The 41122-nt window shown below is 57.6% G+C and carries 34 protein-coding genes, 2 rRNA genes and 2 pseudogenes (1 of these 38 running past the window's edge); 10 read left to right on the forward strand and 28 right to left on the reverse strand.

Annotated features, from left to right (window positions below):
* The 3 genes from AC1DWG_RS16215 to pmrG form a co-directional block, all read right to left on the reverse strand.
* A protein-coding gene (locus AC1DWG_RS16215) for a metallophosphoesterase (RefSeq protein WP_477788002.1) crosses the window boundary here: on the reverse strand, positions 1-901 show its 5' portion. The gene continues 110 nt to the left of window position 1, outside the view; only the first 901 of its 1011 coding nucleotides appear in the window; it begins with the start codon at positions 899-901; the stop codon falls past the left edge of the window.
* A 329-nt stretch (positions 902-1230) separates the two neighbouring features.
* A complete protein-coding gene (locus AC1DWG_RS16220) occupies positions 1231-2064 on the reverse strand; it encodes a phosphatase PAP2 family protein (RefSeq protein WP_477763157.1) in 834 nt (277 codons plus the stop codon).
* A gap of 34 nt (positions 2065-2098) precedes the next feature.
* Complete coding sequence (gene pmrG, locus AC1DWG_RS16225) at positions 2099-2770, reverse strand: lipopolysaccharide core heptose(II)-phosphate phosphatase PmrG (protein WP_477788003.1); 672 nt, start codon at positions 2768-2770, stop codon at positions 2099-2101.
* 394 nt (positions 2771-3164) lie between these two features.
* Here pmrG and AC1DWG_RS16230 point away from each other — a divergent pair.
* A pseudogene (locus AC1DWG_RS16230) lies at positions 3165-4091 on the forward strand (methyl-accepting chemotaxis protein); the annotation flags it as partial.
* Positions 4086-4949 carry a methyl-accepting chemotaxis protein gene (locus AC1DWG_RS16235; protein WP_477788030.1) on the forward strand — a complete coding sequence of 288 codons (864 nt, stop codon included), beginning with the start codon at positions 4086-4088 and terminating at the stop codon, positions 4947-4949. The pseudogene AC1DWG_RS16230 and the gene AC1DWG_RS16235, both read left to right, overlap by 6 nt.
* Positions 4950-5022: 73 nt before the next feature.
* On the opposite strand, the gene AC1DWG_RS16240 is transcribed toward AC1DWG_RS16235, so the two are convergent.
* From AC1DWG_RS16240 to mdaB, 7 genes are all read right to left on the reverse strand, one after another.
* Complete coding sequence (locus AC1DWG_RS16240) at positions 5023-5328, reverse strand: helix-turn-helix domain-containing protein (RefSeq protein WP_218429176.1); 306 nt, start codon at positions 5326-5328, stop codon at positions 5023-5025.
* Positions 5321-5686 carry a type II toxin-antitoxin system RelE/ParE family toxin gene (locus AC1DWG_RS16245; RefSeq protein ID WP_477788004.1) on the reverse strand — a complete coding sequence of 122 codons (366 nt, stop codon included), beginning with the start codon at positions 5684-5686 and terminating at the stop codon, positions 5321-5323. Before AC1DWG_RS16245 ends, AC1DWG_RS16240 begins: the two co-directional genes overlap by 8 nt.
* 168 nt (positions 5687-5854) lie before the next feature.
* Positions 5855-7312 carry an N-acyl-D-amino-acid deacylase family protein gene (locus AC1DWG_RS16250; protein WP_477788005.1) on the reverse strand — a complete coding sequence of 486 codons (1458 nt, stop codon included), beginning with the start codon at positions 7310-7312 and terminating at the stop codon, positions 5855-5857.
* Positions 7313-7377: 65 nt separating this feature from the next.
* Positions 7378-8823, reverse strand: coding sequence for a SulP family inorganic anion transporter (locus tag AC1DWG_RS16255; RefSeq protein ID WP_477788006.1), 1446 nt, complete (start codon positions 8821-8823; stop codon positions 7378-7380).
* A 210-nt stretch (positions 8824-9033) separates the two neighbouring features.
* On the reverse strand, positions 9034-9927 hold the full coding sequence (locus AC1DWG_RS16260; protein WP_477788007.1) for an NAD-dependent epimerase/dehydratase family protein: 894 nt from the start codon (positions 9925-9927) through the stop codon (positions 9034-9036).
* A 79-nt stretch (positions 9928-10006) separates the two neighbouring features.
* Positions 10007-10942, reverse strand: coding sequence for a LysR family transcriptional regulator (locus AC1DWG_RS16265; RefSeq protein WP_477788008.1), 936 nt, complete (start codon positions 10940-10942; stop codon positions 10007-10009).
* A 66-nt stretch (positions 10943-11008) separates the two neighbouring features.
* A complete protein-coding gene (gene mdaB, locus AC1DWG_RS16270; protein WP_477788009.1) occupies positions 11009-11599 on the reverse strand; it encodes an NADPH:quinone oxidoreductase MdaB in 591 nt (196 codons plus the stop codon).
* Positions 11600-11762: 163 nt separating this feature from the next.
* Between mdaB and AC1DWG_RS16275 the strand changes: the two genes are divergently transcribed.
* Complete coding sequence (locus AC1DWG_RS16275) at positions 11763-12077, forward strand: putative quinol monooxygenase (RefSeq protein WP_477788010.1); 315 nt, start codon at positions 11763-11765, stop codon at positions 12075-12077.
* Here AC1DWG_RS16275 and AC1DWG_RS16280 read toward each other — a convergent pair.
* The gene (locus tag AC1DWG_RS16280) at positions 12067-12831 is read right to left on the reverse strand and encodes a sulfite exporter TauE/SafE family protein (protein WP_477788011.1); all 765 of its coding nucleotides are present in this window, start codon (positions 12829-12831) and stop codon (positions 12067-12069) included. The two genes, AC1DWG_RS16275 and AC1DWG_RS16280, sit on opposite strands and share 11 nt — an antisense overlap.
* Positions 12832-13034: 203 nt before the next feature.
* On the opposite strand from AC1DWG_RS16280, the gene AC1DWG_RS16285 reads away from it, so the two are divergent.
* From AC1DWG_RS16285 to AC1DWG_RS16300, 4 genes are all read left to right on the forward strand, one after another.
* On the forward strand, positions 13035-13919 hold the full coding sequence (locus AC1DWG_RS16285; RefSeq protein WP_477788031.1) for a LysR family transcriptional regulator: 885 nt from the start codon (positions 13035-13037) through the stop codon (positions 13917-13919).
* Positions 13920-13961: 42 nt separating this feature from the next.
* Positions 13962-14540: an NAD(P)H-dependent oxidoreductase gene (locus AC1DWG_RS16290; protein ID WP_477788012.1), complete on the forward strand. Its 579-nt coding sequence runs from the start codon at positions 13962-13964 to the stop codon at positions 14538-14540.
* Positions 14541-14589: 49 nt separating this feature from the next.
* Entirely contained in the window at positions 14590-14961 is a 372-nt protein-coding gene (locus AC1DWG_RS16295; protein ID WP_477756019.1) for a MerR family transcriptional regulator, read from the forward strand.
* A gap of 106 nt (positions 14962-15067) precedes the next feature.
* Complete coding sequence (locus tag AC1DWG_RS16300) at positions 15068-15412, forward strand: cupin domain-containing protein (protein WP_007988984.1); 345 nt, start codon at positions 15068-15070, stop codon at positions 15410-15412.
* A 140-nt stretch (positions 15413-15552) separates the two neighbouring features.
* Here the strand turns inward: AC1DWG_RS16300 and mmsB are convergent, their stop codons facing one another.
* Positions 15553-16440 (reverse strand): 3-hydroxyisobutyrate dehydrogenase, encoded by an 888-nt coding sequence (mmsB, locus tag AC1DWG_RS16305; RefSeq protein ID WP_150728379.1) that lies wholly within the window; start codon positions 16438-16440, stop codon positions 15553-15555.
* 10 nt (positions 16441-16450) lie between these two features.
* Positions 16451-17977 carry a CoA-acylating methylmalonate-semialdehyde dehydrogenase gene (locus AC1DWG_RS16310; RefSeq protein ID WP_477756017.1) on the reverse strand — a complete coding sequence of 509 codons (1527 nt, stop codon included), beginning with the start codon at positions 17975-17977 and terminating at the stop codon, positions 16451-16453.
* A 150-nt stretch (positions 17978-18127) separates the two neighbouring features.
* Here AC1DWG_RS16310 and AC1DWG_RS16315 point away from each other — a divergent pair, with 150 nt between their 5' ends.
* Both AC1DWG_RS16315 and AC1DWG_RS16320 read left to right on the forward strand, forming a co-directional pair.
* Positions 18128-19075 (forward strand): LysR family transcriptional regulator, encoded by a 948-nt coding sequence (locus AC1DWG_RS16315; protein WP_477756016.1) that lies wholly within the window; start codon positions 18128-18130, stop codon positions 19073-19075.
* A 330-nt stretch (positions 19076-19405) separates the two neighbouring features.
* Positions 19406-20188, forward strand: coding sequence for a hypothetical protein (locus AC1DWG_RS16320; RefSeq protein WP_477788013.1), 783 nt, complete (start codon positions 19406-19408; stop codon positions 20186-20188).
* A 95-nt stretch (positions 20189-20283) separates the two neighbouring features.
* Here AC1DWG_RS16320 and AC1DWG_RS16325 read toward each other — a convergent pair whose 3' ends face one another.
* From AC1DWG_RS16325 to AC1DWG_RS16370, 10 genes are all read right to left on the reverse strand, one after another.
* Entirely contained in the window at positions 20284-20502 is a 219-nt protein-coding gene (locus AC1DWG_RS16325) for a hypothetical protein (protein WP_477788014.1), read from the reverse strand.
* Between the two features lie 268 nt (positions 20503-20770).
* On the reverse strand, positions 20771-21700 hold the full coding sequence (locus AC1DWG_RS16330; protein WP_477788015.1) for a hypothetical protein: 930 nt from the start codon (positions 21698-21700) through the stop codon (positions 20771-20773).
* A 12-nt stretch (positions 21701-21712) separates the two neighbouring features.
* Entirely contained in the window at positions 21713-22801 is a 1089-nt protein-coding gene (locus tag AC1DWG_RS16335) for an AAA family ATPase (RefSeq protein ID WP_477788016.1), read from the reverse strand.
* Entirely contained in the window at positions 22798-23964 is a 1167-nt protein-coding gene (locus AC1DWG_RS16340) for a DUF262 domain-containing protein (RefSeq protein WP_477788017.1), read from the reverse strand. Before AC1DWG_RS16340 ends, AC1DWG_RS16335 begins: the two co-directional genes overlap by 4 nt.
* Positions 23965-24746: 782 nt before the next feature.
* The gene (locus tag AC1DWG_RS16345; RefSeq protein WP_477788018.1) at positions 24747-25811 is read right to left on the reverse strand and encodes a hypothetical protein; all 1065 of its coding nucleotides are present in this window, start codon (positions 25809-25811) and stop codon (positions 24747-24749) included.
* Positions 25812-26003: 192 nt separating this feature from the next.
* Complete coding sequence (locus AC1DWG_RS16350) at positions 26004-26345, reverse strand: hypothetical protein (RefSeq protein WP_477788019.1); 342 nt, start codon at positions 26343-26345, stop codon at positions 26004-26006.
* Positions 26346-26917: 572 nt separating this feature from the next.
* Positions 26918-27082, reverse strand: coding sequence for a hypothetical protein (locus tag AC1DWG_RS16355; RefSeq protein WP_477788020.1), 165 nt, complete (start codon positions 27080-27082; stop codon positions 26918-26920).
* Positions 27083-27092: 10 nt separating this feature from the next.
* Positions 27093-27362 carry a hypothetical protein gene (locus AC1DWG_RS16360; protein WP_477788021.1) on the reverse strand — a complete coding sequence of 90 codons (270 nt, stop codon included), beginning with the start codon at positions 27360-27362 and terminating at the stop codon, positions 27093-27095.
* A 1322-nt stretch (positions 27363-28684) separates the two neighbouring features.
* On the reverse strand, positions 28685-29269 hold the full coding sequence (locus AC1DWG_RS16365; protein WP_477788022.1) for a recombinase family protein: 585 nt from the start codon (positions 29267-29269) through the stop codon (positions 28685-28687).
* Positions 29270-29769: 500 nt separating this feature from the next.
* Entirely contained in the window at positions 29770-31155 is a 1386-nt protein-coding gene (locus AC1DWG_RS16370) for a tyrosine-type recombinase/integrase (RefSeq protein WP_477788023.1), read from the reverse strand.
* A gap of 44 nt (positions 31156-31199) precedes the next feature.
* Between AC1DWG_RS16370 and AC1DWG_RS16375 the strand changes: the two are divergent.
* Positions 31200-31337: pseudogene (locus tag AC1DWG_RS16375) on the forward strand (LysR family transcriptional regulator); the annotation flags it as partial.
* 7 nt (positions 31338-31344) lie between these two features.
* Here AC1DWG_RS16375 and recD read toward each other — a convergent pair.
* The 5 genes from recD to AC1DWG_RS16400 form a co-directional block, all read right to left on the reverse strand.
* The gene (recD, locus tag AC1DWG_RS16380) at positions 31345-33447 is read right to left on the reverse strand and encodes an exodeoxyribonuclease V subunit alpha (RefSeq protein WP_477788024.1); all 2103 of its coding nucleotides are present in this window, start codon (positions 33445-33447) and stop codon (positions 31345-31347) included.
* Positions 33444-37133 carry an exodeoxyribonuclease V subunit beta gene (recB, locus tag AC1DWG_RS16385; protein WP_477788025.1) on the reverse strand — a complete coding sequence of 1230 codons (3690 nt, stop codon included), beginning with the start codon at positions 37131-37133 and terminating at the stop codon, positions 33444-33446. Before recB ends, recD begins: the two co-directional genes overlap by 4 nt.
* Positions 37133-40582 carry an exodeoxyribonuclease V subunit gamma gene (recC, locus tag AC1DWG_RS16390; protein WP_477788026.1) on the reverse strand — a complete coding sequence of 1150 codons (3450 nt, stop codon included), beginning with the start codon at positions 40580-40582 and terminating at the stop codon, positions 37133-37135. Before recC ends, recB begins: the two co-directional genes overlap by 1 nt.
* A gap of 154 nt (positions 40583-40736) precedes the next feature.
* Positions 40737-40852, reverse strand: a 5S ribosomal RNA gene (gene rrf, locus AC1DWG_RS16395).
* A 158-nt stretch (positions 40853-41010) separates the two neighbouring features.
* A 23S ribosomal RNA gene (locus AC1DWG_RS16400) occupies positions 41011-41122 on the reverse strand; the annotation flags it as partial.

Here is a 41122-nt window from a genome sequence, read left to right on the forward strand (position 1 = left end):
GGTCGTTGTAATACCCCAGCCTGAGTTGAGTGGCGCTCAGATCGAGTTTGGCAAAACCAGCCCGCGAGTCAGTAAAGGTGCTATCCGGTGTTGGCGTTTGCAAGGCAGACAGCCTCTTGCCACCGGCCCCGGAAATCACCCAAGCGGGTTCGCCTGCACGCAACAGCAATTGCTGGTTGTGATCATGACCCGACAAAAGCAGATCGACGTGGTTGCGTTGCAACACTGGCAAGAGCCATGTGAGCAGATTCGACTCCTCGTCATGCTTGCCTTGATTGCGCACCGGGTGATGGGACGCGGCTATTCGCCATACCGGAGCCGGTCCGGGTGCCTGGTACGCCTGATCGATCAAGTCGATTTGCTGCTGCAAACTTTCACGGGGCGCCGAGGTGTCGAGGAACACCATCCGCACCAATGGCCGCCCGTCAACGTCACCGAAATCCTTGACGTAGAAATTCGCCGGCATATGCCAACGGCCCGATCCCTTGTGCTGTTGGCCGTACTCGATCTCGTATTTTTGCGACACCGGGTAATCGTGGTTGCCCAGCACCGCGTAGAACGGCACATGGCTGAGCCAATGACCCCAATAGACACGCTCGAATCGGGTTTCCCAGTGGAGATCGTGGGTGCTGGTCAATGGCTTGCCATAGAAGTTGTCGCCGAGGAAAACCACCATGTCCAGGCGCCCCTCCCTGGACGCAACCCGCTCCATGGCTTGCCCCACCCGCCACTGTTGCAGGTCACCGCTACCCTGATCGCCCACCGCAATCATCGACACCGATGCAGGGTCCAGACCATTCAACGGAACGTACGGCGATGGCGGCGTAAACAGCCAGTAACCACCGACCGCCAGTAGAAGAGCAAAGGCAATACCAAAGCCAAGCGCGATCCTCCGGAGCACCAACCGTTTTGCAGAAATCGAGGTGGAATTTGTGCGCTTCAATCAGGAACTCACTGGGCTTGGAAAGCCAGACAGGGTGGCGAAATGAAGGTCGACCTTCACCCTCAATAGATCACAGCAGTTGTTCACGATTTGTTAAGAAATCGTTCCGTACACTTTTTTCCAGCCTGTTTTTTTGGCCTTCCTTTTCCGGTAGCCAGAAGTTATGTCGCGCCCTGTCCCATCGTTGATCGCAGTCGCACACAAACCCTGAGCTCACTGGAGGTTTCCTCGGGCAAGAAAAAACCCGCCGCCCTTTCGGGTTGCGGGTTTCGCCGTTCAAAGCGGACTCAATTCACTGGTTCAGTCTGAGTCGCCGGTACCGGTTTTTGCGATTTGGACAGCACCGGCTGTTCCAGCCTCGCTCGCCCGTAAAACGCCAGCGCCGTCAGCAAACACGCCAGCCACACAAAGATCCCGGCCCAGAGGGTGTGGGACATGTAGTGCCAGCCTTGCAGCACCCGCGTTGTGCCGTAGATGAAACCGAGGGTCAGCGAGCCGTACATGATCGCTTTGGAATAGCGCCAGCGATAACGGCGAGCCACGAAGTACAACGCCAGCATGGTGAACCCGCCCGATGCGTGTCCGCCCGGCCAGCAGCGACCGTCACCGGCGACTTTCAGCAGGTCGAAATTCTCATACCACTCAACGTGCTCCTTTTTGCCGCCGTACTGGGTGGTCTCGATCGGGCAATACACACTGGTGTGGCCCTTGAGGTAGTGAATCACCCCGGTGCTGATGGAGAACGCGAACACCACGTAGAGAAAATCGCGACGGTGCCGGGTGGCAAAGCGCAGCACCGGTGCGACTTTGATTTTTTCCAGGAAGGCGATGATTTTCGAGTGTTTTTCAGCCTTCAGACGCGGCCAGAGAAACGACAGCAAGGCACCGATAATCGCAATTTCGCCGGTCCAGTTGGGAATGATCCGCGCCCATTTATGGGTGATTTTTTCGAACAGATGGACATGGTCCAACGGGTACGTCTGCGTTACCGGATCAAAAAAGTAATTGTTGAAGGCGATGTCGATGCTGGTCATGTCGAACATCAGAAACACCACGACCGCGCAGGCCAGCGGAATACCGAAATTCACCCAGTAAAAGCGGTAGCGAGAAGCGGTCAGCATTGTGAATCCTGATTAAAAAAGAGAAGGAAAAAACTCAATGAGTGCTCACCGAGCTCCAGTCGGAAGCGTCGATGTAGCCAAGCAAGCGCGGAGTCTGCGGGGTTTCGGCGGAAATAAACAGTGAAGCGCCATAACCCAGGGTCGAAGTCGGTAACTTGAGGTCTTTTTCCAGTTGCTCCATGCACTCGCTGTGGGTCACCAGAATCAGGTTACGCCCAGCCACTTTATGCGCAAGCGTGTCGCGCAGCATGGTGCCCTTGCAACTGATCAGCCAGTTTTCACCCGTGCCAACCTTGTTGAACATGAAGTTGGCGGTCTGCGCTGTACGCAATATCGGGCTGTTGTAGATATCGGCCTTGTCCAGGCCCAGGTGCTTGAACTGTGCCCCGAGGCTCTCGGCAACACTGCGAGAGCGCTCGGTAATACCATCGTTGCCGATCAGGCAAGGCGCCGAGGAGTGATCGCAGCGCTCGACGTGACGCACCAGCACGATCATGTCGCCCTTGGCCCATCCCGTCATCAAAGCCTGTGCACCGGCTAAATTGCCGTGAGCCAGGTCCGGTGCGGTGGCGGGACGTAACAAAAATACGGTCAGCGGGATGACCAGCAGCGCCGAGGCCAACACCACGGCGGCATTGCGATAGCGAGCATAGCGGTTCAAATCGATCGAGCGTTTTTTCCCGAAAAGACTCAGTCTCAATTCCACATCAAGCCGCCTCACCGGCACGCAACACCTCATTAGATCCCGAAAGGCTAAAGAAACGTGCGTTGCCGGCGAGTGAAAGACATGTGAAAAAAAGCTTAAAGCATTGCAAAAACCTTGTTACAGAATCCGCCGCACAAAAACCTTTCAGCTCCCGGGATTGCTGCCGATACATCCTGCTTACACAGCTTGGCGGCCCCCAAAAAAAACAATCTTCCAGCCAACCGACGATAGAGAAGCACTAAGTTCCTGGAGGAATGTGATGAATAGCTGGTTCGGCAACATCAGCGTGAACCTGAAACTGGGCCTGGGATTTGGCCTGGTCCTGGCACTGACCTGCATCCTCGCTCTGACCGGCTGGACCAGCCTGGGCGGGTTGATCGACCGCAGTAACTGGATGAGCGACATCACCCAGCTCAACGCCGGCCTGACCAAGCTGCGCGTGGTTCGCCTGCAATACATGCTGACCAACGGCGACGAAACCGCCGCACAGAGCGTGCAGACCACCCTCGACGCCTTCTCGGCCCAGCAGCAAGCCCTGCTGGCGAAGTTCAAGAGCCCGGAAAACCTCAAGCTGCTGCGAGAGCAAGGCGCCGTCATCGATGCCTACAAGACATCCCTGGGCAAGATGCGCAACGCCTATCGCGCCGGCAACAGCGCCCGCGACGCCATGAGTGCCAACGCCGAAACCGCCAACACGCTGATCAATGACATCAATACCCGCGTGCAGCAAATGCCGCTGAGCGACCAGCGCTTCGAACAGTTCCAGACCATTACGGCTGCAAAGGAGGCGTTCCTCCTGGCCCGATACGAAGTGCGTGGCTACACCGCCAGTACCGATGCCGAGACAGAGCAAAAAGCCGTCGGCCAACTGGACGCCGCCATTGCCAGCCTGAAACCGCTGAATGCGCATTTCGCCGATTCGCAGCAAGACGCCCTGCGTCAGCTGGAAACGGCGCTTGGCAACTATAGCGGTGCCTTGCAGGCCTACAAGGCCGCCAGCAATGACGCGGTGCAAGCGCGCAAGGAAATGACCGACCAGGGTGCCGCCATCGTGGCCCAGAGCGATCAGCTGTATCAGACTCAGCTCGATCGCCGTGACGCCGAAAGCGCCCAGGCGCGCACCCTGCAACTGATCAGCACATTACTGGCGTTGCTGGTGGGCATCATTGCCGCCGTGGTCATCACTCGCCAGATTACCCGTCCACTGCGCGAAACCCTGGCGGTGGTCGATCGCATCGCCAGCGGTGACCTGTCCCAGAACGTGGTGGTCAGCCGTCGCGATGAACTCGGCGTGTTGCAGCAAGGCATTGCGCGCATGGGCGTGACCCTGCGCGACTTGATCAGCGGCATCCGCGATGGCGTGACCCAAATCGCCAGCGCCGCCGAAGAGCTGTCGGCTGTGACCGAACAGACCAGTGCCGGGGTCAACAGCCAGAAAGTCGAGACCGATCAGGTGGCCACCGCCATGCACGAGATGACCGCCACGGTGCAGGAAGTCGCGCGCAACGCCGAAGAAGCCTCGCAAGCCGCTGCGGCGGCGGATGGCGAAGCCCGTGTAGGTGACAAAGTGGTCAACGAAGCCATCGCCCAGATCGAGCGTCTGGCCAGCGAAGTGGTGCGTTCCACCGAGGCCATGAGCGTGCTGCAACGGGAAAGTGACAAGATCGGCAGCGTCATGGACGTGATCAAGGCCGTGGCCGAACAGACCAACCTGCTGGCGCTCAACGCCGCCATCGAAGCGGCCCGTGCCGGTGAAGCCGGTCGTGGTTTTGCCGTGGTGGCCGACGAGGTCCGCGGCCTGGCCCAGCGCACGCAAAAATCCACCGAGGAAATCGAAGGCCTGGTGGCCGGCTTGCAGAACGGCACGCAACAAGTGTCGGCGGTGATGAACAACAGCCGCACCCTCACCGACAGCAGCGTGGCCCTGACCCGCAAGGCCGGCGAGTCGCTGGAGAACATCACCCGCACAGTGTCCAGCATCCAGTCGATGAACCAGCAGATCGCCGCCGCTGCCGAACAACAAAGCGCCGTGGCCGAAGAGATCAGCCGCAGCATCATCAACGTGCGCGACGTGTCTGAACAGACGGCTGCTGCGAGTGATGAAACGGCTGCGTCGAGTGTTGAACTGGCGCGGTTGGGGAATCAGTTGCAGATGATGGTGAGTCACTTCAGGGTCTAGGCCGAACACGTCAGCGCGTTGCCAGGAAGCCCTTTGAATAAAGGGCTTCTCTCATTCCAGGCAGTCGAGCTGCCTATTTGGCGAAGTTTTCGATTTTTACCTGGCCTTCAGGAAAGGTGGCGATGATTTCCAACTCGCCACCCATCGCGCGGATGTAGTTGCGCAAGGTGCTGATGTACATGTCTGTGCGCCGTTCCATTTTCGAGATTGCCGCCTGGTTGATGTGCAGGGCCTTGGCCAATGTTTCCTGGCTCAGTTCCTGGGCTTTTCGAAGCTCATGCAGAGGCATTTCTTTCAAGTGTTGTCGGAGCAACTGCTCTGCATCGGCACGTGACTCAGGCGACATGCGTGCTTGAAGCTCAGCGAATTTTTTAGCCATCGTTGCGGCCCTCTTTACCCAGTGTTTCCAAATGTTCGTCATACAGCTTTTCGGCCACGGGGACATGAACTTCATACCAGCGATCCTGACCAGTCTTATCGCCACCGATCAGCAATAACGCACATCGACGCGGATCAAATGCATACAACACGCGATAAGGGCGACCACCATGCTGTATCCGCAGCTCTCGGAGATTGCCATGTCGCGAACCCTTGATGTCGCTGCTGTGGGGAAATCCGAGACCCGGTCCGAAGAGCTCCAGCAAGTCGACACTCGCCGATACTGAAGCCTGCTCCTTTTCATTCAGATTGCCCCACCAATCGCCAAATTCATCCGTATATTCAACGTCCCATTTCATACAAATATGCCACCTGCGGAATATAACCTCAAGGGAATAACTGTATGAGTTTCAGCGACCCTTCGACTAGCCTTGAGCCTCCACACAATTGTTAATGATGATTGCTGGTGGAACCTGGATGTCGTCGAGTTCTAGAGGGCGCGCGAGTGCTGGCGCAGTCCTTGAAACTCACTGAAACCCCGTACGCAAATCCCCTTCCCGTGCCAGGAACCGCCCTTCCCTGCGCCCGTTGGCCTGACCATCGCGGTAGCTCAACACACCGTTGACCCATACGCCCTCGATACCTTGTGCCGCCTGCTGCGGATCGTTGAAATCGGCGATATCGCGGATGGTTGCCGGATCGAACAACACCAGGTCCGCCCAATGACCTTCGCGGATTTCGCCGCGTTCCTTCAAACCGAAGCGCGCCGCCGATAGCCCGGTCATTTTGTGCACGGCGGTGTGCAGCGGGAACAATCCTACGTCACGGCTGAAATGTCCGAGCACCCGGGGGAATGCGCCCCACAAGCGTGGGTGCGGAAACGGGTCTTCCGGCAAGCCGTCGGAGCCGACCATCGACAGCGGATGCGCGAGGATTCTGCGCACATCCGCCTCATCCATTCCGTAGTACACCGCACCGGCCGGTTGCAGTTGGCGAGCGGCATCCAGCAACGGCACATTCCATTCGGCGGCGATGTCCATCAGGTCGCGGCCGCCCATTTCCGGGTGCGGGGTCGACCAGGTGATGGTGATACGGTGGGCATCGGTAACTTGCTTGAGGTCCAGGGTCGATGAGCTCGCCGCATATGGATAGCAATCGCAACCGACCGGATGGGTTTTCGCCGCCTGTTCGAGGGACGCCAGCAGCTGCGGACTACGCCCCCAGTTACCGGCGCCGGCACATTTTAGGTGGGAAATGATCACCGGGCTTTGCGCATGACGACCGATCCGGAAGGCCTCGTCCATGGCCTCCAGCACCGGTTCGAATTCGCTGCGCAAATGGGTGGTGTAGACCGCCCCGAACGCGGTCAACTCTTCGGTCAGTTGCATCACTTCCTCGGTGGATGCCGAGAAGGCGCTGGCATAGGCAAGACCGGTGGACAGGCCCAGCGCACCGGCCTCAAGGCTTTCGCGCAGTTGCTCGCGCATCGCGCTGATTTCATCGGCGCTGGCGGTACGAAACAGGTCGTCCAGATGATTGCTGCGCAACGCCGTGTGGCCGACCAACGCAGCAACGTTCAGCGTGGTGTTCGCCGCTTCGACCGCCGCGCGGTAATCGCGGAAGGTCGGATAAACGAACGCCGCAGCCGTACCGAGCAGGTTCATCGGGTCCGGCGGATCGCCACGCAAACTCACTGGCGAAGCACTGATCCCGCAGTTGCCGACGATCACCGTGGTCACGCCCTGGCTGAGCTTGGGCAGCATCTGCGGCTGACGAATCACAACGGTGTCGTCATGGGTGTGCACGTCGATGAAACCCGGCGCCAGCACATGGCCCTGCGCGTCGATTTCCTCGCTGGCGTGGGCATCGCGCAAGTCGCCAATACGCTCGATGCGCCCGTCGAGAATGGCCACGTCGGCGGGGTAACCGGGGCTGTTGCTGCCATCGATGATCAGGGCGTTGCGAATCAGCGTGTCGTACAGCATGTCAGTCTCCCAGCGGTAACTGATCGTCGCCGCCGCGGTATTCGTCGAGGACGAGTTTATTACGCTCAGTCGTGTTGCATCCTGGCGCGCTTGAGCAATTTCTTGCAACGCTCGGACAAATGCAGCACCCGCAGATGCTTGCCGGCCTTGGCGTAGCGCTCGCGCAAGGTGCCCAGCGCGGCGATGGCCGAGTAGTCGACAAAACTCAGATGCTGGCAATCCAGCGTCACTTGCACCGGGTCATTGGCCGTATCGAACTGATTGAGAAACGGTGTGGTCGAGGCGAAGAATAGCGTGCCATGCACCCGGTACAGCTTAGTGCCGTCGTTCTCCAGGTGGCTGTCGGCATACAGCTGACGGGCCTGCTGCCAGGCAAAGTTCAGCGCCGCAATGATGATGCCGCAGAGCACCGCAATGGCCAGATCGGTGAAAACGGTAATCACCGTCACCGCGATGATCACCAGCACGTCATTCAGCGGCACTTTGTTCAGCACCCGCAACGAGGCCCAGGCGAAGGTCTGTTGCGACACCACGAACATCACCCCGACCAGCGCGGCCAATGGAATGCGCTCGATCAGCGGCGAGAGAAACAGAATGAACAGCAGGATCGACACCCCGGCCACCAACCCGGACAAACGGCCGCGCCCGCCAGAACTGAGGTTGATCACGGTCTGGCCGATCATCGCGCACCCGCCCATGCCGCCGAACGCACCGGACACCAGATTCGCCGCCCCCAGCGCCACGCACTCGCGATCCGGGTAACCACGGCTCTCGGTGATTTCGTCGGTGAGGTTCAGGGTCAGCAGGGTTTCCAGCAACCCGACCAGCGCCATCAGGATCGCATAGGGCGCGATGATCCGCAGGGTGTCCAGATTCCACGCGATGTCCGGCAGCGCCAGCGTCGGCAAGCCACCGGCAATGTGCGCCATGTCGCCCAGGGTGCGGGTCGGCAGGCCAAGCAGATACACCGCCAGGCCCACACCGAGAATCGCCACCAGCGCCGGCGGCACGGTACGGGTCAGGCGCGGCAGCACATAGACAACGGCCATGGTCACCGCGACCAGCCCGAGCATCATGTACAGCGGCGCACCGCTCAACCAGGCCTCACCACTCTTGAAGTGCTCCAGTTGCGCCAGCGCAATGATGATCGCCAGGCCGTTGACGAAGCCGAGCATCACCGGGTACGGCACCATGCGCACCAGCTTGCCGAGCTTGAGCAGCCCGAACGCCATCATGATCAGCCCGCCCAGCAACACCGTGGCCAGCAAGTACTGCACGCCGTGCTGAACCACCAGCGCGACGATCACCACGGCCATCGAGCCGGCGGCGCCGGACACCATGCCAGGTCGCCCGCCGAACAGCGCGGTCAGGGTGCAGATGATGAACGCGCCATAGAGCCCCATCAGCGGATTGAGGTGCGCCACCAGCGCGAAGGCGATGCACTCGGGCAACAGAGCGAAGGACGTGGTAAGTCCGGCCAGGACATCGGCGCGTAGACGTTTTGCTTTCATGGGGAACCGCACACAGGGAGAGACGAGAAAAGAGTGTGCGGATGTTACGGAATTGACGACAAACCGGCCAGTTAATGAACCTCTGAAAAAGCTTCGCGAGCAGGCTCGCTCCCACATTTGATCTGCGTCCGACTCAAACTCCGTGTACAACGCAAATCCCCTGTGGGAGCGAGCCTGCTCGCGATGGAAGCAACGCGGTTTAAAGCGAACTCACACCATCTCGCCGAGAATCCACTCAACCACCGACGTGCGCTTCGGCACCCAGCCCAGCAACTCTCGGGCATGCTTGCCGCGCACCCGGCTGTTGGAACCCAGGCCATAGTTGGCCATTTCATAGCCCCACTCGGCTTCAGCATCCTTGAGCGGCCAGTCTTGCGGTTCGCCCAGGTTCAGCGCCTGGGCCATGGCGGTGGTCATGTCGATGAACGACGCTTCACCGCTTTCAACGAAGTAGAAGGTGCCAGGTACGTTTTCAGTCAGCGCCAGCAGGTACAGCGCAACCACGTCTTCGATGTGCACATTGGACCAGATGTTCCGGCCCGTGCCGACATGGCGTACCACGCCGCTTTTGCGCGCCTGTTTGAGCAGGCGCGGCAGCTGCACGCTGTCGCGATGGACGCCCAGGCTGTGGCCGTAGATCAGCGTGTTGCAGATCACCGCCGAGTTCACCCCGTCCATGGCTGCCGCCAGGATCAGATTATCGATGGCCACGCGCGCGGCCTTGTCGACTGTCGGTTCCGGCAGGTTGTCTTCGAAGTAGATGACATCACTGGATTTACCGCCCGAGGCATCACCGACAATGCTCGAACCGCTGGTGTGCAGGAACACTTTGCCAGCACCGCGCAGGGCATCGAGCAAGGCTTCCACCGCACCACGATGATCACTGCTGGCCGCGTTGATCACCGCGTCGGCAGCCAGCGCCTGATCGGCCAACAGGGCACTGTCGTCCAGACTGCCCACCACCGGAGAAATGCCCAGTGCGCGCAGTTGATCGGCTTGTTCGGCGCTGCGTACCAGACCGGTGACGTTGTGGCCGGCCTGGACCAGGCCCGTGGCGATGGAGCCGCCGATAAAACCGGCAGCGCCGGTGACGAATACGTTCATGGAGAAACTCCCTGCGTTGATCAGTGATGCAAGGAGTATCAAGGAGCGATCACTGCCGAAAAATGCCCTCTGACCCAATTCACTTTTGCGCAGGAATCACGAATGAGCCCTTGAAATCTGCGCTCGCATAATCCGCCAACTTGCCCTGGATAAAGTCCAGGAAGCATTGAATCCGCAGGGCCAGCTGTGAATTGCGGTAGTACACCGCGTTGATCGGCTGACGATAGCCGCTGTTGAATTCGGCCAACAACACTTTCAAGCGTCCGGCACGAATGTCTTCGATGGTCATGAAATGCGACAGGCTCGCGATGCCTTGGCCATCCAGTGCGAGATGGCGGATGGTCTCGCCGCTGGATGCGCTGATCGACGCCTGGATCGGCCAGCGATCGCCATGCACATAACGCAGCGGCCATTGGTTGAGGCCTTCGTTCTGGGTAAATCCCAGCAGCGAATGCTCGGAGAGGTCGGCCACGGCTTGCGGTGTGCCGTGCTTTTCCAGATACGCCGGGCTGGCAACGATGTGCAGCGGGCTGCAACCCAGGGAGCGGGCATGCAGTGTCGAGTCGGTCAGGGTGCCGATGCGGATGGCGATGTCGGTGCTCTGTTCCAGCAGGTCGATGATCAAGTCATTGCTGTTGAGTTCGAGCTGGATGTCCGGGTAAAGCCTGCGGAACTCATCGATGTAGGGCACGATGGCGTGCAGCATGAAAGGCGATGCCGCGTTGATCCGCAGCCGCCCGGACGGCGTTTGCTGGCGTGAGGACAGGCGCTCTTCGAGCTCGTCCATCTGATCGAGAATCCGCTTGGCGTGCTCGAAGAAGTACTTGCCCTCTTCGGTCAGGTCCATGCGCCGCGTGGTGCGATTGATCAGCGTGGTGTCGAGCTTGGCCTCCAGCCGCGACAGCGTGCGACTGACCGCCGAAGGCGTTTGCCCGACCTGCTCGGCTGCCGCAGAAATCGACCCGCATTCAATCACGCAGACGAAAATCTGCAATTCATCGGATCTGGCTTTCACGTGTGTCCTCGTTTGCGAATCGGCGCTGCGATCTTCCTGGCCGTTGCATCGGATAGTAGCCGAGCGTTAAGCCTTGAGGCCAAACACCTCAGCCAAATGCTGCTCATAACGCGCCACGTCGCCTTCGATGTTCGGGCGCTTCATCACGTCCACGCAGAGGAACGTCGGCAACCCGGTCATGCCAAGGAACTCGTTGGCCTTGTGGAACGGGAAGTACACCGCGTCCACGCCTTTGGCCTCGAAGAAATCGGTCGGATCGTCGAAGGCTTGCTGCGGGGCGTTCCAGGTCAGCGACAACATGTATTGCTTGCCGTGAATCAGGCCGCCGCTGCCGTATTTCTGCGAGGCGTCGGAGCGAGTGCGACCGTCGCTGGCATAGAGGCTGCCATGGCCTTCGGTGAAGACTTCATCGATGTACTTCTTCACGGTCCACGGCGCGCCCATCCACCAGCCGGGCATCTGGTAGATGATCACGTCGGCCCAGAGGAACTTGGCCACTTCTTCGGCGATGTCGTAGCCCTCGTCGATGAAGGTGGTTTTCACATCCATACCGCCGCGATCCAGCACGCTCAATGCGGCTTCATGCAGGGTGGAGTTGTAGCGGCCGTCGGAGTGCGCAAATTTTTTGCCGCCATTGAGCAACAGGACTTTTTTCATGAGAGATCTCGGGAAGGGTCGGGAATCGGATGGCGGCAGAGTACCGATCGGCCTCGCGCGGAATAAGCCTCGATTTGGCAAAATTCATTTGATCTACAAGCACGAATCAACAGCCGATTGTTGCCTTAGACTGGCATCAGTTCTGACTTGAGGAGAGATGTAGATGAGTGAAATCCAGGGCTTCATCCTGCACGCCAAGACTCGCCCGGAAAAATCCGACGCCTTCGAAGCATTTTTCAGCGGCTACGTGCAAGCGAGCCGCGCCGAGCCTGGCTGCATCGAATACCACATGCTGCGCGACAAGCAGGACCCGACCCTGTTCATCTTCTACGAGATCTGGCAATCCCAGGCCCTCCTCGACGTGCACTCGAACCTGCCGCACATGAAGCAGTTCCTTGAGCAGCGTGATGAATACCTGGAACGGGACTTCGAGATCCGCGCCATCGAGATGATCAGCCCGTCGTCCGCTAGCCGCTGATCAGCAAATGGCCGCCGAGCACACCCAGGCCAACGAAAAACACGCGCTTGAACAGCAGGGCGCTGATCCGCTGGCGCAGCGATTGCCCCAGCCACATGCCGAGCATGGCCGGGATCAGCGCCAGCAGCGATGCGTTCAACTCGCCCCCGCCGAGTGCGCCACGCCATAGCAATCCACCGGCCAGGGCCAGGGTCGAGACGGTGAACGACAGGCCCAGCGCCTGCACCAGCTCGTCTTTGCTCAAGCCCAGCGCTTGCAGATAGGGCACCGCCGGAATCACGAACACGCCGGTGGCCGAAGTGATGACGCCGGTCAACACGCCACACAATGGACCGAGCCAGTGTTCGCTGCGCCGCCCCACGCGCAGAGTCGGCAGGAGCAAACCGCTCAGCGCATACAGCAACAACGCCGCTCCCAACCCTCGCACCACCCAGTGACCACCGCTCATGCCGATCCACAGCGTGCCTGCCCCGGTGCCGATGAAAATCGCCAGCAACATCGGCCACAACCGTTTGACCAGCCCCGACAGATGCCCGCCGAATGCCAGTTGCCAGACGTTGGTCAGGGTCGCAGGAATGATCAACAGCGCCGCAGCCTGTGTCGGCGCCATAGCCAGACCGAGCAGGCCCATGGCAACGGTCGGCAGGCCGAGGCCGATCACGCCCTTGATCATGCCGGCCAGCACAAAGGTGCCGATAACCAACAGCGAAAGGGTTAAACCGAGATTCTGATAAAACGCCGAGAGAGTGTTCATGGGGCTATGGTGAGCCCGCAAAGGTTGATTGAAAATCTGCCATATACTGAGGCTGCCTCTTGTGTTGACAGAGGCTGAGTATTTCGCTGAAACGACTGGCCTCTTCGCGGGCAAGCCCGCTCCTACAGGTGACGCGATCCACTGTAGGAGCGGGCTTGCCCGCGAAGGCGCTAGTCCAGACAGCAAAAAATCCGGGGATGACAATGCACTTCGACCTGACCGACCTGCGCCTGTACCTGAACATCCTCGACTCCGGCAACATCACCGCCGGCGCCGCACACAGTCATTTGTCCCTCGCGGCGGCCAGCGCGCGAATTCGCGCCATGGAGGCGTCGCTGGGCGTCGAGTTTCTACTGCGCAATCGCCGTGGGGTCAGCCCGACGCCGGCCGGCAATGCCCTGGCCCGACACGCCCGGGTTCTATTGCAACAGGCCGAACGCCTGCAACAGGAACTGGCCGAATACGCCCAGGGCGTCAAAGGCCAGGTGCGGCTGCTGTGCAACACCACGGCGATCACCGAGTACCTGCCAGAGTTGCTCGCGGATTTCCTGCGTAGCCATCCCAACCTCGACATCGACCTGCAGGAACTGCCCAGCACCCGCATCACCCACGCCTTGCGCCAGGGGGCGGCGGACCTGGGCATCGTTTCCGACGCGGTGGACACCGATGACCTGCAAACCCGACCGTTCCGCGATGATCCGCTGGTGTTGATCATGCCCCGGGAACATCCCTTGGCTCATGCGACCTCAGTGAGCTTCAGCGACACGCTGCATCACGACTACGTCAGCCTGAATGCCAACAGCGCCTTGGCGGTTTACCTGGAAGAGCAGGCACTGCACGCCGGCCTGCGCATGCAGATCCGCATCCGCGCCGATGGCTTCGATGGCGTGATGCGCATGGTCGCCCGAGGGGCGGGGCTGGCAATCATACCGCTGGCCGCGGTCGAACGCAGGTCAGGCGGACAGCCCCTCAAAAGCCTCGCCCTGCAAGAACCCTGGGGCCAACGCAAACTGCTGCTCTGTGCCCGGGACTTCGCCGCATTACCCGGCTATGCCAAGGCCCTGCTGCACGCCTTGACTCTCCCCTGAGGGACAGACTTTATCCTTGAGGTTTGATCCTCAAGGACAGCGATGATGGGCAAACGAATACTGGTGATCCTCGGGCATCCGTCCGGCAACAGCTTCTGCGCCACCCTCGCCGAACGTTACACGCAGTCGGCAGTGCGCGCCGGGCATGAGGTGCGTCAGTTGTTTCTCGGCACAATGAATTTTGACCCGGTGCTGCGTGAAGGCTATCAACAGGTCCAGCCGCTGGAGGCCGACTTGCGTAACGCCCAGGCCGACATCCTGTGGGCCGAACAACTGACGCTGGTTTATCCGATCTGGTGGGGTGGAATTCCGGCCTTGCTCAAGGGCTTTTTCGACCGGGTGTTCTTGCCGGGTTTTGCTTTCAAGTATCGCCAGGGCAAAGCCTTTCCCGACAAACTCCTGCGCGGCCGAACCGCCCACCTGCTGGTGACCATGGACACACCGCCCTGGTACTACCGATGGATCTACCGCATGCCCGGTTTGCATCAGGTCCGCAAAACCACGCTGGAATTCTGTGGCATCAAGCCAACCCGAACCCTCACCTTCGGGCCAATTCTCGGCGCCAGCGCAGACCGGCATGCGGCCTGGTTACGGCAAGCCGAAGCTATCGCCAGCGGGTGAGTCTGTCGATAATGCACCGAGCTTTACCCTCGGAGAAAAGGACCTTCCCATGTACATCGGCCAAGCCGCGCAACGTTCCGGAACCACTGTCAAAGGCATCCGCCACTACGAGTCGATTGGCCTGCTGCCTGCCGCTCGCCGCCAGGGCAAGTACCGCATCTATGACCAGCACAGCGTCGAACTGCTGATTTTCATCAAATGTGCGCAGCAGCTGGGTTTCAGACTCAAGGAATTGCAGTCAATCTTCGCCGGACATCTGGGCCCACAGTTGCCATGGGAACGGGCACATCAGGTCATCGCCAGCAAAAAACAGGAAATCGGCGAACGGATAGCGGCGCTGTCGCAACAGCACTCGCAATTGGTCGAGTTCGAGAACAGCCTCGAACAATCCCGGCTCGACTGTCCACTGAACCGTATTTGAGGGTCGTGCGTTTCTGGACAGCTCAGTGTCGAGCACAGACAACTGATGGTTGGGCAGGCGCTATAGGGTGCGACTTCAGTTCTTGAGCCCACTGCCCGGAGTCATCATGACCGCACCGATTACCGTTCTTCGCGACACCCACCCGTTGCCCGTGCTCGACGCCTGCAAATGGGAAAAGCTCGAAGGTGACCCGCACACCGTCAACCTCAACGCCTACACGAGTGAAGACGGCAGCAAGATCATGGGCACCTGGATCTGCACGCCGGGCAAGTGGTACGTGGAATATGTGAAGTGGGAGTATTGCCATTTCCAGGAAGGCTACTGYGTCATCACCCCGGAAGGCATGGCGCCGATCCACCTGCGCGCCGGTGACATTTTCGTCATCGAGCCAGGCATGAAAGGCACCTGGGAAGTGGTGGAAACCGTGCGCAAATATTTCGTGTTTGCCTGATAAAGCAAAAGATCGCAGCCTTCGGCAGCTCCTACGGGGTGTATACATTCCCCTGTAGGAGCTGCCGAAGGCTGCGATCTTTTCTTTCTGCCAAATAAAAAACCGGGAACCCGCCCGACGCGGATTCCCGGAAATATCCCTTATTGCGGTTTGCGATAACCATTGATGATCGCCGAGAAGTCCTGACCACCCTCCCCACGCAAACTCATCGCCTGATACAACTGCTGCGCCACCGCGCCGAGTACCACCGGCTGGTGCGCCTGACGTGCCGCTTCAGTAGCCAGCCCCAGATCCTTGAGCATCAGTTCGGCACCGAAACCACCGGTGTAACCGCGCGACGCCGGCGCTGTTTCAACGATGCCCGGCCACGGGTTGTACATCTCCGAACTCCAGCAACGCCCGGTTGAGCTATTGATGATGCCCGCCAGCACCTTGGTGTCGATGCCCAGGGCATCGCCCAGCGCCATGGCTTCGCTGACGCCGACCATGGAAATCCCCAGCAGCAGGTTGTTGCAGATTTTAGCGATTTGCCCGGTGCCGACCTCACCACAATGGACGATGTTGCGGCCCATTTGCGCCAGTACCGGTTGCAGGGTGGCGAACAGTTCGGGAGTGGCGCCGACCATGAAGGTCAGCGTCCCGGCGGCTGCACCACCGGTGCCGCCAGAGACCGGCGCATCGGCCATGGCCACGCCCTGTTTGGCCGCGGCGGCGGCCACGTCCCGCGCGGTCTGTGGATCGATGGTGCTGCAATCCACGGTCGGTACACCTTTGCCGATACCGGCGAGCACGCCGTCTTCACCCAGCCACACGCTGCGTACATGCACCGCGGCAGGCAGCATGGTGATCACCAGTTCGGCGCCCTCTGCCGCTTCACGGGCCGATGCACTGATACTGCCGCCCAGTTGTTCCAGTTCCGCCAGCACGGCTTTGTTCAGGTCCACCAGGCGCAGTGCATGGCCGGCCTTGATCAGGTTGCGCGCCATCGGCGCGCCCATGTTGCCCAGACCGATAAAAGCGATTTTCATGTCCGGCTCCTTAACGCAGGTTGATGGTGGTGTTCACACCGTCGTTGACGCTGTCGTCATCGAACCAGCGGCTGGTGACGGTCTTGGTCTGAGTGTAGAACTGCACCACTTGCTTGCCGTACGGGCCGAGGTCGCCAAGCTTGGAACCGCGCGAACCGGTGAAGCTGAAGAACGGCACCGGCACCGGAATCGGGATGTTGATACCGACCTGGCCGACGTCGATTTCGTTCTGGAATTTACGTGCCGCCGCGCCGCTCTGGGTGAACAGGCCCGTGCCGTTGCCGAACGGGTTGGCGTTGACCAGGGCAATGGCCTCGTCGAGCGTATTAACTTCCAGCACCACCAGCACCGGGCCGAAGATTTCCTGGGTGTAGATCTGCATGTCGGTGGTCACGCCGGAGAACAGGGTCGGGCCGACAAAGTTGCCCTTCTCGTAACCGGGAACCGAGATCTCGCGACCGTCCAGCTCCAGTTTGGCGCCTTCCTTGATGCCGCTCTCGATCAGGTCGAGAATCCGCGCCTTGGCCTTTTTCGAGATCACCGGACCGACATCGGTGCCCGGCTCGCTGCCGGCATTGACCTTGAGCTTTTGCGCCAGCGCCTTCAGATCCGGCAACCATTGCTTGGCCGCGCCCACCAGCACCACCACCGAGGTGGCCATGCAGCGTTGACCGGCGGCACCGAAGCCGGCACCCACCAGCGCATTCAGCGCTTGTTCGCGATTGGCGTCCGGCAGCACCACGGCGTGGTTCTTGGCGCCCATCATCGATTGCACGCGCTTGCCGTGTTTGCCGGCCAGGTCATAGACATGAGTACCGACGGCGGTTGAACCGACGAAGGAAACTGCCTTGATGTCCTTATGGGTGCAGAGCCCGTCCACCACGTCCTTGCCGCCGTGCACGACGTTGAGCACACCGGCCGGAATGCCCGCCTCGATCGCCAGCTCCACCAGCAGCATGGTCGACATCGGGTCCTGTTCGGACGGCTTGAGCACGAAGGTGTTGCCACAGGCGATGGCCATCGGGAACATCCACAGCGGAATCATCGCCGGGAAGTTGAACGGAGTAATGCCTGCGCACACGCCGATCGGTTGGCGCAGGGTGTAGGTATCGACGCCACCGGCGACGTTTTCAGCGAATTCGCCCATTTGCAGGCTGCCGATGGAGCAGGCGTGCTCGACCACTTCCAGTCCACGGAAAATGTCGCCTTCGGCGTCGGCAATGGTCTTGCCCTGCTCGGCACTCAGGACCGCRGCGATGCGCTTGGAGTGTTCGCGAATCAGTGCCTGGAGCTTGAGCATGATGCGCATCCGCGCGCCGATGGGCGTCAGCTTCCAGGTCTGGAAAGCGCGATGGGCTGCGCTGATGGCCGCGTCGACTTCTTCGGCGGTGGCAAACGGCACTTTGGCCAGCACTTGCTGGGTCGCCGGGTTGATGATGTCGTGCCATTCGGTGGTCTTGGATTCGACCCACTCGCCGTCGATCAACAGCTTGACCTTCTGCACGGTGGTTTCGTTGGGCGTGAGCGATGCGTTCATGTGGGTCTCCAGATCTTTGTTTTTATCTTGGGAGTCAAGGCGAGAAAGTCGCCTTGAGATGAGGCGTGTGCCGCGAATTGGTTAACGGACTGTTTTTGGAGTATAGATGTGCAAACTTCTAATAAGAACGCACATAAAAACCGGTCCAACATGCAAAAAAACATCACCTCCCTCGGCTCATTGAACTGGGATGACCTCAAGTTTTTCCTTGAAGTCGCCCGCACCCGCAAGGCCAGCACCGCGGCCAAGCGCCTTGCGGTGGACTACACCACGGTGTCGCGACGCATCAGCTCCCTGGAAACCGCGTTGGGCACATTGCTGTTCGAAAAATCCCGGACCAACGGCTTTATCCTGACCGCCGAAGGCCAGCGGTTGATGGGGTATGCCGAGTCGATCGAAAGTACCCTGCACATGGCGTGCGAGCAGGTTTCCGGGTCTGGCGTGGCCCTATCGGGTCACGTGCGCATGGGCTGCACCGAAGGCTTCGGCAGCTTTTTCATCACGCCGCAGCTGAGCCACTTCGTCGACACCTATCCGGCCATTTCGGTGGATATCCTGCCGCTGCCGCACTTCATCAGCCTGTCCAAGCGCGAGGCCGACATTGTCATCGCTCTGGAGCGTCCGGAGCATGGCCCGTACGTCTGCTGCAAACTATGCGACTACCGATTGCAGCTGTATGCGACCCAGGATTATCTGGACAACCACCCGCCGATCCGCAAACCAGCCGATTTGGCCAAGCATTCATTTATCAGTTACGTCGACGACCTGGCCTTCAGCTCGGAGCTGTTGTACCTGGCCAACGTATTGCCCGGCGCCAGCGCCAACCTGCGCAGCACCAGCGTGATCGCGCAGTTCGTGGCCGCGCAGCAAGGACGCTCACTGGCGATCCTGCCGTGCTTCCTCGCCACCCAGGACCCGCGCCTGCTGCCGGTGTTGCCGCAGGAAATCAATATCACCCGACAATTCTGGATGTACTGCCGCGAAGACCTGCGCAAGCTCAAGCGGATCACCCTGTTATGGGATTACATCCGCGAGGTCACCGAGCAGAATCAGGGTCTGCTGATGGGTGAAAGCCGGGAGATGCTGTTTGCCGATTAGTGAATCTTCAAGGAATCAGGTAGGGGCATCGTAACGAGGCCAACAGTCCTTTGCCAACGGTTTGTAACAGAGGTTGGTACGCAACTTGTAACACCTCGCCACCGGGGGTCCACAGTATGTGCGGAGCCTTTTAATCGGCATCGAGGTCGCGTAAGGACCCCATGCGGGCACGCCCGACAAGCCTCAGGCACGAGGGGCCTACGGGGGACTTTGGGACCATAGAAACGCTGAGGTGGTCATCCAGTTTTTCTGCCAGATTCTCAAAGAGGCTCCCAAAGCAGGATTGTGCCGCTAAGCTGAGTGCTCATATCAGTGACTCGGAAGTCATCAATGGAACTCACACCGAACCAGAAGATTGAGCTGAAATACTTTGACTCTTTTCGCCAACACTACGCACTGCCACACGGGACTATTGAACACAGTGACAAACCAGATGTGCTCGTCCTTGGTGAAGGCGAGCAGAGAATCCTTGGTATAGAGATAGTTAGGCTCTACAAAGAAGACGGTGAACTCGAGGAGAGTGACCAGCAGCAAATCCCAAAGCGGCGCATAGTGGTTGAATTGGCCGAACAGATGTACAGGACACTCGGAGGTCGAAGGATTGAGCTAAGTGTAGGCTTTGACCCCAAGCATCCGATTGGGCGAAAGCCGCATATGCAGAAAATTGCGAATGACCTCGCCTCGTTCGCTTTGGAAATTTCATCACAACAAGATGGCCATCAGAGCTATAGCCCACTCGAAGACACGCCAGAACTGAGCTGGATTTTTCACAATGGAAAGGAATATCCGAATAGTGCTTGGCGTCCCTTGCAGAGCTACGACATTCCTGAGCTATTAGTCCCACGAGTAAAAGATCTAGTTGCACAGAAAATCCGCAAGACTCAGGGGTACGAGGCGTGTGGGGCAATGTGGTTATTGCTCATTGTCGACTTTGCGGACGAATGCCAAGATCAGGGCATTCACTGGCCCGCAGAAGAGAGCGTCGGGCAAACACCTTTCGAGCGGATCCTCATCTTTAAGACTCGCTTCAATGAGGTCGTTGAGGTGACGCAGCAGCGCTGCGATGTCATTGACACCACCACGGCAAGCTCACCCGTCACGGCCACCAAGTAGAACGCACACGACATCCCCAAGGCCTTCGACCAAAGGGCCACCTTGAGCAACTCCCAAAGTAGGCCAAGGAATCGGTGGGTAGCCAGAGTGCAGGCCTACGACTGGCGTAGTCGCATAATCGCATCTGTGATCGCTTGTGCATTTGTGTCCAGCGTTTCCATTGCCACCATTGCGTTTGCTGAGACACTTCCGACTCCGTTATCTGAAAGCCACTTGGACACTTCTTCAATGGCAGCGCCCAGGGCGTGCTGGTTATGCAGGAGCAATGTCAGTGCGTCCGCTGTGGCGATCTTGGCATCTGAGTTATCTGACATGGGTATAGTCCTTGAGTGGTGATACGGGAATCCTAGTTCACCTTACCGCTGGCTGGTGCTTGGTGGTAATTGCTCAGGCCTGCCCAATCGTTTGCGTTCGATTTGACCTTCCTTGGGGTCGGATTTGACCCGCACGCTTCCTGATTATGCCCGGTGCGGCCCTTCGTGACCGGCAGTTAACGGCCAAAAGCGCTCGCTCATAGGCGATGTTAACGGTCGCGCAAACACCGCAGAAATTGATAGCAAGCGGTCATCAGGTATATGCGATTTAAGTTAGGTGAAAACAGAAAATGCCGACAAGAATATTCCCCCCACTCACCAAATCAGCTGGGCAAAAATGAATCCGATCTTGATTCCTCTCTAGCTTCGTATGCCACCAAAATATTCTATCTCGCCGCCCCCAAGAAATTGTTCTGTCAGCCTTAGCTCGAGCGTTTCGCCTAGTGGCGCCGTTTTCATCGGAGAGATCTACTCCATAAGGCCCAAACTCGGCCTCGACATCCTCTCGAGGTCCAGAGAAAATCCTTCTTCCCTCATCAGACAGTGCCGACAAATGCCTAACTACTGGACCGACCAAGTTAGTGTATGGCTTACTCATACCCTTTATTCCATTGAACGCCCCTTCAACAAAATCAAGTTCTTTAAACGCTGAGGATGCATACATCTCCATCTCGGCAGGCGACGAAGTAAGCTCGCAAATAACCCACCGGAACAAGTTTTCATCGCCTCTTTGACTGGCCACAAACCAAACGCCGACAGCGCCTCCATCGCTCGTGACATTTAAAAATGAGTCACCAGTCGCAAGCGAACTTGTTATGCACGCAACAACACAATCAATCCCAGCCAGCATAATGAAACATGCCCACGCTATTGAGTAGGAGCAATCCACCCCATCTCTTTCAAACTTGACTGGAAGTACTGTCGCACCTCCAATATCGAAATCTTGGATAGTGCTCAACCTTGAGAATACGACCGCCAATCTGATACGAACTTCAGGAGATATCGATATCGGAGTTTGCGGATTAAACAACTCCCAAATCGTGCATCCGTTGTATACCGGACGAAAAAACAGCTCATCAGAGTAAAAACAATCGTACCCAGCTAGAATTGCGTCATCCATTCTATCAAGCACAGATTCTAGCGCAGATATATACTCATCATTAGTGCAGCCATTAAAGTCCAGACAAGTTTCATCCATGACATATCGCATTTATCTAGGCCGCCTAATCCGCGTGAGAGCCGCAATATCCAAATGATACTGGTCAAAAAAGCCTGCAGGCCAAGAGGAAACCCCTCCAATCTCGGTAAACTCTAAGCTATCAGGAGCACTTTCATCCCCATCGAAATAATGAACAATTGACTGAGTATGCTTCAAAAGCTTATGCGACCCTATCGCAAGCCTAATTCCATTCAGAATATGATCGGAATGGGTCTCCACAACAACCTGTACACCGGAAGCAGCAATTATGGCCAGAAAAACGCCCATATGTGACTGCCCAGCAGGATGCAAGTGAGCCTCTGGATTCTCGACTACTAAAACTCCGCCTTTCATCGCAGTAAGCCCCGCCAAGATAACAGGGAGAGCATAGGTGACGCCAAACCCCATATTTGTAGGCTTTAACCAAATATCAGAAGTTCGAAATTTTAGAGCTGTAACTGACGTCCCTGGAAATGTTTCGGTATCGATCTGGATCGGCCTAGTAATCAGCGAAAGCCATGCTTCTGCCTGAGATTTAAGTAGAGGTGGAATCGAATCGTCGGTGATGAATCTTCGTTCTTCCTCCACACTTAATTTTCCACCCAGCGTATCTAAAACCTGAGCAGTAAATTGCCCAGAACAACCAACTTCGAGCATTGTGGATGGAAGGGCAGCAGAACCCTGCGTCACTCGGGGGCCCAACCTCTCTGCTTGTAAGTACTGAAATGAACGAGGCTCGCCCTTAAACACCGACTGAGGCCTTGGCAGATCAACCTTTGCATAAAGCCCTGTATCTCCCTCGCCAAAGACCCAAGTATTTTCTATTCGGCTACCATCATGATCGCTACCGATTATCACACTAAAATTACTGGTGGTTTCGTGATTCAAAACGTCACTAAACTCTCCGAGCTCTAATCCATAAGGGCCATTCAACTCTACAACGCCGTCATCTCGACGCCAAGCTTCTGCTGTAAGCAACAGCGAGTGAATTACAGATGTTTTGCCCGCTCCATTGATACCTGCCAATATTGTAAGGCTGCGCATATCAAAAACATGATCAGAAAATCTTTTAAAGCCTTTAATACGGACGTCGGTAATCATCGAACTATTCCCTCAAGGACTTTCCGAGTCATTTCAAGTCGGCGCTGAATCTTCAATACGTCACCAGTACCAGATTTAACAGCATTGTCATAAACCGGATCTTCAAATAACTGCAAAAAACCTACTAGAATTTGATCTTGAAAAGGCATTAACTGCTCAAGAGAGTAATCTGCCAGCGCAAGGGCCTGGGATTCGAATATCGCACGGTTTATTGGACCTCGCCTTGAGCTATTGTACTGATAACGTCGAAAAGCAAGCCCGCCTAGTATTTCATGAGAGTTGATCATCGCTTGATCAAAAACACTTACCAAGTCGTCATACTCTGTGTCTGCTACAGCATGACTATCTAGCCGCCTAGTAAAATCTAACAAATAAGAATCTAGACTTGCTGCCTGGCCATAGTTCTCTACAGAAAAATCACGAAACGCACAAAAACGAAGCGCCATCTCGCGATCGGACATACGGCGATTATCGCGATGTATCGAACCATCTTGATCTTGGCCCCAGAACGCAAAACCAGTGGCAGCATCGAAATTAGTATTTTCGACTAGAATAGCCAGTAACGACCTCGACCGCTCCTTGCTCATACAGTGACGAATTTCTTGCGGACTAAGAGGCGTCCCGCCAGTATTTACACGGTTGAAAATATCATACTTAACTTCATCAGGTGTTTGTGGCTCAATCACGTGAGCGACAATTTGAGTACCTGAAAAACGTCTACGCGTAGCTGGATCCAATGTTGAGTAACAAAGCCCCTGCAATGGCTTTAAATACTCCATGTGTTCCTCTTCAAGCTTGAGCTCATCTGACATAAAAAGTCGAATGGTTGTCAGCCTCTGCACGCCATCAATTACCTGATGAGCACCAACATCATCTTGATTAAAGTAAAATGCAGGCAAAGGAATCCCGAGCAAAATTGACTCAATCAACCTAATTTGCTGCCTAATCTTCCAAACAAAACTCCTTTGAAAGTCAGGGGCAAGGTCCAAATCGCCCTCTACTATCTGAGTAAAAATCTCTCGTACAGTGAAGTTTTTGGTGGTAATCCTTATATGTTTAGGATCCCACGGCCTAACTGTAAGCACCTCGCCCTCAGTGACCTCTTCGTCAAGACCTTCTACTTGATCGCTGTCATCAATATTACTAGGCAACTTATTAATCACAGATGAATTTCCTTGGGTTGGCTCTTAAGAAAACGGCTGCGCTTTTAAAGATAATCATCAGCAGGCGAGGTCTTAAATTTCTATTGGGGCAAGATTAGTCCTTCGAATGCTGAAGGTCTAGTATGAGACCGCCGCAATTCAGCCCGGCCCGCCCCATGATTCACCTCTGAGGTCCCAAACGCACTTGACTGATTGTTTGTAGCTGAAAACAGACATGCGCTGACCGTCTGCTTTTGTCCGTTCTCTGTCGGCCGTAAGCCACCCTTTGAAATCCGCTGATACCCAAGCCTTTCATAGGCTGCGCCTGTCAAGGATCGAACATCCCCTTGAATCGAGACGAAATATCAACGAGATGTCGGCCAGAACGGCAGGTTAATCGCACAGGGTGGGTCGAGGTTAAGAGACATTCGAGTGCCACCTCACCATCAAGGGCCAAGAGCTATAGCGACGTACGGAGCGCGGGGCTAGGTTGCAAAAAGACAGATGCCGCTAAGTAAGGACTCGGCCAAGGTCTGTATGCCTGAGGCAAGGTAGCCACTAGCATTCCTCCTGTGCGCTGTGGTCTAGGGAGGGGCCTCAGGCAGGGGCGGGGGGTACGCATAGCACAGTGCAGCACAGAGCGCCTCACACCAATAGTTACAATGTAACAATCCGATTTAAAAACCCCCCAACAGCCACTAGGGCCATCGGGGAAAGGCGACTCAAACGAACTAAGTACACAGAGGGCTGCACTTACTCCTAGCACCTAGGGATTGCTCCTAAGGTGCCAGTGATAAACGACCTCAGTAACCGGCTGTATCCAGCTCTTCGGCTGTGACAGTACCGGCCTTGATCTTCTCTAGCAGCTCAAGCTGTGCCTTGGCATCACGGGTACGATCAGCCAGAGCCTGAGCCTTAGCCTCTTCATCACGGATACGGGCAGCCTCAGCCTTACCTTCTGCATTTACAGCTGCCTCTGCCTTGAGTAGACGCGACAGGTTGAACTCGACAGCACAGGTGCGGACAGTATCAGGGCGCGGGCCAGCTACCTTGGACATCGGGTTATATGTCAGGGCATGCAGGATCTTGTCTGAGTGCAGCTCGTTCCAGCCAGCTCCGGCCAGTGCCAGCGCATCGTCTTCACTGAGCAACGTGCAGGACAGGTCTTCGACTAGAGAGCGTGCGTGCTGATGACCATAGAACGGGCAGGCCAATACAGACAGCTTAGCCCGAAGGGACTTAGCCAATGCACGGGAGCGGGAGCCGTCATCGAACACTAGGCTGTACACCTCAGCACCTACCGAAGCCCAGCTCTTGTAATAGGTCGGGGCCATGATCGTACGACGACCACCGTTGCTATCTCGGCGGGCACCCGCAAGGGCACCAATGAAGGCAGGTAGGGTCGGTGAGAAACGATCGGCTAGCAGTGCTTGCCATTCGTCATACGCGAAGTCTGGCGAGCGGTACTTGTTCCTGAACAGGTCGCTGTCAGGGGCTTGGGTTTCAATGCTGTTCATCAGCTCCAGCAGGAAGGTAAAGGCGTTCTGGTAGTCCTCGGGACGTGGCAAGTTGGCTGGCAGTTCGCCAATGTACCGACCATGTACCTTGAGGCATTCCAGATGCTTGACCACTTCGGCGCCTACCATCGCCATGTCTCGCAACTTCGCATCGTGAGAGTCACGACCGGGGATCAGGTAGGAACGGTAGGCGCGGAAACTGGCGGTGATGCCATCGGCTACACGGGATACAGGGTTGCGGGACAGCTCATCCTTGGCACGGTCGGTGCCGTATTGCTTGAGCAATTCCAGTGCAGGGCGAACCTCCATTTCATTGATGGTCAGCGCGGAGTTGTAATTCAGGGAAGTCATTGTGTCACCTCTTGGGTATTAGTTAGTTTGGGTTAGTTATTTCTTATTTTTTTTTTTTATTAGCGTGCTTCTCTGGCCGCACTCTTTGACCAGTAACAGGGTCAACTTGCCTTGTGTGCAACTGAGGAGGCCGACCGGGAGCAAAGCAAGACACCACGTCTGCGATTAGGGGAAGGAGATATGGTGCGCGAGTCATTTGCGGTAGCGTTTGTTTGGCTTCGTCGCAAAGTTGATGGCACCTACGTTGTGCAGCAGCCAATCACGGGCGCCAGGAGCCAGATCCAACTCGGGACCATTGTTGCCACGGTTGCGGACATAGAACCCAGTAGCTCTACCCTTACTAGTTTCCGCCACTTCGCCGCAGACAATGCGCCAGAAGCCATGAGTCTCGTAAATGTATTGTTTTGCAAGTAGCGGACGCTCGATGCCATACATGTCACAAGCAACTGTCCACGTCATCGAGTTTTTATTATCGATGCGGGAATATGCCCTGAGCTTGTAGCAGTTATCGGCAAACAATTCCTGATGCGCCATTGCGCCAGACGCTCATATACCTGAGCTGATAACAGTGCGTCACTGCGGACAGCGATGAAGACAGAAACAACCATCTTGTAGAAGTCGTTACTAACCCACATAGCGTAGGCGATAGTGGCTACCTCGGTGCCCAAAGTCTCGCTACCAACCAAGCTGTGCAAATTTGCACAAGCTGCCAAGTCGCGGGAAATGGATGTACGCCATTGGGCTGGACGTTTGGAGTTTGGTAGGCCTAGACGACAGTGCATCTCTGTGAGGTTAAACATACCCTGAGTATCAGGGACAAATTTGTGGCTATTGCCTTTTGCATCGCGCAGGGTAATAGGCAGCGCCTTACTAGGTTCTGGGTTCATGGTCATCTCTATATATTTGGGTGGATTGCTCTCATTAATGGATAGCTGACAGCCTTCTTGAACCGATATAGACGGCGACCAAACCGGAGAACCCCGGAACCAGAAGGCTGACAGCTATGCACTACGAAAGTTAAATATGCAATTTTGCACAGTTTAATAAGGCGAGCTGGGAAACAGTGGCTACAGGGAGGGTCCCCACAGCCTTATCTATACAGCAACTTAAAACCCCGAAGCGTTGCGCTTAAGGTCTGCCTGCATCAGCTTCTTCGACTGCGGAGACAGCGCGACAGGCTCAGGTGATGCCTGTTTTGGCTGGCCAGTGTTGGCAATGGTTATCTGACCCAGCATGTACTGTTGCTCTGTCTGAACTTTGCGATTAAGCATGCTGCCCTCCTTATGCTGGAACAATATCCGCGCCATCGTTGGTGATAGCTATCCATGCGTCACTTGGCTTATTGCCAGCGGCCATATACAGCACAGGCTTAGCGTAGCCACTGACAGTAATCATGGCGCCGTAACGCTTGCCACTCTCGTGCTCTTGGTTAATAGAGGAAGCTTTGTTGCTCACATCAGTGCTTGGATGCACCGGCATATTGTGCAGCGTTACGCCTTGCTTCTTGGTCGCCTTAAATGCGCCGAAGTCGCCGGTAATTGGAGTTGCCATGGTCTGTTACCTCTCTGTGATTGTTAAGGTGGCGGTGAGTGTGCGCAGTGAGGACCGAACAATTAATGCCCCATTAAAGAAACTGGCCGCTAATGGTTGTTACTGGTTGCTACTGTCACTTTCCCTAGCGGGTCTTTTCTCATAAGAGAAAAGAAGAATTGATACTGTTGCTACTGTTGCAACTGTTCTTCTTGTCCTACCAATTCCATTGGGATCGCAGACCGATGAACCTAATAATAATTCTCATTTAGGACATCGACCTGTGCAATTGAAACAACGCTTGACCGTTTGTATATATCGCGATAGGGCGAATACTCGACTCGCTATTCTATAATGTAACTTAATTACCGGGTCTATCGGTGTGAGACTTTCTGGGACTCCCGGCCAAAACGAGAGAGCCCTTGAGCCTCGCTATGGGCGCCTGAGCTTTTTGTGGGACGCGTAGGTCAGTGCTCTGCCCCGTTGCGGTCTGCGCGCGGTCTGGGGCTGGCTGGGTTGGATACCTAGTAGCGTCTATTAGCTCTCCCTCTCTCCATTAAGGAGAAGAAGGGAGGGAACAACTATCACTACTTGAGCAACTAGACAATACTGGGCTACTACACTACATCTCCCACTGTAGACTACTTAACCTACTCTCCCTAATAGACAACACTGAGTGCTACTGTAACTACCATCACTACTACACTACTGTTGCTACTGGGGGTTTCTTCTATAATGCAACTTAAAGGCTGTGAGACTCTGAAAGCCCCGGTTTATAAGGGCTGTAGCGCTGTGAGACTTTGTGACCAGATTAGCCAATCGAGTCACACGGGAAGTTTATTTCCTATAATTCAACTTAAACCATAATCCAGTATTAGTCTCACGCCGTGAGACTTCCCGTCAGTAGTGTGAGAGTTATCCCAAACGAGAAAGCCCCAGAGGCTCGCTGTGAGCGCCTGAGGCTTTTCGTGGTGCGTCGGTCAGTACTGCGTTCCGTCGCTGTCTGTGCGCGATCTGGGGCTGATTGGGTTACGCGCAGTCAAGAATGAGCCAGGTGAACATCAGCGGAATGTGGGCGACGATGAATAGAGCCAGCGCCACAGTGACGCGGATCTGGGGGCGCAGGAGCCATTTCAAGCCGTCACCCCCTAAACGAACCCCAGATGCTGCCAGTTTTAGCTGTAATAGCTTCTCGCGGGCTTTCTGGTTGCATTCCTCACCCTGTATCTCAACCTATGTGTAGATCGCTAGCACACGCTGTGCTTCGATGAGGTCGGAGCCAGTCAGCGCCTCGATGCTATAGGACGCCTTGAGCGTGCCCAGATACAGTCCTTTGCCAAAAGTCATGCATCTCCTTCCAGCTTTGCACAATGTCGCTTCACGGTGCGGACAGACAGCCCCAACATGGTCGCCACTTCTGATTGGCTGTGCCCACGTTCCCGCAGCTCCCGGACAGCCCCGGTCACATCGTCGGCCACTGGTCGCCCCAGCTTCACGCCAGCGGCAACGGCACGCGCCAGCCCTTCCATAGTCCGCTCTTTGATCCGGGAGCGCTCCATATCGGCCACAGCGGCCAGCACCTTCATAGTCAGGGCACCGGCTGTACTGGTCAGGTCTACGCCCGGTAGGTCAAGGCTGTTAACGCTGATACCAGCAGCGGCCAGCCGCTCGATGGTCTGCTGAATGTCGATGCTGTCACGGCCTAGTCGATCCATCTTGAGAACAACTAGTGTGTCACCCTCCTCCATGCGCTCAAGCAGCTTCTGAAACCCCGGACGTTCCGAGGCAGATACGGCACCGCTGATAGTCTCGCTGATTATGCGCGCTGGCTTGATGGTGACGCCTGCTGTTTTGATGGCGAGGATCTGGTTTTCAGTGGTCTGCTCGGCAGTGGATACACGGCAGTAAGCAAAGGTGCGAGAAGTCATTGTCTGTAGTCCCGTGGTCTTGGCTCGTGGTGCCAAGTAATGGTGACAAGAATACGGATGGTGACATGAAGTGTAAACCCCTAGTTTGTTGTCACCCTTCAACACCCTGCCTGAATGGTGTCATAAACCGGATGATTGTTGGCACCACATGACCCCGCCCCCTTCTGACAGCGGCAGACCAGACCGGCATCACTCGACAGCACCTGACAGCTCGCCAGCCAGCCACCAGCGGACACAAAGCGACAGCCCCGGCATAGACAGCGTCACAGGCCAGCGACCATCACAGCCTGCCATAGACAGCAACGCGTCACGCCGCCTAGCTCACGGCCTATAGCCCTGTGGATGTAGGAGAGGCTGGCCCCGACCAAGCCCACCAGACAGCCCCAGCCCCCAGCCCCGGCAAGCACAACAAAGGCACCCCCTCCGCCCCATCAGCGGCAGCACAGAAGCCGCCCACCCCCACGGGGGAAACGCGGGCGGCCGCGAGCGCGAGATATGCCTCACGGGTGCAAACCATTTTCAATTCGGGTCGGTCGCTGCCACTGACAAAAAAGCCCCTTAAGTACCTCAGCGATAGTTTCTACGGGAACTCCAGAGCCGTATGTGTCAAAAGTAATCGTGCCAGAAGCATGACCCATCACAGCCTGAGCATGCGTCGTGGGAACTCCTTTGACCTGCATTAGCGAAGCCAACGAGTGACGCAACGAATGGAACACCAAGCCTGGGCCATAGGTGTCACCAAGAGCCTCTGGGATTGCCTGTTGATTTACCCACTCTCCCGCTGTCTTGTAGCCGATCTGAGCTAATGAGTCTGACCCACTGACCTTGCGCGCATCGACATACCGCAGGAATGCTGTGAGGTCGAACCCATAGGCACCGTCAGTCAGTGGCACCAGCCGTTCACTGCGTTTGTTCTTGATCGACTTTCCTTCACCTACCTCGTTGATGTGTATAGCGGTGATACCTGAAGCAAGAGTCTGCACGTCACTTACCGTCAACTGTGAGATTTCATTGAGGCGCCCGCCAGTGATGGCTCCAAGGCTCAATAGCCAGCGCTTCCATGAGGACTCAGGGAGCGTGTTGGAATAGGCCACCAGCATGYACACCTGATCCTGTGTGAACGCCTTACGGTTCGACTCTAGGCCCTTAGTGAGCTTCAGTTTCTTATCGTATGACTTGGATATGTGACCGTTTTCAACTGACCACGCGAGGACAGCCGATAGCTTCACGATCAGCTTATTGACCGTTGAGGGCATTCGACCATCTGCAAGACGATCACGCAGCGCGACGAGGTCAGCCCGTGAATGAGTCCGCATATCCAGTTCACCGAGAGCCGCAGAGAGGGTGCCGTGGCAAATCTTGGTTTCCTTGAGGGTCGATGCCTTCTGATCCTGCCCACGGTCGGCCAAGTAGAGCGATGAAAGGGCCTCAAAGGTCACTGCTGGGGCGATTACAGATAGAGATAGCGAAGCGCTCTTTGCGGATTTGGGGTAACTGAGCGAACCGCCCACAGGGCCAGTGTTGCTGTCATGCAGACCACCCCACACCTGCGTAACGTCGCCATCACCTCCGAACTCAAACAGCTCCGCCGAGGCCAAACGGAAATGCTCTTTCAGCTCCCCCCAAGAGGCTTCTGGGTTTGCCAGATGGAACGTCCTGACAGACCCCGCGAGCTGTTCTGATGCGTCTAATGCATCACGCCTATTGCTGGTCTTGAGGGAAACCGAAGCGAACTCAGTGGTGCTGCCTGTAGCCCTGAGGCGTACGTAGTAAATACCGTTGCGTCTGTAGTGATACGGTTTAGCGAGTCTCGTGGTGGGTCTCGAAGGACCTACAAGAATTGGTACAGGACTTGTAACAGCAGAGCGTTCTAAAAGGCGATTCATAAAGGTTTAACCCCGTAAACATTGGGAGAAACCTGTATTCCTTGAAGTTCTGGATGTACTGCCGCGAAGACCTGCGCAAGCTCAAGCGGATCACCCTGTTATGGGATTACATCCGCGAGGTCACCGAGCAGAATCAGGGTCTGCTGATGGGCGAAAGCCGGGAGATGCTGTTTGCCGATTAATGACCTTTCAGCCTGTCGGCTCGCTGGCTTCCTTTAGCTCCAGCATCAGCCCGCTCAAGCGTTTGACCCGGCGTTTCACCGCCTCTTCAAACACGCCCGCACGCGACTCGATCAAGGTGAACCAGTCCTTGGCCCGGGTAATTCCGGTGTAGATCAGTTCCTTGGTGAGCACTGGATTCAAGGCATCAGGAAGAATCAATGCGGTATGCGCGAACTCCGAGCCCTGGGATTTATGCACGGTCATGGCGTACACGGTTTCGACATCATTCAGACGGCTGGGCAGGACAAATCGCACGCCACCCTGGCCATCATTGCGTGGGAATGCCACGCGCAAAACCTGTTTTCCGTGGCCTTCCTGTTCCGGGAGCTTGAGGGCAATGCCGATATCGCCGTTCATCAAACCCAGCCCGTAATCGTTGCGGGTCATCAGGACAGGGCGACCTTCGTACCATTGCTGGTCGCTGTCGATCAGACGGGCCCTCAGCAACGCGTCCGTCACCCGTTGGTTCAAGCCTTCAACACCCCACGGCCCCTTGCGCACGGCACATAACAACTGGAATGCGTCGAAAGCCTGCAACACATTCCGAGCCCAATCAATCCAGCGCGAATCATCCTGCGGGCTGTCCAGTGGCGGCCGCTGATTACGCAGCACGCTCAGGTAATGTCGATAGCCCTGCGGGCCGTCACCATGACCATCGAGAAGCAAGCGTTCCAGGGCCCGGTCCTGCTCCCCCTTGAGGGCCAGGCAATACACATCGTCATGGCTGCGCGCCGACAACAACTTTCGGGCTTCTTCGGGTTGCTGCTGGTTGACCCAGCGAGCCAGTTGGCCAATGCCGCTGCCCTCACCGAATCGCCGGGAATGGCGCAACATCACGACCTGTTGGGCCAATGGATGAGTGCCCTGCATGTCCTCCTGCAATCCGCTGGCCTGCAGGTTTTCGCCACTGACGGTTTCCAGCCACTGGCGCGTCTGGGAGCTGTACCAGCCAGCCTCCGCGTCGCGACACAGATCCCCCAATACCGCACCGGCCTCTACCGAAGCCAGTTGATCCTTGTCCCCCAACAGCACGAGGCGCGCATGGGCCGGCAAGGCGTCGAGCAGGTTGGCCATCATTTCCAGGTCGATCATCGAGGCCTCGTCTACCACCAACACATCCAGCGGCAGGCGATTGCCCGCGTGATGGCGAAAATGACGAGTCCCGGGGCGGCTGCCGAGCAGGCGGTGAACGGTGGTGACGTCGGAGGGGATCTTGTCTCGTATGTCTTGGGTGACCTTCAAGGTCCGGACTTGCTGGCTGATGGATTCTGTCAGACGCGCCGCGGCCTTGCCGGTCGGCGCGGCGAGACGAATGCGCAGGGGCATGCCGGCCTCGACTGCCGGCGCCTGGAGCAACGCCAGCAAGCGCACGACGGTGGTGGTCTTGCCGGTTCCCGGCCCCCCCGTCACGATGCTGAAGGCGCTGCGGGTCGCCAGTGCGCACGCGAGCTTCTGCCAGTCGATTACGTCACCGGACCGGGCAGGACCAAACAGCCCGGTGAGGCGCTGGAGCAAGTCGTTCGGCGTGGACTCGTGTTCCGTCAAACGCTCGCGCAGTGAAAGGTCAATCCGCCGCTCGTAGGCCCAATAGCGGCGCAGGTACAAGCGCTTGCCCGATAAAACCAAAGGTCGGTCGCGCACGTTGTCACGGCTGTCAACGGCCAGCGCGACTAGGTTGCTGGCGGCCAGCACCTTGCACCAGTGAGCACCGTCCAGCGATCCCAGCAATTGCGAGGGCAACAGCATCGCGCCGCCTTGCACGTCACCTTCGGGTGGTAACGACAGGGCGAAGTCCGGTTCTTTCAGCGTCTCGAACAGGTCGAGACAGACATGCCCATGGCCCAATTGGTGACTGGTCAGCGCGGCCGCCAGTAACACCAACGGATCATCCTCCGGAGCCAGTTCATGCAGAAACGCCACAAAGGCTTTGTCCAGCGCGCGCAACCAGCCACGTTCGACCCAGCGCGTGAGCAACAACAGCAAGTCGTCGGCACGACTCAGCGGCGCCAGATCGGCCAGGCTTTCGGCTGCCAGCGATGTGGGCAACAAATCGGCGAATGTGCGATTCATAACAGTACTCCCTGTTCCCAGGCGGGCTCGGCCTTGGGCTCTGGCTTGCCCTGGAACAGTCTGTCCAGACGCTCGATCAGCTCTCTTCGCGGCCGGGCGAAAAACACACCCTGGCTGGCCGCACGCGTACCGCGCAAAAACAGGTACAACGCACCGCCGACATGCCGGTCGTAGTCGTAATCGGCGAGCCGCGCCTTGAGCTGGCGGTGCAGGGCCAACAGGTACAACACGTATTGCAAGTCATAACGGTTGTCGAGAATCGATTGTTCCATGGCCTGCGCGGTGTAGGCCGCATCATCGACGCCAAGCCAGTTGGATTTGTAATCGGCCACGTAATAGCGGCCGTCATGTTCGAACGTCAGGTCGATGAAACCCTTGAACATGCCGTTGAGCAACACCGGTTCCGCGGCCACCCGGGCCACGCCGTTATGGGTGTATTGGCACACCAGCGCATCGAGCTTGAGCACATCGACCTTATGGCTGGCGAACCAGAACTCCATCTCGACCTGATACTGCGTCAACTGGCCAAATACCACCGGCGCCTGACCGCCGCCCAGTTGCAACGGCGACTTGAGCAGATGCTGCAGCCAGTCACTCAAGGTGCTGATCCAGCCCTCCCAGCCTCGACGGTTGCAGCGACGGGCAATGGCGTCGATCACCTCTTGCGGTGCCGCATCAAAACCCTCGCCTCCCGCCCACTCGAGCAAGCCATGGAGGAAGGTGCCGGGATTCGGGCCGCGCGGGAAGCGATGGATATCGCCGCCACCGGTCACCACTTCCCTGGGGGCCTGCGGGTCGAGGCGTTCGTCATCGAACAGTTTTTGCGCCTGCGGGCTCTCCGGCGCCTCGTCGGTGCCGACACTCAGGGTGTCGCCAATGCGTAACGCGCTGTAGGAAGCGATCCACCAGTTTTCACTGGCCTTGCGTTTCGGAACCAGCGGAACCAGCAGTGCCGCGTCATTTTGCGGTGGCCGGTAATGCTCTGCAGTCGCTTCAGGCATCTCGGCATACGCCAGCGCCGGGCAGTCCTGTTGCAGGTCCCGCAACCAAAGCTGCAACGCCGGGGAATCGGCCAATGACGCACCGCCGCCCAGCAGATAACCCAATGCCGACAGATGCAGCACCGAGCCATTGTTGTTGCCGCGCTTGAGGTCGGCCACCCCCAGCCAGCAAGCGTGTTGCGCCCGGGTCAGGGCGACATAGAGCAAGCGCAGATCCTCGGCCAGACGCTCATCGTCAGCCAGGGCAATCAATTCTGTCGTCGGCTTCAACGTGACCTGAGCATTGCCGGATTCATCGTGGTAGTGCAACGGCAGGCGGCTGCCATCCACCGGTTTCGCCGAGCAAATGAACGGCAGGAACACCAAGGGATATTCAAGGCCTTTAGACTTGTGAATGGTCACGACCTTGACCAATTGCTCATCACTTTCCAGACGCAGGATCTGCTCTTCGCCAGCCTGCCCGGACAACGCCAGATGCTCGGACAAATGCCGGATCAGGGCTTGCTCGCCATCGAGTTCCGCGGCCGCCTGTTGCAACAATTCGGACAGGTGCAACAGATTCGTCAAAACCCGCTCGCCGTCACTGCGGGCGATCAACGCCTGGGGCAGACGGAAGTCATGCAGCAAGCGCCGCAGCATCGGCAGTACGCCCTGCTTGCGCCAGACTTCGCGATAGCCACGGAACTGCATGACCCGGGATTCCCAGGCCAACTCGTCCTGATTCAGCCGCTCCAGCTCAGTCAACGAAAGGTTCAACGTGATGCTGGCCAACGCGGCTCGCAGCGGGCGCTCGACATCCGGCTCGGCGCAGGCCTTGAGCCAGGTCAGCACGTCATGCGCCTCCTGGGCGGCGAACACCGAGTCCTTGTCCGACAGGTAAACACTGCGCACGCCACGGGCGGCCAATTGCGCACGAACCGCCTGCGCCTCCTTGCCGTCGCGGACCAGGATGGCGATGTCCGCCGGCAGCAGGCCCCTGAAGGCTTTGCCGTCTTGGCTGAACCCCGCTTGCCCCTGCTGCCCGCCATTGAGCAATGCTGTGATTTCACTGGCGCAGGCCGCCGCCAGTTGTTGCCGGTACACCGCACCGGACAACGGTTGTTCGGCCGGCAAGTGCCAGATGTTCAAGGCAGGGATTACCTGGTCATTGATACGCAAGACTTCTTTGCGGCCCTGGGAGGCAACTGGCGTGAACGGCACCGGGTTGTCGCCATTCTTCTGCCGAAAGAGGAAAGCGCCGCGCCCTGACTCCCGAGCTTCGGCGCGCTCGAACACATGGTTCACCGCGTTGACCATGCCATGGCTCGAGCGGAAGTTGGTGCCCAGGGTGTGCAGGCGGCCAGTGGTGGCCTGCCGGGCGCGCAGGTAGGTATGGATGTCGGCACCGCGAAAAGCGTAGATCGCCTGTTTCGGGTCGCCGATCAGGAACAGACCGCACTCGGGGCTGTTCTCTTCAATGCGGTAGATACTCTCGAAGATCCGGTATTGCACCGGGTCGGTGTCCTGGAACTCATCGATCAGGGCGACCGGAAACTGTTCACGAATCAGGGTTGCCAGTCGCTCGCCGCCATCGGACTGCAAGGCCGCATCAAGGCGCAGCAACATGTCGTCGAAACCCATTTCCGCACGGCGACGTTTCTCTTCCTCGAATCGCGCCCCGACCCAGCGGGCCGCATGTTGCAGCACGGCGGCATCAGGTGTTGGCAACCCATCGAGACAGGCCTTGAGGCCGGCCATCGCATCGAGCCCCGGATGTCGAGGCGCTTCGCCCTTCCAGGCTTCGGCCATGCCATCAGGGGTCAGGCGCGTGAAGCCGGTGCCGATATCCAATTGCTCGAGGGATTCGTCTTCGGCCCAGGCTTTGATCTTTTCAAACCAGGGCTCGAAATAGCGAGCCTGCATCTTGCGACCGTCGACAGCCTTGCCGGCAACGCCCTGGTGACAGATCGCAAGCAACTCGTCCGCCCACTGCAGCCAGGGCTTCTTGAGTTCGATCAGTGCCGCCCGTCGTTCTTGCAGGCATTGCGAAATCACTTCGGCGGGCTCTTTCCCTTGCAGCTTATCCCGCTCGCTGGCGAACAGCGCACGAATCCGCGGCAGCAGCGCCGCCGGTCCGCCCCAATTGCTGCGTACCCAATTCAATGCGTCACCTTGCATCGGGTAACAGAACAGCCGCCAGTAATCGCGCAGGACTTCCCCCAGCAAGTCGCTGTGGTCGGTTTCCAGGGTCTGGGTAAACAGGCTGCCGCTGTCGAAGGCGTGCTCGCGCAACATGCGCTGGCACCAACTGTGGATGGTCGACACCGCCGCCTCATCCATCCACTGCGCCGCGATATCCAGGCGGTTTGCGCACCCGGGCCATTGCTCGGGCAAATATTGATCACGCAACTCGGCAATCAGGCTGTCGGGGGCAGGTGTTTCATCGCGGAAAAATCGCGCGGCCTCGGCGAGCCGCGTGCGAATGCGTTCGCGCAGCTCTTTGGTAGCGGCGTCGGTGAACGTCACGACGAGGATTTGCGGCGGCAACAGCTCACGTCCGAAGCCACTGTCCTCCCCGCCATTGCCAAGCACCAGACGCAGGTACAGCGCGGAAATGGTGAACGTCTTGCCGGTCCCGGCACTGGCTTCGATCAACTGGCTGCCACGCAGCGGGAAGGCCAGGGCCAACGGTGTCTTCGTGCTCATCAGCGCGACTCCTCGCTGGACAGTGAACGCCAAGGAGCTTCAAGAAGCGGGCGATAGAGCGCGTCACACCAATCGGGGAACGTCTCATCGGCATTCAAGGCATCGTAATCGGCGAATTGGCGAGCGAGTGCCGGGCTTTCGCGACGCTCTCCGTCCGTCGTCTGCCCGTCGCCTTCATAGGCCTTGCGCGCAGCGGCATCGGCCTTGACCGGGTCGGTTTGCCCCAGCCACGCAAAGGCTGTCTTGACCGCGATCGGCAGAGGCTGGCGCATGCCCGACTGCCAGGCCATCAACAGGTCACCGAGAATTTTCTGCGCTGTGGTCTCATCCAGCGGAGCGAGCAGCAGGCTGTCGTCACTGGCCACCAATGCGGTGGTCAACGCCACGCCACTGGCACAAGCCACCAGATGAGTGAGCCACGGACGTGTCAGACGATGCCATTTGCGTGACTTGATCGAGCCGATACTGTTGGGGATCGTAGTGATAGACAGCAATCCACCATCGGCGCGCTGATGCAGGCCGCTGAGCCAGCCCTCAATGTGCAGGCCTTGCAGTTCAAGACTGACTGGCAACGCGCTGCTGAGCGGTGTAGGCCACAAAGCCAGGAGCTGTTGGTGGCGTTGCAGCAAGTCAGGTAATGGCTCGATCAATTCACGCTGCAGGCACTCACCGAATCCGGCCATGGGCAGCAGCCCGCTGTTTTGCAGGCGTTTCGCCTGATCCTCCAGTGCCTGTCCGGTATTTCCCGGGTCAGCCAGCGCCGCTTCGAGCAAACGGTCACTTAGGCTGTAACGCTGCAACGCATCCAGGACAAAAGGCTCTTCATCAGCCAAGGGCACTTCGGCCGCCTCGAAGAAGACCTTCAGGCGCTGGCTGAAAAAGTGCCGTACCGGGTTGCGCAGGAAATCCTGCAACTGACCGAGACTCAGTGGTTCGTCCTGAACGTGAGCCTCGAGCACTTCCGCGCTTGCCTGTTGCTCTGTCGCCTGATGAATCACCTGCCATTCGGTGGCGTAGCTGAACGACTCATCCCCTTCGTGAAAGTAGCGGGCACTGAAAGGTTGCAACGGGTGTTCCCGGGTCATGGCCTCCAGCAGATCATTGTCGCTTTGTGACAATCGCCAACCGCTGGCCAAGTGGTCGCGTAACTGGCCGATCAGCACCGACGCAGGCCTCTCGCTGTTATCGCGGATGCTGCGGCCCACCCAACTGATGTAGAGCTGGTCCCGTGCCGACAACAAGGCTTCCAGTAGCAGGTAGCGGTCATCTTCGCGTCGGGAGCGGTCACCTGGACGGTAATCACTGCCCATGAGATCGAAATCCAGTGGCGGCTGCGCGCGCGGATAATCGCCGTCATTCATGCCCAGCAGGCACACCAGTTTGAACGGGATGGCGCGCATGGGCGTCAAGGTGCAGAAGTTGACCGCTCCGGCCAGAAAGCGTTGGGACAAACGGCCCTGATCCAGACCCGCAAGCCAGGCTTCACGGACGACGGTCAGCGGTAACTCGTCCTGCAACCCGACCGACTCGCAGGTCTCGAGCCAGGTCTCACGCAGCTCTTCGAGCTGAGCCAGCAAGTAGTCATCGTGTTCGTTACTGGCAAGGAAGAACAACTGCACCAACGCCTGCAAGCGCAAGCCCCATTGCCCCGGCGATGCAGGCTGAGAAAGTTCGTGGTGAGCCACTTCCAGCGCGTCCAGCAGCGCAACCAGCGGGCCGATTAGCGCGGCGTCCAGGCCCCCGATTTCGTCGTAGGGCTCGATACCCTCATAAGCATCGGCGCTGCCAACGGCATAACCGAGCAACATCCGGCGCAAGCCGAAACGCCAGCTATTTTGCTCCAGTTCATTCGGCAGCCCGAGCCCGGCACGCTGCTCGGCGTTCATGCCCCAGCGAATGCCGGCACCTTCGATCCAGCGGTGCAGCGTCGGCAGATCGCGCTCCTCAACACCAAAGCGAGCACGCAGTGCCGGGACGTCCAGCAGATCGAGAATCTCACTGACGGGGAATCGGCTGTCAGGCAGCTTGAGCAGGTGCTCGACCGCAATCAGTAGTGGATCGCGGCCACGCTGGCCCTGGTCCGCCAGGGTAAACGGAATGAAGCGCGGATCCTGGCGGTCAAGCTGACCAAACACGGCACGAATGTGCGGTGCGTAACTGTCGATGTCCGGGACCATCACGATAATGTCCCGGGGCCGCAAGTGCGGGTCGGCGCTGAAACGCGCGAGCAGTTGATCGTGGAGAATCTCGACTTCTCGCTGGGCGCTGTGGGCGACGTGAAAACGGATCGATTCGTCCTTGTGCAGATCGATAGCCGGCCAACGCTCCCGAGTCTCGTTGAGGGGGCGCAACTCGAGGATGTCGTCCTGCAACTGGTTGAGCACATTCAGCGGCTGACCATCACTGAACAGGTCGATGCGCCCGTCGCGGAATGCCGAACGATAGCTGTTGGGATCGTCGTAACTGTCGAGCAGGTTGATGTAGTCCCGCCCCTGCTTGCCCCAGGCAGCCAGCAGCGGGTGGGCATGTTGATGCAGGGTTTGCGGGTCGATCACTACCGGCATGCCGCTCTTGCGGGCCTGACGCTTGTATTGATGCCGCAACAGGTCTTTATCGGCGACGATGTCCGCCCAATGATGACGACACGGGTTGTGTACGCACAGCAGGACCTGGCTGAATCGTGCCAGTCCCGCCAGTGCCTCCAGGGCTTGCGCAGGCAGCGAAGAAATCCCGAAAACGATCACTCGTGAGGGTAATCCCTTGGGGGCGACTTCGAGATTGTTGATACGCTCGACAAATCGCTGATGGACCCCGGCACGGCTTTGCGCCATGCCTTCTTCTCCCACATCCAGCAAGAGTGCGCGCCATAACTCTGCCTGCCAGCAATTGGCCGGGGTCAGGGGTTTGGCTTCGCCCCTGCCGTTTCTTGTTTGATGTCGACCTTCTGCCCAGTCTTCCAGCCAGTCAGCCCGATAGACCTGGTATTGGTCGAACAGATCCGCCAGACGCTCGGCCAATTGATAGCGTTTGCGCAGATCGGTGTCATGGGTCAGGAAACGCTGCAGCGGCTCGAAGTGCGGTTGGTTGATCAATTGCGGCAGCAGGCGCATCAGACGCCAGGTCAGCGGTGCTTTATCGAGCAGGGACTTGACCGGAATTTCGTCACGGCCAAGTACCATGCGATAGAGCTGCCACATGAAACTACCGGGCAACTGCACGTCAATGGCCGCGGCGATGCCGCAGCCTCCCATGTCGTCGTCCTCAGAATCTTCCGCCAGTGCCAGCTTCAGCCATTGGGCAATGCCATTGCTTTGCACCAACGCGATTTCATTCTCCAGGGGAGCCAGCGGGTAGCGCCGCATCCAGCTGACCACCAGGCTGCGCAACTCATCCAGGCGGTTGCCGTGAACCACCATAAAACCAGCACTGAGGGACGTCGCGTCCGGCATAAAGGCTTCCTTGGAAAATACAAACGCCAAGGGCGAACCTTAACATTGTCGGGAGACTGTGACAGCGTGGAGCTGTCCGGTATTGCTGTATGAGTTTTTCTGCGGACAAAAACAAAACCCCAACTGCTTTCGCAATTGGGGTTTCGGAATTTAATCTTGACGATGACCTACTCTCACATGGGGAAACCCCACACTACCATCGGCGATGCATCGTTTCACTGCTGAGTTCGGGATGGGATCAGGTGGTTCCAATGCTCTATGGTCGTCAAGAAATTCGGGTACTGAGTCGTGACCAGATGGCCTCGCTTCAGCAAATTGGGCAGGTGATAGCTTTCGGTGTTTTGTGAGCGTCGAACTTTCGGTTCATTTTCGTCTTCACACACCGCAATCTGATGCTCTTTCGAGTAGTCAAATTGCTTGGGTGTTATATGGTCAAGCCTCACGGGCAATTAGTATTGGTTAGCTCAACGCCTCACAGCGCTTACACACCCAACCTATCAACGTCGTAGTCTTCGACGGCCCTTCAGGGGACTCAAGGTC

This window comes from Pseudomonas sp. P4_B3 (assembly GCF_056402295.1).

Coding starts and splice junctions, on each gene's coding strand:
- AC1DWG_RS16220 (WP_477763157.1), bottom strand. CDS start 2,064: ATGCTGACCGCTTCTCGCTACCGCTTTTACTGGGTGAATTTCGGTATT.
- AC1DWG_RS16235 (WP_477788030.1), top strand. CDS start 4,086: ATGGGCGTGACCCTGCGCGACTTGATCAGCGGCATCCGCGATGGCGTG.
- AC1DWG_RS16240 (WP_218429176.1), bottom strand. CDS start 5,328: ATGGCTAAAAAATTCGCTGAGCTTCAAGCACGCATGTCGCCTGAGTCA.
- AC1DWG_RS16245 (WP_477788004.1), bottom strand. CDS start 5,686: ATGAAATGGGACGTTGAATATACGGATGAATTTGGCGATTGGTGGGGC.
- AC1DWG_RS16250 (WP_477788005.1), bottom strand. CDS start 7,312: ATGCTGTACGACACGCTGATTCGCAACGCCCTGATCATCGATGGCAGC.
- AC1DWG_RS16255 (WP_477788006.1), bottom strand. CDS start 8,823: ATGAAAGCAAAACGTCTACGCGCCGATGTCCTGGCCGGACTTACCACG.
- AC1DWG_RS16260 (WP_477788007.1), bottom strand. CDS start 9,927: ATGAACGTATTCGTCACCGGCGCTGCCGGTTTTATCGGCGGCTCCATC.
- mdaB (WP_477788009.1), bottom strand. CDS start 11,599: ATGAAAAAAGTCCTGTTGCTCAATGGCGGCAAAAAATTTGCGCACTCC.
- AC1DWG_RS16275 (WP_477788010.1), top strand. CDS start 11,763: ATGAGTGAAATCCAGGGCTTCATCCTGCACGCCAAGACTCGCCCGGAA.
- AC1DWG_RS16280 (WP_477788011.1), bottom strand. CDS start 12,831: ATGAACACTCTCTCGGCGTTTTATCAGAATCTCGGTTTAACCCTTTCG.
- AC1DWG_RS16285 (WP_477788031.1), top strand. CDS start 13,035: ATGCACTTCGACCTGACCGACCTGCGCCTGTACCTGAACATCCTCGAC.
- AC1DWG_RS16290 (WP_477788012.1), top strand. CDS start 13,962: ATGATGGGCAAACGAATACTGGTGATCCTCGGGCATCCGTCCGGCAAC.
- AC1DWG_RS16295 (WP_477756019.1), top strand. CDS start 14,590: ATGTACATCGGCCAAGCCGCGCAACGTTCCGGAACCACTGTCAAAGGC.
- mmsB (WP_150728379.1), bottom strand. CDS start 16,440: ATGAAAATCGCTTTTATCGGTCTGGGCAACATGGGCGCGCCGATGGCG.
- AC1DWG_RS16315 (WP_477756016.1), top strand. CDS start 18,128: ATGCAAAAAAACATCACCTCCCTCGGCTCATTGAACTGGGATGACCTC.
- AC1DWG_RS16320 (WP_477788013.1), top strand. CDS start 19,406: ATGGAACTCACACCGAACCAGAAGATTGAGCTGAAATACTTTGACTCT.
- AC1DWG_RS16325 (WP_477788014.1), bottom strand. CDS start 20,502: ATGTCAGATAACTCAGATGCCAAGATCGCCACAGCGGACGCACTGACA.
- AC1DWG_RS16330 (WP_477788015.1), bottom strand. CDS start 21,700: ATGGATGAAACTTGTCTGGACTTTAATGGCTGCACTAATGATGAGTAT.
- AC1DWG_RS16335 (WP_477788016.1), bottom strand. CDS start 22,801: ATGATTACCGACGTCCGTATTAAAGGCTTTAAAAGATTTTCTGATCAT.
- AC1DWG_RS16345 (WP_477788018.1), bottom strand. CDS start 25,811: ATGACTTCCCTGAATTACAACTCCGCGCTGACCATCAATGAAATGGAG.
- AC1DWG_RS16350 (WP_477788019.1), bottom strand. CDS start 26,345: ATGGCGCATCAGGAATTGTTTGCCGATAACTGCTACAAGCTCAGGGCA.
- AC1DWG_RS16355 (WP_477788020.1), bottom strand. CDS start 27,082: ATGCTTAATCGCAAAGTTCAGACAGAGCAACAGTACATGCTGGGTCAG.
- AC1DWG_RS16360 (WP_477788021.1), bottom strand. CDS start 27,362: ATGGCAACTCCAATTACCGGCGACTTCGGCGCATTTAAGGCGACCAAG.
- AC1DWG_RS16365 (WP_477788022.1), bottom strand. CDS start 29,269: ATGACTTCTCGCACCTTTGCTTACTGCCGTGTATCCACTGCCGAGCAG.
- recD (WP_477788024.1), bottom strand. CDS start 33,447: ATGAATCGCACATTCGCCGATTTGTTGCCCACATCGCTGGCAGCCGAA.
- recB (WP_477788025.1), bottom strand. CDS start 37,133: ATGAGCACGAAGACACCGTTGGCCCTGGCCTTCCCGCTGCGTGGCAGC.
- recC (WP_477788026.1), bottom strand. CDS start 40,582: ATGCCGGACGCGACGTCCCTCAGTGCTGGTTTTATGGTGGTTCACGGC.